This is a genomic window from Halomonas sediminis (genome assembly GCF_044871105.1).
GTDB classification, from domain to species: domain Bacteria; phylum Pseudomonadota; class Gammaproteobacteria; order Pseudomonadales; family Halomonadaceae; genus Vreelandella; species Vreelandella zhuhanensis.
On sequence record NZ_CP085246.1, the window covers coordinates 1,488,133 to 1,545,803 of the forward strand.

At 57.4% G+C, this 57,671-nt stretch carries 53 protein-coding genes and 4 tRNA genes (2 of these 57 only partly in view); 33 read left to right on the forward strand and 24 right to left on the reverse strand.

Going from position 1 to position 57,671, the window contains the following annotated elements:
- The 3 genes from LG290_RS07110 to LG290_RS07120 all read right to left on the reverse strand — a co-directional run.
- Positions 1-185 carry the start of a LysM peptidoglycan-binding domain-containing protein gene (locus LG290_RS07110; RefSeq protein ID WP_499837056.1) on the reverse strand. Its footprint begins 601 nt before the window's first position, so 185 of the gene's 786 nt are visible here — the first part of the coding sequence; it begins with the start codon at positions 183-185; its stop codon lies off the left edge, out of view.
- Between the two features lie 131 nt (positions 186-316).
- Complete coding sequence (gene yihG, locus LG290_RS07115; protein WP_499836813.1) at positions 317-1,198, reverse strand: 1-acylglycerol-3-phosphate O-acyltransferase, YihG family; 882 nt, start codon at positions 1,196-1,198, stop codon at positions 317-319.
- 121 nt (positions 1,199-1,319) lie between these two features.
- Entirely contained in the window at positions 1,320-2,219 is a 900-nt protein-coding gene (locus LG290_RS07120) for a LysR family transcriptional regulator (protein ID WP_160418797.1), read from the reverse strand.
- Between the two features lie 148 nt (positions 2,220-2,367).
- Here LG290_RS07120 and LG290_RS07125 point away from each other — a divergent pair, with 148 nt between their 5' ends.
- A complete protein-coding gene (locus tag LG290_RS07125) occupies positions 2,368-3,066 on the forward strand; it encodes a CoA transferase subunit A (RefSeq protein ID WP_160418798.1) in 699 nt (232 codons plus the stop codon).
- Positions 3,067-3,125: 59 nt separating this feature from the next.
- A complete protein-coding gene (locus LG290_RS07130) occupies positions 3,126-3,794 on the forward strand; it encodes a CoA transferase subunit B (protein WP_160418799.1) in 669 nt (222 codons plus the stop codon).
- A gap of 57 nt (positions 3,795-3,851) precedes the next feature.
- Here LG290_RS07130 and LG290_RS07135 read toward each other — a convergent pair whose 3' ends face one another.
- Both LG290_RS07135 and LG290_RS07140 read right to left on the reverse strand, forming a co-directional pair.
- A complete protein-coding gene (locus LG290_RS07135; RefSeq protein ID WP_160418974.1) occupies positions 3,852-4,619 on the reverse strand; it encodes a VOC family protein in 768 nt (255 codons plus the stop codon).
- Positions 4,620-4,739: 120 nt separating this feature from the next.
- Positions 4,740-5,006 (reverse strand): GrxA family glutaredoxin, encoded by a 267-nt coding sequence (locus tag LG290_RS07140; protein WP_160418800.1) that lies wholly within the window; start codon positions 5,004-5,006, stop codon positions 4,740-4,742.
- A 164-nt stretch (positions 5,007-5,170) separates the two neighbouring features.
- On the opposite strand from LG290_RS07140, the gene hybE reads away from it, so the two are divergent.
- Complete coding sequence (gene hybE / locus LG290_RS07145; RefSeq protein WP_319928111.1) at positions 5,171-5,575, forward strand: [NiFe]-hydrogenase assembly chaperone HybE; 405 nt, start codon at positions 5,171-5,173, stop codon at positions 5,573-5,575.
- Between the two features lie 123 nt (positions 5,576-5,698).
- On the forward strand, positions 5,699-6,475 hold the full coding sequence (locus LG290_RS07150) for a 3-hydroxybutyrate dehydrogenase (protein ID WP_499836814.1): 777 nt from the start codon (positions 5,699-5,701) through the stop codon (positions 6,473-6,475).
- 5 nt (positions 6,476-6,480) lie between these two features.
- Here the strand turns inward: LG290_RS07150 and LG290_RS07155 are convergent, their stop codons facing one another.
- The 3 genes from LG290_RS07155 to LG290_RS07165 are packed head-to-tail and all read right to left on the reverse strand — an operon-like array spanning position 6,481 to position 8,747.
- Positions 6,481-7,020 (reverse strand): response regulator transcription factor, encoded by a 540-nt coding sequence (locus LG290_RS07155; protein WP_160418802.1) that lies wholly within the window; start codon positions 7,018-7,020, stop codon positions 6,481-6,483.
- A 33-nt stretch (positions 7,021-7,053) separates the two neighbouring features.
- A complete protein-coding gene (locus tag LG290_RS07160) occupies positions 7,054-8,322 on the reverse strand; it encodes an ATP-binding protein (protein WP_160418803.1) in 1,269 nt (422 codons plus the stop codon).
- Between the two features lie 8 nt (positions 8,323-8,330).
- Entirely contained in the window at positions 8,331-8,747 is a 417-nt protein-coding gene (locus LG290_RS07165) for a hypothetical protein (RefSeq protein ID WP_160418804.1), read from the reverse strand.
- A gap of 144 nt (positions 8,748-8,891) precedes the next feature.
- On the opposite strand from LG290_RS07165, the gene pyrC reads away from it, so the two are divergent.
- The gene (gene pyrC, locus LG290_RS07170; RefSeq protein WP_499836815.1) at positions 8,892-9,932 is read left to right on the forward strand and encodes a dihydroorotase; all 1,041 of its coding nucleotides are present in this window, start codon (positions 8,892-8,894) and stop codon (positions 9,930-9,932) included.
- A gap of 100 nt (positions 9,933-10,032) precedes the next feature.
- On the opposite strand, the gene mtnN is transcribed toward pyrC, so the two are convergent.
- The 3 genes from mtnN to folD are packed head-to-tail and all read right to left on the reverse strand — an operon-like array spanning position 10,033 to position 12,155.
- Positions 10,033-10,737, reverse strand: coding sequence for a 5'-methylthioadenosine/S-adenosylhomocysteine nucleosidase (mtnN, locus tag LG290_RS07175; protein ID WP_160418806.1), 705 nt, complete (start codon positions 10,735-10,737; stop codon positions 10,033-10,035).
- Positions 10,738-10,765: 28 nt separating this feature from the next.
- On the reverse strand, positions 10,766-11,233 hold the full coding sequence (locus tag LG290_RS07180; protein WP_499836816.1) for an S-ribosylhomocysteine lyase: 468 nt from the start codon (positions 11,231-11,233) through the stop codon (positions 10,766-10,768).
- Between the two features lie 55 nt (positions 11,234-11,288).
- Positions 11,289-12,155 carry a bifunctional methylenetetrahydrofolate dehydrogenase/methenyltetrahydrofolate cyclohydrolase FolD gene (gene folD / locus LG290_RS07185; protein ID WP_160418808.1) on the reverse strand — a complete coding sequence of 289 codons (867 nt, stop codon included), beginning with the start codon at positions 12,153-12,155 and terminating at the stop codon, positions 11,289-11,291.
- Between the two features lie 189 nt (positions 12,156-12,344).
- Between folD and LG290_RS07190 the strand changes: the two genes are divergently transcribed.
- From LG290_RS07190 to LG290_RS07235, 10 genes are all read left to right on the forward strand, one after another.
- Positions 12,345-12,421 (forward strand) — tRNA-Pro (locus LG290_RS07190).
- A gap of 75 nt (positions 12,422-12,496) precedes the next feature.
- Positions 12,497-12,573: transfer RNA gene (locus LG290_RS07195), tRNA-Arg, on the forward strand.
- Positions 12,574-12,705: 132 nt separating this feature from the next.
- A tRNA-His gene (locus tag LG290_RS07200) sits at positions 12,706-12,780 on the forward strand.
- A gap of 61 nt (positions 12,781-12,841) precedes the next feature.
- Positions 12,842-12,916 (forward strand) — tRNA-His (locus tag LG290_RS07205).
- A gap of 311 nt (positions 12,917-13,227) precedes the next feature.
- A complete protein-coding gene (tig, locus tag LG290_RS07210; protein ID WP_499836817.1) occupies positions 13,228-14,583 on the forward strand; it encodes a trigger factor in 1,356 nt (451 codons plus the stop codon).
- Positions 14,584-14,670: 87 nt separating this feature from the next.
- Positions 14,671-15,288 carry an ATP-dependent Clp endopeptidase proteolytic subunit ClpP gene (gene clpP / locus LG290_RS07215; RefSeq protein ID WP_160418810.1) on the forward strand — a complete coding sequence of 206 codons (618 nt, stop codon included), beginning with the start codon at positions 14,671-14,673 and terminating at the stop codon, positions 15,286-15,288.
- 74 nt (positions 15,289-15,362) lie between these two features.
- Complete coding sequence (gene clpX / locus LG290_RS07220) at positions 15,363-16,643, forward strand: ATP-dependent Clp protease ATP-binding subunit ClpX (protein WP_160418811.1); 1,281 nt, start codon at positions 15,363-15,365, stop codon at positions 16,641-16,643.
- 124 nt (positions 16,644-16,767) lie between these two features.
- Entirely contained in the window at positions 16,768-19,176 is a 2,409-nt protein-coding gene (gene lon / locus LG290_RS07225) for an endopeptidase La (protein ID WP_499836818.1), read from the forward strand.
- 233 nt (positions 19,177-19,409) lie between these two features.
- On the forward strand, positions 19,410-19,682 hold the full coding sequence (gene hbs, locus LG290_RS07230) for a non-specific DNA-binding protein Hbs (RefSeq protein WP_114485522.1): 273 nt from the start codon (positions 19,410-19,412) through the stop codon (positions 19,680-19,682).
- Positions 19,683-19,801: 119 nt separating this feature from the next.
- Entirely contained in the window at positions 19,802-21,622 is a 1,821-nt protein-coding gene (locus LG290_RS07235) for a SurA N-terminal domain-containing protein (RefSeq protein ID WP_499836819.1), read from the forward strand.
- An 89-nt stretch (positions 21,623-21,711) separates the two neighbouring features.
- Here LG290_RS07235 and LG290_RS07240 read toward each other — a convergent pair whose 3' ends face one another.
- The gene (locus tag LG290_RS07240) at positions 21,712-22,488 is read right to left on the reverse strand and encodes a UDP-2,3-diacylglucosamine diphosphatase (RefSeq protein WP_499836820.1); all 777 of its coding nucleotides are present in this window, start codon (positions 22,486-22,488) and stop codon (positions 21,712-21,714) included.
- A 13-nt stretch (positions 22,489-22,501) separates the two neighbouring features.
- Positions 22,502-23,026 (reverse strand): peptidylprolyl isomerase, encoded by a 525-nt coding sequence (locus LG290_RS07245; protein ID WP_160418815.1) that lies wholly within the window; start codon positions 23,024-23,026, stop codon positions 22,502-22,504.
- 176 nt (positions 23,027-23,202) lie between these two features.
- On the opposite strand from LG290_RS07245, the gene LG290_RS07250 reads away from it, so the two are divergent.
- The 10 genes from LG290_RS07250 to LG290_RS07295 all read left to right on the forward strand — a co-directional run bounded on the left by LG290_RS07250 (position 23,203) and on the right by LG290_RS07295 (position 36,041).
- The gene (locus tag LG290_RS07250; protein WP_499836821.1) at positions 23,203-24,882 is read left to right on the forward strand and encodes a glutamine--tRNA ligase/YqeY domain fusion protein; all 1,680 of its coding nucleotides are present in this window, start codon (positions 23,203-23,205) and stop codon (positions 24,880-24,882) included.
- 15 nt (positions 24,883-24,897) lie between these two features.
- A complete protein-coding gene (gene cysS, locus LG290_RS07255; protein WP_499836822.1) occupies positions 24,898-26,325 on the forward strand; it encodes a cysteine--tRNA ligase in 1,428 nt (475 codons plus the stop codon).
- A gap of 110 nt (positions 26,326-26,435) precedes the next feature.
- Positions 26,436-27,347: a glycine betaine ABC transporter substrate-binding protein OsmF gene (gene osmF / locus LG290_RS07260; protein WP_160418818.1), complete on the forward strand. Its 912-nt coding sequence runs from the start codon at positions 26,436-26,438 to the stop codon at positions 27,345-27,347.
- A complete protein-coding gene (locus LG290_RS07265; RefSeq protein WP_499836823.1) occupies positions 27,347-28,558 on the forward strand; it encodes an ABC transporter permease in 1,212 nt (403 codons plus the stop codon). The genes osmF and LG290_RS07265 overlap by 1 nt, the downstream gene beginning before the upstream one ends.
- Positions 28,555-29,520, forward strand: a complete 966-nt coding sequence (locus LG290_RS07270; protein ID WP_499836824.1) for an ABC transporter ATP-binding protein — start codon at positions 28,555-28,557, stop codon at positions 29,518-29,520. Before LG290_RS07265 ends, LG290_RS07270 begins: the two co-directional genes overlap by 4 nt.
- Positions 29,510-30,268: an ABC transporter permease gene (locus LG290_RS07275; RefSeq protein WP_319928112.1), complete on the forward strand. Its 759-nt coding sequence runs from the start codon at positions 29,510-29,512 to the stop codon at positions 30,266-30,268. Before LG290_RS07270 ends, LG290_RS07275 begins: the two co-directional genes overlap by 11 nt.
- A gap of 413 nt (positions 30,269-30,681) precedes the next feature.
- On the forward strand, positions 30,682-31,887 hold the full coding sequence (locus tag LG290_RS07280; RefSeq protein ID WP_499836825.1) for a thiamine pyrophosphate-dependent dehydrogenase E1 component subunit alpha: 1,206 nt from the start codon (positions 30,682-30,684) through the stop codon (positions 31,885-31,887).
- A 1-nt stretch (position 31,888) separates the two neighbouring features.
- Positions 31,889-32,866 carry an alpha-ketoacid dehydrogenase subunit beta gene (locus LG290_RS07285; RefSeq protein ID WP_160418821.1) on the forward strand — a complete coding sequence of 326 codons (978 nt, stop codon included), beginning with the start codon at positions 31,889-31,891 and terminating at the stop codon, positions 32,864-32,866.
- A gap of 19 nt (positions 32,867-32,885) precedes the next feature.
- Positions 32,886-34,184 carry a 2-oxo acid dehydrogenase subunit E2 gene (locus LG290_RS07290; RefSeq protein WP_499836827.1) on the forward strand — a complete coding sequence of 433 codons (1,299 nt, stop codon included), beginning with the start codon at positions 32,886-32,888 and terminating at the stop codon, positions 34,182-34,184.
- A gap of 6 nt (positions 34,185-34,190) precedes the next feature.
- A complete protein-coding gene (locus LG290_RS07295) occupies positions 34,191-36,041 on the forward strand; it encodes a protein kinase domain-containing protein (protein ID WP_499836828.1) in 1,851 nt (616 codons plus the stop codon).
- Here the strand turns inward: LG290_RS07295 and LG290_RS07300 are convergent.
- From LG290_RS07300 to LG290_RS07310, 3 genes are read right to left on the reverse strand one after another with little or no spacing between them, the layout of a single operon-like run.
- Complete coding sequence (locus LG290_RS07300) at positions 36,028-36,963, reverse strand: 5-oxoprolinase subunit C family protein (protein ID WP_499836829.1); 936 nt, start codon at positions 36,961-36,963, stop codon at positions 36,028-36,030. The genes LG290_RS07295 and LG290_RS07300 overlap by 14 nt on opposite strands.
- Positions 36,963-37,667: a 5-oxoprolinase subunit PxpB gene (gene pxpB / locus LG290_RS07305; protein WP_499837057.1), complete on the reverse strand. Its 705-nt coding sequence runs from the start codon at positions 37,665-37,667 to the stop codon at positions 36,963-36,965. Before pxpB ends, LG290_RS07300 begins: the two co-directional genes overlap by 1 nt.
- A gap of 20 nt (positions 37,668-37,687) precedes the next feature.
- Positions 37,688-38,440 (reverse strand): 5-oxoprolinase subunit PxpA, encoded by a 753-nt coding sequence (locus LG290_RS07310; protein ID WP_160418825.1) that lies wholly within the window; start codon positions 38,438-38,440, stop codon positions 37,688-37,690.
- Between the two features lie 491 nt (positions 38,441-38,931).
- Between LG290_RS07310 and LG290_RS07315 the strand changes: the two genes are divergently transcribed.
- The 4 genes from LG290_RS07315 (at position 38,932) to LG290_RS07330 (ending at position 42,906) form a co-directional block, all read left to right on the forward strand.
- The gene (locus LG290_RS07315) at positions 38,932-39,918 is read left to right on the forward strand and encodes a LysR family transcriptional regulator (protein WP_499836830.1); all 987 of its coding nucleotides are present in this window, start codon (positions 38,932-38,934) and stop codon (positions 39,916-39,918) included.
- A 17-nt stretch (positions 39,919-39,935) separates the two neighbouring features.
- A complete protein-coding gene (locus LG290_RS07320) occupies positions 39,936-40,928 on the forward strand; it encodes a TRAP transporter substrate-binding protein (protein ID WP_499836831.1) in 993 nt (330 codons plus the stop codon).
- A 77-nt stretch (positions 40,929-41,005) separates the two neighbouring features.
- Complete coding sequence (locus LG290_RS07325; RefSeq protein WP_499836832.1) at positions 41,006-41,569, forward strand: TRAP transporter small permease; 564 nt, start codon at positions 41,006-41,008, stop codon at positions 41,567-41,569.
- A 32-nt stretch (positions 41,570-41,601) separates the two neighbouring features.
- The gene (locus tag LG290_RS07330; RefSeq protein WP_160418827.1) at positions 41,602-42,906 is read left to right on the forward strand and encodes a TRAP transporter large permease; all 1,305 of its coding nucleotides are present in this window, start codon (positions 41,602-41,604) and stop codon (positions 42,904-42,906) included.
- Positions 42,907-42,914: 8 nt separating this feature from the next.
- Here the strand turns inward: LG290_RS07330 and LG290_RS07335 are convergent, their stop codons facing one another.
- Genes LG290_RS07335 through LG290_RS07355 form a run of 5 tightly spaced genes read right to left on the reverse strand, consistent with a single transcriptional unit; the run spans position 42,915 to position 48,191 of the window.
- Entirely contained in the window at positions 42,915-43,535 is a 621-nt protein-coding gene (locus LG290_RS07335; RefSeq protein ID WP_499836833.1) for an ABC-type transport auxiliary lipoprotein family protein, read from the reverse strand.
- Positions 43,532-44,473 carry an MlaD family protein gene (locus LG290_RS07340; protein WP_499836834.1) on the reverse strand — a complete coding sequence of 314 codons (942 nt, stop codon included), beginning with the start codon at positions 44,471-44,473 and terminating at the stop codon, positions 43,532-43,534. The genes LG290_RS07335 and LG290_RS07340 overlap by 4 nt, the downstream gene beginning before the upstream one ends.
- Positions 44,474-44,480: 7 nt before the next feature.
- Complete coding sequence (locus LG290_RS07345) at positions 44,481-45,299, reverse strand: ABC transporter ATP-binding protein (protein WP_371829358.1); 819 nt, start codon at positions 45,297-45,299, stop codon at positions 44,481-44,483.
- Positions 45,299-46,417 carry an ABC transporter permease gene (locus tag LG290_RS07350; RefSeq protein WP_499836835.1) on the reverse strand — a complete coding sequence of 373 codons (1,119 nt, stop codon included), beginning with the start codon at positions 46,415-46,417 and terminating at the stop codon, positions 45,299-45,301. Before LG290_RS07350 ends, LG290_RS07345 begins: the two co-directional genes overlap by 1 nt.
- 34 nt (positions 46,418-46,451) lie before the next feature.
- A complete protein-coding gene (locus LG290_RS07355; RefSeq protein WP_499836836.1) occupies positions 46,452-48,191 on the reverse strand; it encodes a SulP family inorganic anion transporter in 1,740 nt (579 codons plus the stop codon).
- 173 nt (positions 48,192-48,364) lie between these two features.
- Here LG290_RS07355 and LG290_RS07360 point away from each other — a divergent pair, with 173 nt between their 5' ends.
- The gene (locus LG290_RS07360; protein ID WP_499837058.1) at positions 48,365-49,642 is read left to right on the forward strand and encodes an O-acetylhomoserine aminocarboxypropyltransferase/cysteine synthase family protein; all 1,278 of its coding nucleotides are present in this window, start codon (positions 48,365-48,367) and stop codon (positions 49,640-49,642) included.
- A 31-nt stretch (positions 49,643-49,673) separates the two neighbouring features.
- On the opposite strand, the gene rarD is transcribed toward LG290_RS07360, so the two are convergent.
- Positions 49,674-50,585, reverse strand: a complete 912-nt coding sequence (gene rarD, locus LG290_RS07365) for an EamA family transporter RarD (RefSeq protein ID WP_160418833.1) — start codon at positions 50,583-50,585, stop codon at positions 49,674-49,676.
- 79 nt (positions 50,586-50,664) lie between these two features.
- On the opposite strand from rarD, the gene LG290_RS07370 reads away from it, so the two are divergent.
- Both LG290_RS07370 and LG290_RS07375 read left to right on the forward strand, forming a co-directional pair.
- The gene (locus LG290_RS07370; RefSeq protein ID WP_499836837.1) at positions 50,665-51,480 is read left to right on the forward strand and encodes an amidohydrolase; all 816 of its coding nucleotides are present in this window, start codon (positions 50,665-50,667) and stop codon (positions 51,478-51,480) included.
- Entirely contained in the window at positions 51,480-52,184 is a 705-nt protein-coding gene (locus LG290_RS07375; protein WP_499836838.1) for a pseudouridine synthase, read from the forward strand. Before LG290_RS07370 ends, LG290_RS07375 begins: the two co-directional genes overlap by 1 nt.
- A 149-nt stretch (positions 52,185-52,333) precedes the next feature.
- Here LG290_RS07375 and LG290_RS07380 read toward each other — a convergent pair whose 3' ends face one another.
- On the reverse strand, positions 52,334-53,959 hold the full coding sequence (locus LG290_RS07380) for a tetratricopeptide repeat protein (protein ID WP_499836839.1): 1,626 nt from the start codon (positions 53,957-53,959) through the stop codon (positions 52,334-52,336).
- A 452-nt stretch (positions 53,960-54,411) separates the two neighbouring features.
- Complete coding sequence (locus LG290_RS07385) at positions 54,412-56,037, reverse strand: tetratricopeptide repeat protein (protein WP_499836840.1); 1,626 nt, start codon at positions 56,035-56,037, stop codon at positions 54,412-54,414.
- Between the two features lie 643 nt (positions 56,038-56,680).
- Between LG290_RS07385 and LG290_RS07390 the strand changes: the two genes are divergently transcribed.
- Positions 56,681-57,671: the 5' portion of a DegT/DnrJ/EryC1/StrS family aminotransferase gene (locus LG290_RS07390; protein WP_499836841.1), read on the forward strand. Its footprint extends 245 nt past the window's final position; only the first 991 of its 1,236 coding nucleotides appear in the window; its start codon is at positions 56,681-56,683; its stop codon lies beyond the right edge, outside the window.

Consider the following 57,671-nt stretch of genomic DNA (forward strand, 5'->3'; position numbering starts at 1 on the left):
GGGCGAACTTGATAGCGATAAGGGCCGCCCGAGGGCGCGCGTTCTTGTTGCGTAGGCATCAACAAACGTTGCCCGACAGCCAGTCGGTGTGAATCGACTCCCGGATTGAAACGCTGTAAGCGTTCAAGTGGCACATTGCCGCGGGAAGCCAGATTGCCCAGCGTATCGCCACGCTGAACCGCCATCCAATGTCCGGTAATGTTATTGCCGGAAAGCTTATTGGACGCTGAAACCGCCGCTCGTTGAGGTGTCTCAGAAGTGCTTGCGCAGCCAGAAAGTAGAGCGATAACAATAAGTACACCGATAAAAGGAGCGCTCATTCGTGACCGATCCGCCCATCCAGCATGGCATCTTTTTCTTGCCAGAGTGCATTGAGCCATGAATGAAAGCGTTCCTTATGCTGCGATTCCTGGTGATAGTCGGTTTCTTTCATCCACGAAGGCACCTCAAGCCGTCGTGCATGAAGGGTGATCGGAGCCTCTTGGCCACATAAGAATTTCCAGAAACTAGGTGAGGGGTTCCGGTAGCTAATCGTCACATCCAATATGCCATCCAAGGTGCCGCCAAGCAGATTAAGCACTTGGGCCACACCGCCTGCCTTGGGGCGCAGCAGGTGGCGATAAGGGCTCTGCTGAGCATCACGTTTGGCAGGAGTGAACCGTGTCCCCTCCACGAAGTTGAAAATCGCGATGGGCATCTCCTGAGCGCGGTTGCACATGCGGCGAGTCGCTTCACGGTCAATATCTGCCAAGTGTGGATTTTTTTGCAGATGTTCACGGCTATAACGCCGCATGAAAGGAAACTCCAGTGCCCAAAATGCCAATCCCACCACAGGAATCCAGATTAGCTGACGCTTTATAAAAAAGCGCGGCATGGGGATACGCCGATGAAGCACCATCAGCAGCATGAAAATATCGATCCAGCTACGATGGTTGGATAATACCAGCCACCATTGCCGGGAGCTCAAATCATCGGGAAACGTGGCTTTCAGGCTGGGCTTGAGCCAGCGACGCATCCACCAAAGATTAAACCCAATCCAGTTAAGTGCGACGCGATCGAGATTCACAAGGAGCCGACGTTTCATGGCACGGCCTGGGGCGATCACTTTCAACAATGTCAACACGATAAGAGGAACGCCCCAGAATAGCGTGTTGATTGTCAGCAATACTATGCTGACCAGCCCCTTGAGAATAGGCATGACGGTTCCCTTACTTTTTATCGTCACCAAGGCGTTTTCTCTCATCACTAACTGACTGCAATGCTAAAGGATATTGCCTATGCTTCCCAGTGACTGAGAGGTAATGACAAGAAATGAGGTATTAGGACAAAAGGGTCAGAGTGGGGGCCTGGACGGTTTCGCGTAATACTTCCCTCAATGCTTGAGCGGCGACGGAAAGTTCATCGTGCGTCAGAATCCCGACAATGCAGGCAATGCCCGGTGCGGTAAGCGGTATGCAGCGTGCCCCTAAATCATGCATTTGGCGAATGCACATGGACGGAACAGCGCTCACCCCCAATCCTTCCGCAACCATTCGGCCCACCGTAGAAAGCTGATGACTTTCAAATGCCACGGGAAGGCTGATCTGACGTTTTTCCAGCTGTTGTTCCAGTAGGCGTCGCAGCATCGAAGGGCGCTGCAGGGTAATGAAATCTTCTTCAAGTAACATTGACCACTCTAAGGCAGGATAGCTGGCCAAAGGGGAATCCAAAGGAACCACCGCAACAAACTGATCCTTGAACAGGGGAGTGAACGATAGGCTTCCCGCCCCTTCGGGAGAGAAGGCGATTCCCATTTCAACCTGGCGTGACCGCACCATTTCGGTGACTTCCTCGTTGATTACATCATGCACGGTGATGTTGATCTTGGGATAGCGTTGGCGGAAAGCGACCAGGGCGCTAGGCAATAGATTACACGCAAAAGCCGGCATGGCGGCTACGCTTAACCTGCCCAGTTGAAGTGTGAAACGCTGGCGCAGCAGGTCTTCTGCATCATCCCATTGTGCTAACAAGTGCTTGGCCAAGGGAAGCAGGGATTCTCCTTCAGGCGTCAGGCGGACACTACGTGTACTGCGCAAAAGCAGTTTGCCACCCAATGTTTCTTCGAGCCCTTTGATGGTAAGGCTAAGAGCAGGCTGCGAGAGGTGAAGGCGTTCGCAGGCCTGAGTGAAGCTCAAGGTCTGGGCGACAGCCAGAAAGGCACGAAGCTGTTTGACGGTCACTGAGCCTCCGAAAGACGGAAAATTAAAAATTTGAAAAATAAATAAATTGATAAGAAAAACAAACTTAACAAATATATTGCCAGACCCAACACTGGCAGTACAGTAGTAGGGTTCCTTGTTCCATCTGAAAACAACGTGAGGCATAACAATGGCCGGATTCGATAAGCGAGTATTTTCCTACGAACAGGCAATGGAAGGCATTGAAGACGGCATGACGATCATTGCCGGTGGTTTCGGCCTGTGCGGTATTCCCGAAAATCTGATTGCCGAAATCAAGCGTCGCCGTGTCAAGGATCTAACGGTGGTTTCCAACAATTGCGGGGTCGACGGTTTTGGTTTAGGCCTACTGCTGGAGGATCGTCAGATTCGCAAGATATTCGCCTCCTATGTCGGCGAAAACGCCTTGTTCGAGCAGCAGATGCTCAACGATGAAATCGAAGTGGTCCTGACGCCTCAGGGCACCCTGGCTGAAAAGATGCGTGCTGGCGGCGCGGGTATCCCCGCTTTTTATACCGCTACCGGTTACGGCACGCCTATCGGGGAAGGCAAGGAAGTCCGTGAATTCAATGGTCGCCCACATATTCTCGAAGAAGCCATGACGGGTGATTTTGCCATCGTCAAAGGCTGGAAAGCCGATCGTTACGGGAATGTGGTGTATCGCCACACGGCACAAAATTTCAATCCCATGGCCGCCACAGCAGGCAGGATTACCGTTGTCGAAGTCGAGGAAATCGTCGAGCCTGGCGAGCTGGAACCCAGCCAGATCCATACGCCGGGTATCTATGTTGACCGGATTATCCAGGGGTCATTTGAAAAGCGCATCGAGAAGCGCACCGTGCGCAGCTGAGCTGCTCTGTTTACGCCTAGTGGCATTTCAAGTTTCTGTTAGAACAAGAGGTAATCATCATGGCTTTGACACGTGAACAAATGGCTCAGCGCGTCGCACGTGAACTGGAAGATGGGTTTTACGTCAACTTGGGCATAGGCATCCCCACGTTGGTAGCTAATTATATTCCCGATGGCATTGATGTCATGTTGCAGTCGGAAAACGGCTTGTTGGGCATGGGGCGTTTTCCAACGGAAGATGAGCTGGACCCGGATATGATCAATGCCGGCAAGCAAACGGTTACCGCACGTCCTGGGGCAGCGATTTTCTCGTCGGCTGAATCGTTTGCCATGATCCGAGGGGGCCACGTTGATTTGACGGTTTTAGGCGCCTTTGAAGTCGACCAGAACGGTAATATCGCCTCCTGGATGGTGCCTGGCAAACTCATCAAGGGCATGGGGGGCGCGATGGATCTTGTGGCGGGTGCGGAAAACATTATCTGCACCATGACGCATGCGTCCAAGCACGGTGAGTCCAAATTGCTGGAAAGCTGTAACCTGCCATTGACCGGTGCCGGTTGTATCAATCGCGTATTGACGGATCTCGCTTATCTGGAAATCAAGGATGGCGCTTTTATTCTAAAAGAGCGCGCCCCCGGGGTCAGTGTCGAGGAGATAGTTGAAAAAACCGCAGGTAAGCTCATTGTGCCTGCTCATGTGCCGGAAATGACCTTCGAGGAAAGTGCCTGAAAAAGTGCCTGAAAACGCCGGAAACACGCTTTTAAAACCGCCCCGAAGGGGCGGTTGCTAGGCTAGTTCACAACGGGTGTGATGCGGAAACAGGAGTTCTGCCACCTGGCCGTGGGCATTCTCTGTCTGCTTTTCAGCTAACACCAAACCCCCAAGCGATACGCGGTGCTCATCGCCGTCGGAAAAAGGCAAACGTTGGGCTGTGGTGGGGTAAAAACGATAATTCAGTAACGGTGAAATCGGAAAAATACCGTTATGCCGATCCGCATTACCCCGCAGTCCGACTTGTACCAGTTGCTGGTCAAGCTCCGTCAATGTCGCCCCCCACGTCTTGCAATCAAAGCCTGCATGGTGCAAGCGCGGCCCCATGATGGCCAGCCAGCCAGCCAGAGGGTGAGCTTGATAAAGCAATTGATAAGTTTCCCAGCTGGGCATTGGCCATGGGCGTCCACGAGAAAGTAGATTCTGGCCCCTGCAATCTTCCGGGTGGGCCTGGCTGATCAAGGCTTCCAGTTGGCGTCGGGGTTCTCGGGACAAAGTGCCGGTTTGTAATTCGGCAAGCACCAACCAGCTTCCTGAATCCGGAGGACAAAGCAGGTGGACTAACAAGCCGCGGTCAGCCATGGCATATTTGTTGACAGGCCGATAGCCCAGGTGAGCCAGGTTGGAGAGCAAGACACTGCTGGAAAAGAAACCATGGTTCAGGGTGAGCAGGGTGAAGTATTCAGCGGGCACCGGCAGTGAAAATAAGCTCAGCGAGCTGATGTCCGGGTGGGCATGAACATAATCCAGCCAAAGTTGCTGGACGAACTCGTCGCGCTGCATAGCGTTTTCCTCATCTCCAGACACGCGCATGTGCTCTGCTTGTCACAAGCCTCGATTAAGACGAGGTCAGTATAGGCAAGGAAGATGCAAGGGCGTTCAACGGAGGAAAACACCAAGGAATCAGGCTGAAGGTAACAGGCCTTGTTGGCGCACGTACTGGGCGAATTCAGTGAAACCCCCAATATGGGTCTGGTCGACGAAAATCTGTGGAACGGTGTGAACCGGCTTGCCGGCGGTTTTTTCAATATCCGCCTTGGTGACACCTTCTGTCGGCATATCTACATACCGGTAGCCCTGGATAGCTTCCTCACGTTCCAGGCGTTCGGCTAATTGTTTGGCACGTACACAAAAAGGGCAGGACATACGCCCAAAAATCACTACAAACATGGCATCTTCTCGCAAGAATCAGTGAATAAAAGATAAGTATTAAATACATTTACCCTATGATGCCATTTTGCCGGAGCCTTATGCTCCTGGCCAATAGTCATAAGCTACCCTAGCCATGAAAAAGCTATATCAAGCTGGATGAAAAGGATAGGAGAACGAGACAAGTGCTGACGCAGGATGATTATCGTCGCCTGGCGAAGCTGGCTACCGACTACCGGGATAAGCATTTCAAGCAACTCAAGCAGATGGCTTGTTTCAATCCTCGGCTGGGTGTGGATGCCCTATGTTTTCAAAAGCTGGATGAGGGATTACTGGCGGGAGCCTTGATTACCCCGACAGCGTTGTGGTTGGTTGCGCTACCTGTCGATGGGCAAGCACCCCAGTGTGAAAATAGTCTCACTATTACGCTGCCTTCGGGAGCGTATCGATTGCAACAGGAAGCGCTGGGGCCTCATCACTTTCTGTGGAAACGTTGTATTCTTGAGGATCTTGGCGCCTTGAAAAGTATGGAAGAAGCGGCGCGCCTGGCTCAGTCAATGATGAGCCGGCTGATGGAGCCACCTGCTTGATGCCAGTGTCATCAGAGATTACTTTACGAGTCGCTTTGCGAAATAGCGCAATGGTGCCAAGGTAAGGCACAAGGCGAATCACACATGATCGCTTATCACACAGTCTGATAAAGGGAAAATCGCATGACAAATACAGCCTCCTCGGCTATACCACGAGTGGCGCTGGTCACTGGTACCACCAGCGGTATCGGTGAAGCAGTGGTCAAGCATTTCTGTGAGCTGGGTTATCAGGTGCTCGCGGTTGATTTTAACCCGGCGGGAGAGACAGTGGCGCAAGCTGCTGGTGCTACTTTTTTCCAAGCCGACTTGACCGACCCTGAGGCCTGTCGTGCCGCTGTTGCCGAGGCCAATAAGCGCTTTGGTGGGGTAGATATCCTGGTCAATAATGCCGGCATTCAGCACGTGTCATCCATTGAAGAATTTCCAGAAGAAAAGTGGCGGCAAATCATCGATTTGATGCTGACGGCCCCTTTCCTGCTGACGCAGGCAGTATGGCCCAATATGCGTGAATGCGGCTGGGGTCGGGTCATCAATATTGCCTCGGTGCATGCACAAGTCGCATCGCCAGGCAAAGCTGCTTACGTTAGCGCCAAGCACGGCATTATCGGTTTGACCAAGACTGCCGCCCTGGAAGGCGGGGAGCAGGGCATTACCGCCAATGCCATCTGTCCGGCATACGTCAAGACACCGCTGGTGGATAACCAGATTGCCGATCAGGCAAAGCTCAATGGCATGGAAGAGCAGGAAGTCATCGAAAAGATCATGCTCAAGAATGCAGCGGTCAAGCGCTTGATCGAGCCCTCTGAAGTGGCAGGAATGGTGGCTTTCCTAGCGTCGGATGCCGCTGGAGCGGTGACTGGCTCGAGTTGGAACATCGATTTGGGCTGGACCGCCCAGTAAGTCGGCTACCGTCGCACAGGACGCTTCTGTAATTTGCGTTGCAGGGTGCGCCGGTGCATTCCCAACGCACGTGCAGTAGCGGAGATATTGCCATCGTGTTCCTGCAGTACTTTCTGGATATGTTCCCAGGTGATGCGATTGATCGATGGCGGATTTTCCGCTACTTCGGCGTTGGGATCCCCGCCTTCACGCTCGAAGGCAGCCAGCACATCCTCGGCATCAGCTGGTTTGCACAGGTAGTTCACGGCGCCGAGCTTGATGGCTTCCACGGCGGTGGCAATGCTGGAATAGCCGGTAAGTACCACAATCCGGCAGTGGGGGGCCACTTCGAGTAATTCCGGCAGTAATTTCAAGCCGGAGCTATGTTCCAGCTTGAGATCCAGGGTGGCCATTGTCGGGTTGTATTGGCTTGCCAAGGCAAGCGCCTGTTCCGCATCGTAGGCGATCAGGACTTGATAGCCACGACGGGTCAATGCACGGCTGAGTACATGGCAGAACATTTCATCGTCGTCGATGATTAACAGGCGTGGCTCTGGGGTGTGCATGGCATCCTCGTCAATGATGGCGCTTGAATACGTTCAGTTTTGGGATAGGCGTGGAAGAGTGACTTCCGTCAAGGTGCCGCCCTCAGGGTGGTTATACAAGCTGACCCCGCCCCCAAGACGATTGATAGTGGCATGGGTAAGAAATAACCCGATGCCCATGCCTTTGCTTTTCGTGGAAATGAAGGTTTCCCCGAGTTGATCGGCAATGGACATGGCCACGCCCGGCCCGTGGTCACGGATATCAATGACTACTTTACTCTCATTCCAGTCCAGGCGAATGAAGATACTGTCTGGATTGGCATCGGCGGCATTGTTGAGCAAGTTGGTCAATGCCTGGTCCAGGGTCGTGTCGACGGCTATCCAGGGGCGCCCTCGATGCTCAGCGATTTCGAAACGGTGGCTGACATCCGGGCGCAACACCAGCCAGCGTTGAACCACGGCGGCCAGCCAATATTCTGCATCCAGGACTTCCGGCTCCGCCATCTTGCGGCGATCGGCTTGGGCGACCAGATGTTGCAAGCGCGATTTACAAATATCCACTTGCTGGCGAAGCAATGAAATATCCTGGGCCAGTACAGAATCTTTCTCGGCATCATGCTGCATTTCATTGAGCAGTACCGCCATGGTGGAAAGCGGCGTGCCTAGCTCGTGAGCGGTACCTGCGGCTTGCGTGGCGACGGCAAGCACCTGTTCGTTACGCAAGGCGGCTTCACGCGTCCGTGAAAGCGCCTGGTCGCGGTTGCGCAAGGCATGGGCCATCTTGTAGATAAAAAAGGTCACCAACCCAGCGGAAAGGCCGAAATTGATCCACATGCCGAGTATATGCAGACTCAATGGTGTCTCGGTATTAAGCTGAGCCAGTTGCGGGATCGGCTGGTAGTGGAACATCAAGAACGTATAAGCGGCCATTGCCATGGCCGCGATGATCCAGGCATGGCGCCAGGGGAGCGTAGCCGCCGCAATGGTGATAGGCACCAGGTAATAAGTGATGAACGGGTTGGTCGAGCCACCTGTAAAGTAAAATACCAGGGATAGGCCGACGATGTCGGCCAGCAAGTGAGCCAGGTATTCTGCATGGGTGACTGCCTTGGGTCGGCCGAGGCGCCACCAGGTAAGCATGTTGAGAAGCCCCATGGCGATCACCACACTCACCACGGCGGTGACGTGCAACTCAAATGCCAGTAACTCGACGCCCACGATAATGGCAACAAGAAAACCGGTCCAGGTGATGCCGCGTACAATGGTAAGTCTGACCAGGTTTCGACTAGGCGTAGACAGGGGAAGAGGTAAAGCGGCAAGCATGTTTGTCGTTACCTGCTGGTTGACTTCAATTCATTGATGATAAATTTAATAAACAATGTCATCACAAAAACAAGCCAGCCGGCGGTGGCCAATATATTGAACAGCAGGATTTTCGGCGGCACCCAGGTATTGCCGAGTAACGCTTCAAGCAGAACATGCAGAAACAAGGTTAAAAGCAAGGGAAGGGCGAGGATATGCATCCACATGTCAGTGCGTCGCTTGCGCACATGGTAGCGGCGCAACAATATTCGTAATGGACGATGTGCCCAGCAGACCAGAATAAGCGCACCCACTATCGACATGGCGGCAAGCGAAAATTCAGGGCTACCCCGGGAAACCGAAAAGCTTATCGACCAGGCAAGACTAAGCCAGATCAACCCTTCAATACTTGCGGCCAGGTCGGCAAAACGGCGCACCTTGGGCATAGTTCTCATTTTCCTGTGATGACATTTGCAGCGGCATGATACGTCAATTGACACTCAGTTGTCGGCGGCTGTGCTCACTTGATTTATCCTGTGGAGAGATTGGTTATACTGGCAGTCTTATTTACCTTCAGCACAGGATCTCACGTGGACTCGATTACTTTGACGCGCCCGGACGATTGGCATTTACACCTTCGAGATGACGCGGCCTTGGCGTCGGTAGTGGGGCATACGGCTGCTCAGATGGGGCGGGCCATCATCATGCCCAATCTCAACCCTCCGGTCACCACCACCGAACAGGCGATGGCATATCGTCAGCGGATTGTAGACGCATTGCCTACAGGGGCCGGATTTGAACCCTTGATGACGCTGTATCTCACCGATACCACCACCCCAGAAGAGATCGAACGCGCAGTGGCGAGCCCGCATGTGCATGCTGTCAAACTGTATCCGGCAGGCGCCACCACCAATTCAGCGTCGGGAGTGACGGACCTGCGCCATTGCGATGCAGCAATTGCAGCCATGGCGCGCCTGGGCTTGCCGTTGTTGGTGCATGGTGAGGTGACGGATGCCGATATTGATATCTTTGACCGAGAAGCCGCCTTTATCGAGCGCGTCATGAAGCCGCTGATGGAGCGTCACCCCACGCTCAAGGTGGTCTTTGAGCATATCACGACCCGTCAGGCGGCCGAGTTTGTGAGCGAGGCTCCTGCCAATGTCGCTGCCACCATTACCGCACATCATTTATTATTCAACCGCAATCACATGCTGGTAGGCGGGATAAGGCCGCATTATTACTGCTTGCCCATTCTCAAGCGTGAGCAGCATCGTCAGGCGTTGTTGGCAGCGATTGCCTCCGGCAGCAGCAAGTTCTTTCTGGGAACCGATAGCGCGCCCCATGCGCAGGGTGACAAGGAAGCGAGTTGTGGTTGTGCGGGGGCCTATACAGCACCGGCAGCACTCGAGTTGTATGCCATGGCATTTGAACAAGTGAATGCGCTGGATAAACTCGAAGGATTCGCCAGCCATCACGGCCCGGATTTCTACGGCTTGCCACGCAATACAGGGCAGGTAGTCTTGAAGCGGGAAAGCTGGACGTTGCCTGAGAGCTATGCGTATGCCGAAGGTCAACGCATCGTGCCACTGCAGGCAGGCCAGGCATTGGCCTGGAGATTGCAGGCGCAATAAAGCAAAACTAGGTGCAGTCCGTCAAAAGGGGATGAGACATGGTCTCATCCCCTTTTTTCTAGATGCCATCTGAAGAACCGCTGATTATTGAGAGAAAACCTCAGGCTGAGAGACGCTGTAACATCACATCCACCATGCGAGAGGAATGATCGGCGGCAACGCTCAGGAACTGCTCGAAAGAAAGGTGGTTATCGCCGTCTCCCGGAATATCGGAAAGCGCTCGAATCACCACGAAAGGGCAGTCGAACATGAAGCAGGTTTGCGCGATGGCAGCAGCTTCCATTTCAACGGCGAGCATGTCGGGAAACTGGGCGCGCGTTGCCTCAACCCGAGCCGGGTCAGCCATGAAAGCATCGCCGGTGGCAATCAAACCTTCGCGCACCTGGACTTCGCCCAGGATATCGATGGCGCTTCTGGCCACGTTGATCAAGTTCGAATCCGCCGGGTAAGCGGCCGGCATGCCGGGTACCTGGCCGATTTCATAGCCGAAGACCACGGCATCCACATCATGGTGGCGCACTTCACTCGAGATGATGATATCGCCAATTTCAAGGTCGGTGGCGAATCCCCCGGCCGAGCCGGTGTTGATGATGGCATCAGGGCTGTGGCGTTCCAGAAGAAGCGCAGTGGCGACCGCGGCGTTAACTTTACCGATACCCGATTGCAGTACTACGATCTCCAGGCCATGGCGTGTGCCGACATGAAAAATCAGGCCGGCATGTTCATAGGTCTGCGAGTTTTCCAGCTGGCGGGCAAGTTGTTCCACTTCCTGCGCCATGGCGCCAATAATGCCAATGCGTTTCACCTTTCTCTCCCTTCCCAGGTAGTTGCCCTCAGGCAAAGACATTTTTCCATTCATTACGCCCGGCGAGAAACTCGCTAGCAATCGCTTTGGCGCCTTCCAGGCTGTGGCTTGCGGCCCAGCCACACTGCATTTCGTTACATGCCGGCACCTCTTCCGCCTCAAGGACATCGTTCAATGTCTTTTCCAGCAGATTGAGAGCGTCGTCATAATCGTCATGGTTGATCAATGAGACGTAGAAGCCGGTCTGACAGCCCATTGGGCTGATATCCACCACTTTATCGGTATGGTTGCGAGACAGCTCCGCAAGCAGATGCTCCAGGGAGTGCAGTGCTGGCATGTCCATGTGGGCCTTGTTGGGCTGACAGATACGCATGTCGTATTTGTAAATTTCGTCACCATGCTGACCGGCCTTGACGCCGGCAAGGCGCACATAGGGCGCCTTGACCTTGGTGTGATCCAGGTTGAAGCTTTCCACATTCATCTGTTTATCGGTCATCAGAATTCTCCGTCAGAGTGAGCGGCCGCCTTTGTGCAGACCACAAAGTCACAGCTTAGCCCTGTTGCATGGCGTCGTGGTCTTCTGCCGCATATAAGGTGTTTTCCAGCAGTGTCGCCACCGTCATGGGACCTACGCCTCCGGGGACCGGGGTAATGAACCCGGCACGCTGAGAGGCCTGCTCGAAATCCAGGTCCCCTTTGAGTGAGCCGTCTGCGCCGCGATTGATGCCCACATCGATGACGATAGCCCCCGGCTTGATCCATTCGCCTTTGACAATTCCGGGTTTGCCTACGGCCACCACGACTAGGTCCGCCCGAGCGACATGGGCTTCGAGGTTGCGCGTGAAACGATGACAGACAGTCGTGGTGCAGCCGGCTAGCATCAGCTCCAGTGCCATGGGGCGGCCGACAATATTTGAGGCACCGACTACCGTGGCATCCAGACCGCGCACAGCAATATCGCTTCTTTCAAGAAGGGTCATGATGCCCTTGGGGGTACAGGGGCGCAAGGCGGGCATCCGTTGAGCCAGGCGGCCCAGATTATACGGATGGAACCCATCGACATCCTTGTGGGGCAATATGCGCTCGAGGATCGAGCTTGCCTCGAGATGCGGCGGCAGAGGTAGTTGTACCAGAATGCCGTCTACGGCGGGGTCGGCATTGAGTTGATCAATCAGCGCTTCAAGCTCATGTTGCGTCGTAGTTTCAGGCAGGGCGTGTTGAAAGGAATGAATGCCGGCTTGTTCGCAGGCGCGATGCTTGGTGTTGACGTATACCTGAGAGGCAGGGTCACCGCCGACAAGTACCACTGCCAAACCAGGAGTTCTGGCACCTGCCATACGGCGCGAGCGTATCTTCTCGGCAACCTGTTGGCGGACTTGGGCGGCAATGGCTTTGCCATCGATAAGCTGGGCGGTCATTAAGTCTTTTCCCCGTGACAGGACATGGTGTCTTGAAGCCGAATGCTACGGGCAATTTTCGCATGCAACGGCCTTAACTCAAAGCATCTAGAAAATAGCCACGCCATTGGCGCTTGACTCTAGAGGAGAAATCCGTAATATATGCCTCGCCTGAGCCAAGCAGCGTAGCCGGCTCAGGCAAGAAGATGTCGGGATGTAGCGCAGCCTGGTAGCGCGCCTGCTTTGGGAGCAGGATGTCGGGGGTTCGAATCCCTCCATCCCGACCACTACTGACAGAAAATCTGATAGATAAATGTTTTCTGGAAGTTTCGGTTGTGGTCAGGTGCTCATCACCATCAAGTGCGCCCATAGCTCAACCGGATAGAGCAACGGCCTTCTAAGCCGTAGGTTGCAGGTTCGATTCCTGCTGGGCGCGCCATCAATGTTTGCTCATTGATAGCTCATCGGTTTCAGACCGCAGCTCAGTAACGGGAATAACCTATAAAGCGCTCTTGTCGCTTGATAGGCGGATTAAAGAAAGATCGCCATAGATGTGAGAATCATTGCAATGGTGGGTGTAGCTCAGTGGTAGAGCCCCGGATTGTGACTCCGGTGGTCGTGGGTTCGAACCCCATCATCCACCCCATGTTGCAACCTTGTTTGCAAGCAATATTTTTTACAGCTACGCGATAAAGCTTCAGGTAATGGTGGGTGTAGCTCAGCGGTAGAGCCCCGGATTGTGACTCCGGTGGTCGTGGGTTCGAACCCCATCATCCACCCCATTTGCCTCGAATGCTGAATATTCATGTCATCTCCCTTCTTGTTCTTCCTCTCCGTTAGTCTATCCCCTGTATAATGCAGCGCTTGCTTGCGGCATTTTTACGCATGGCCTGTGCATTGCCTTTGTGATTTCTATATCCTGATCACACAAAGCAATAGTCTGGGTAATTGATACTGATCTTCCCTTGAAATAACCCATATTGCCCCCATCTTGCGAGCATGGCGCTTGCCAGCATGCGTCAAGATTCTTAAAATTGCTCTCTTGAGCTTATTCAATGCAATCAACATAACGCCAGCCGGTAGAGGACAATTCATGCAAGTTTCCGTCGAGACGACCTCCCAGATTGAACGCCGTATCACTGTCCAGGTTCCGGCAGCAGAAATCGATGAAGCCGTCAACACCCGCTTGAAAGACACTGCGAAAAACGTTCGCTTGAATGGTTTCCGCCAAGGTAGGGTGCCGATGGCAGTGGTGCGTCAGCGCTACGGTCATGACGTGCGCAATGAAGTCGTGGGCGAAGTAATGCGTGAGCGTTATGTGAGTGCCATTACCGACGAAGGGTTGAACCCCGCTGGCTATCCGCAAATCGAAGCAAATGTTAACGAAGCGGGTAAAGATCTTGAGTTCGTGGCGACGATGGAGGTCTACCCCGTCGTGGAACTGGCTTCGATCGAAGGTGTCGAAGTGGAACGCCCGGTAGTAGAAGTCACCGAGGCGGATGTCGATGAAATGATTGAAACGCTGCGCAAGCAGAATGCTTCTTGGGAAGAAGTGGATCAGGCCGCCCAGGAAGGTGATCAAGTCACCATCGATTTCCAGGGTTTCATCGGCGATGAGCCATTCGAGGGTGGTAGCGCCGAAAACCATGATTTGATACTGGGCTCGGGTAATTTCATTCCAGGCTTTGAAGAACAGTTGGTCGGCGCCAAGCCGGGTGATGAAAAAGAGATCACCGTGACGTTCCCTGAGGACTATCAGGCAGAGCAACTGGCAGGCAAAGAAGCCACCTTCAAGGTCAAGGTGCATAAAGTCAGCACCCAAGTCTTGCCGGAAATTGATCAGGAATTCATTCAGCGTTTTGGCGTGGATGACGGTGACAAGGAAAAATTCCGCGCTGAAATCAAGAAGAACATGACCCGTGAGGCCTCTCAAGCGGTGGATAACCGAGTCAAGCAGCAAGTGCTTGATGCATTGAAGAAAGCCAACGAAATCCCGGTCCCCAGTTCGCTGGTACAGCAAGAAGTCGACGGCATGAAGCGCCAAGCTGCCCAGCAGTTTGGTTTAGGCGAAGAATTCGACGTCACTCAGCTACCCAATGAGCTTTTTGAAGAGCAGGCCAAAGGGCGCGTTCAAGTAGGCTTGTTGCTGGCGGAAGTGATCAAGATCAACGAGCTTGATGCTGACGATGAAGCCATCAAGGCCAAGGTGAAAGAGCTTGCCGAGCAGTATCAGGATCCCGAGGAAGTGGTCAACTACTACATGAATAACGACCAGCTAAAAACGCAGGTCAAATCCGCTATTCTTGAAGAAAAGGCCGTGGATAAACTGCTTGAGCAAGCTAGCCTCAAGGATGTTGAAATGTCTTATCAGCAAGCCTTGGCAGCGGCTCAGCAACAAGCTGAGCAGGACGAAGAAGCTGTTGAGGACGACGAGCAAGCCAGCGCCTGATCCAGCTGTAACGAGATGGCGCACCTGGAGGTTAAATAAAGTCTCTGTGGGTGTGCCTTCCCCTTATCGGACGCAAGGAATCACTGAATGAGTGAGTTTGATATTCAAAATGCCGGTGGCCTAGTGCCCATGGTGGTCGAGCAGAGCGCCCGGGGTGAAAGAGCCTACGATATTTATTCACGTCTGCTCAAAGAGCGTGTCATCTTTCTCGTTGGGCCGGTCGAAGACTACATGGCCAACCTGATCGTGGCACAGCTGCTCTTTCTGGAATCGGAAAACCCGGATAAGGATATCCACCTGTATATCAATTCGCCAGGTGGCGGCGTGACCGCAGGTATGGCCATTTACGATACCATGCAGTTCATCAAGCCCGACGTTTCTACGGTATGTATCGGCCAGGCGGCCAGCATGGGTGCATTGTTGCTGGCAGGGGGTGCCCCCGAGAAGCGCTTCTGCCTGACGAATTCACGCATGATGATTCATCAGCCTTTGGGCGGTTACCAAGGTCAGGCATCCGATATCGAAATTCATACCCGCGAAATTCTGGGTATTCGTGATCGCCTGAACCAGATCCTGGCTCACCATACCGGCCAGGACATCGAGACTGTGTCACGTGACACGGATCGCGACAATTTCATGAGCGCGGAACAAGCCAGAGAATATGGCTTGATAGATGCGGTACTGGATAAGCGACCCACATCCTGATAGCGTGAGGAAACTCCGCTTTTCCAACCAGCTTTTTCGGTGGCGCAAGCCACCGCAGTGACAGAGGTACGCGAATGGCCGACGGCAAAGGCAAGGACGAAGGCGGCAAGCTGCTTTACTGCTCGTTCTGTGGCAAGAACCAGAACGAAGTGCGCAAGCTGATTGCAGGCCCGTCCGTGTATATCTGCGATGAGTGTGTCGACTTGTGTAATGACATCATTCGCGAGGAAGTTCTCGAAGCCGATGCCGAGAGCGACGAAGAGCGTCTGCCTACACCTCGCGAGATACGCCATACACTGGACGACTACGTGATCGGTCAGGATCGCGCCAAGATGGTGCTGTCCGTGGCGGTCTACAATCACTACAAACGGCTACGCAGTGGTGTCAAGGAAACTGATGTCGAGCTGGGTAAATCCAATATTCTCTTGATCGGCCCCACGGGCAGCGGCAAGACGTTATTGGCGGAAACAATGGCGCGTCTATTGAATGTGCCGTTTACCATTGCCGATGCCACTACCCTGACGGAAGCTGGGTATGTCGGCGAAGACGTCGAAAATATCATTCAGAAGCTGTTGCAGAAGTGTGACTACGACGTCGAAAAAGCCGAGCGCGGTATCGTCTATATCGACGAAATCGACAAGATTTCACGCAAGTCGGACAACCCCTCCATTACGCGTGACGTATCCGGGGAAGGGGTGCAGCAAGCGCTTCTCAAGCTTATCGAAGGCACGACCGCCTCCGTTCCGCCGCAAGGCGGCCGCAAGCACCCGCAGCAGGAGTTTGTCCAGGTCCATACGGGTAAAATCCTGTTTATTGTCGGCGGTGCCTTTGCCGGACTGGAAAAAGTCATCCGTGACCGCGCTGAGAAAGGTGGAATCGGTTTCAATGCCAGTGTTAAGAGCAAGGAATCTTCGCGGGGCGTGGGAGAGCTGTTGGCCGATGTCGAGCCGGATGATTTGGTCAAGTTTGGCCTGATTCCCGAGTTTGTCGGACGTCTACCGGTGATTGCGACCTTGACGGAGTTGACCGAAGACGCCCTGGTGCAAATTCTGACGGAGCCCAAGAACTCCCTGATCAAGCAGTATGCCAAGTTGTTTGAGATGGAAGATGTGACGCTTGAGTTTCGTGAAGATGCCTTGCGTGCCGTAGCCATCAAGGCCATGGAGCGCAAGACGGGAGCTCGTGGATTGCGCTCGATCCTCGAATCGGTATTGCTGGACACCATGTATGAAATTCCTTCACTGGAAGGTGTCAGCAAGGTAGTTATCGATGCCTCGGTCATTGCAGGGGAAAGTGAGCCGCTGTTGATGTATGCGCAGCAGGAAGAAGAGCGGGTTGACGGCACTGATGGCTGAAGCTGGTGTACTCAGTTCGGCCTAGCTTTAACCGCTTGTGCCATATCAAGGGGTCGCCTAGGCGACCCCTTGCTGTTAGCTAGCATTTTCAAGTACCCATCCGATTTGTTGAGGAACGTCTGCGATGCAGCAGAACGCCGAACAGACACAATGTCTGCCCCTTTTGCCGTTGCGGGATGTGGTTGTATACCCGCAAATGGTCATGCCGCTTTTTGTCGGTCGTGAAAAATCGATCCAGGCGCTGGAAGCTGCCATGGCAGCCGACAAGCGTGTCCTGCTCGTCGCTCAGCGCGAAGCAGCGCAAGATGAACCGGATAATGCGGACCTGTACGCCATGGGAACCGTTGCCGACATCATGCAGCTGCTGAAACTACCCGATGGCACTGTCAAGGTGTTGATTGAAGGTAGCTTCCGTGCCGATGTGCTGGATATCGAAGAAAATGCCGAGGGATATACCCAGGCTCACCTGATGGCACGCGACAGTCATCCGCTGACCAGCCGTGAGCAGGAAGCCCTGGTGCGCGTATTGCTCAACCAATTCGAGCAATACGTCAAATTATCCAAGAAAGTGCCCAATGAAGTGTTGAATTCATTGGCTGGCATCGAAGATCCAAGCCGCCTGGTGGATACCATCTGTGCCCACCTGTCGCTCAAGATCGGCGATAAGCAGGAACTGCTCGAGATGGATCGGGTGCGTGATCGTATCGAGCACTTGATGGCGCTTATCGAGTCGGAAATCGACCTGCTTCAAGTCGAAAAGCGCATCCGCTCGCGCGTGAAAGAGCAGATGGAAAAGACCCAGCGTGAGTACTATCTCAATGAGCAGATGAAGGCCATCCAGAAAGAAATGGGTGAGCTGGACAATGTGCCCAATGAGACTGAGAAGTACGAACAGGCTATCCAGGAAGCGGGGATGCCCAAGGACGCCGAGGAAAAGGCCACCCAGGAGCTCAACAAGCTCAAGATGATGGCGGCTAACTCTGCCGAGGCGACAGTGGTGCGTACCTATCTGGATTGGCTGGTAGCCGTGCCTTGGAAAAAACGCACGCGCGTCAAGCATGATCTGGTCAAGGCGCAAAAGATACTCGATGAAGACCACTATGGTCTGGATGAGGTCAAGGCCCGCATTCTTGAGTACCTGGCGGTACAAAAGCGTGTGCGTAAGCTCAAGGGGCCTGTGTTGTGTCTGGTGGGTCCGCCTGGGGTAGGCAAGACCTCCCTGGGGCAGTCCATCGCTCGCGCGACCAATCGCAAGTATGTCCGCCTGGCGTTGGGCGGCGTTCGCGATGAATCGGAAATCCGCGGGCATCGCCGCACTTACATCGGCTCGCTTCCGGGTAAACTGATGCAGCGCATGACCCGTGCCAGCGTGAAAAATCCGCTCTTCCTGTTGGATGAAGTGGATAAGCTGGGCATGGATCACCGTGGCGATCCCGCTTCGGCGCTGCTGGAAGTGCTCGATCCGGAGCAGAACGATAAATTTAGTGATCATTATCTCGAGCTTGATTACGACCTCTCGGAAACCTTGTTCATCTGTACCGCCAACTCGATGAATATACCGGGTCCGCTGCTGGATCGTATGGAGATCATTCGGCTGCCGGGCTATACCGAGGATGAAAAACTGGCGATTGCCAGGCGCTATCTGCTGCCCAAGCAGCTTGAAGCCAATGGCCTGAAAAAAGACGAATTAAGCCTGGAAGACAGCGCTCTGCTCGAGCTGATTCGATATTATTCGCGTGAAGCCGGGGTGCGCGAGCTGGAGCGCCAGATTGCCAAGGTTTGCCGTAAGGTGCTGCGTGAACGTCTCGAACGTGAGCGTGACAAGGGTGACCTGTCCCCTCAAGTGCTGGGCGCAGAGCAGATAGAAGCGTATGCCGGTGTGCGCCGCTACAGCTACGGCTTGGCGGATCAGGAGGATCAGGTAGGCCGCGTGACGGGGCTCGCCTGGACTTCTGTGGGGGGCGAACTCCTGTATATCGAGTCGGTGGTGACGCCTGGCAAGGGGCGCCTCAACAAGACCGGTTCCTTGGGCGATGTGATGAAGGAGTCGGTCAGTGCTGCCCAGACAGTGATGCGTGCCAGAGCCTTGAGCTACGGGATTGATCCGGAGCGCTTCGAGCATGAAGACCTGCATATCCACGTGCCGGAAGGCGCGACACCCAAGGATGGACCGAGTGCCGGTGTGGCCATGGTGACGGCCATGGTGTCAGCCTACACCAACCGTCCGGTGCGCTGTGACGTGGCCATGACCGGTGAAGTCAATCTGAGAGGGGAAGTGTTACCGATCGGTGGACTCAAGGAGAAATTGCTGGCGGCGCGTCGCGGTGGTATAAAGACGGTCTTGATTCCAGAGGAAAACCGTCGCGATCTCAAGGAAATACCCGAGAATATCAAGGAAGCATTGGATATTCGTCCGGTACGCTGGGTCGACGATGTTCTGGCGGTTGCGTTAGTTGAAAAAAACATGGACAACCATGCAGCTTCCAGTACTGAGGAAGTGTTTTCTTCTAAAGCAGTTGCGAGCACTCATTAGCGCTTTTTTCAAGAGCTCTTTAGTGCTTTTTTCAAGAGTTCTTTAGTTAAAGTTCTTCGTGTGAATGATCGAGATATAAGTGCCCAAAGCCTTGTGTGGCGGGCATTCCACGGCATGTTTTCTTGACAGAGGTTTCACCGCATTGCTATAAAATGCAGCTATGCTGTGATCGCCAAGTCGTCCGATTGTCATGCCGTTCAGAGCCATTTTTTGAAACAGTCAAGGGGTGAAGTGTGAACAAGTCCGAGCTGATTGAAGCCATTGCTGCATCTGCCGATATACCCAAAGCAGCAGCAACCCGCGCATTGGATGCCATGGTGGAGTCCGTCACCGATAGCCTCAAGAAAGGCGATAGTGTTTCCCTGGTAGGCTTTGGTACTTTCACCATCAAGGAGCGGGCAGCACGTACCGGCCGCAATCCGCAAACCGGACAGCCGATTGAAATCAGCGCGGCCAAGGTGCCAAGCTTCAAGGCCGGCAAGGCGTTGAAAGACGCCGTCAACTAATTGCGTACCTGTCGTCATGACTTTCATGGGCGCATCGCTTTTTAGCGATGCGCCCATGTCATTTATTGGCCTGAGGTTATCAGGTTTGTCACGTTTGGCTGTGTTTGCCCGAGGCTAGTATGCTGCAAAGTATTCGAGACCGCTCCAGAAGCTGGGGCGCCAAGATCATTATCGGTGTCGTGGTGGCTGCCATGGCACTTTTCGGCGTTGAATCCCTGTTTGGCTTGTTTGGCAGTGACCCTGAAGAGGTTGCCAGTGTGAACGGCCAGCCGATCATGCGTCAGCAGGTGGAACTGGAGGTGCAGCGAGCCCTGCGTTCGGGGCAGGTACCGCCGGAGCAGGAACGCGAACTGCGCAATCAGGTGTTGAATCAGCTGATTACCGAACGTTTGCTCAGGCAATATGCTGAAGAAGGCGGCTTATACGTATCAGACGAGCAGCTGGATCAGCTGATCGTCAGCCTGCCCGAATTTCAGGATCAAAGCGGTCGCTTTTCCGAGGAGCTGTTTCGTAATCGACTGTCGAGCGCTGGCTATACACCGCTATCGTTTCGCGATGAATTACGGGTCGACATCAAGCGTCAGCAACTCCAGCAAGGGTTGGCATTCAGTGAGTTCAGCTTGCCCAGCGAGCAGGAGCGGCTTGCTGAATTGCAACGTCAGCAGCGTAGTTTCCGCTATGTGACGCTGACCCCCGAGCAGCTCGAAGAAACGCCCTCTGTCAGTCAAGCGGAGCTTCAGGCGTATTATCAGGAGCATGCGCAACGCTTTCAGCGCCCGGAACAAGTCCGCCTGGAATATGTGCTGATTGATCGCGAAGCGATGGCAGAGGATGTCGAGATCAGCGAGGAACAGTTGCGTCAAGCCTGGCGTGAACAGACGGCTGACGCCGACCGTCGCGTCTCGCACGTCATGGTCACGTTCAATGGTGAGCGCAACCGTGAACAAGCGCGTGAAAAGATTGAAACAGCGCTTGAGGAGCTGGAAGAAGGCGAGTCGTTCAGCGATGTGGTGGCCAGGTATTCAGACGATACGGCCACTGTCGAAAGGGGCGGTGACCTCGGGGTTATCAGTCGCGGCTTCTTCGGCGATGCCTTCGATGAAGCTGCGTTTGACCTGGAGGTGGGAGAAGTCTCCGATGTGGTGGAGATGGATGGCGCCTTTCACTTGCTCAAGGTGACTGAGCTTGAGCGGCCAGCGTTTGAGGATATGCGTGAGACGTTGCATCGTGAGCTTGCCTTGCGCCAGGTGCGCGATGAGTTCAACCAGAAAGTTCAGCGGCTTATCGATGAAAGCTTTGCCGCCGATGATCTGGCAAGCGTTGCCGATGACCTTGGACTGACCTTGCACGAAAGCGACTGGTTGGCGCGCAATGAAGGGCAGGGCGTGCTGTCTGAACCCGGCGTCATGGAAGAAGCGTTCAGTAAAGACGTGCTGGAAGAGGGCTATAACAGTGAAGTCATCGAATTAGATGAAGATCGGCGCCTGGTGTTACGTGTGGCCGAACACCGTGATGCCACCCAGTTGCCCTTGGAAGAGGTTCGCTCGGAGGTGCAAGAGGCTGTCAGCGCTGAAAAACAGCAGCAGGCCCTGCATGAACAAGCTGAAGAGTACATCGAGGCGTTGCGTCAGGGGGAATCCTTGTCGCTGGATTGGCAGCAAGCTGAAAATGTCGGTCGCCAGACCGATAGCCAAGTGCCTCAGGCGGTGATTCAGGCGGCATTTCGTATGGCGCGTCCTGAGCAGGGCGAGTCTCGCTATGCACAGGTCGAGACACCTGACGGCGTCGCCGTGATTGCCCTGGAAAGCGTAAGCAGCGGTGACGTGGACCAGCAGATGGAAGCCTTTGTCGCGCGAATGGCCGAGCAGCTGCGCGCCCAGGGGGTGATTCAGGGCTTGCTCGAGGAGTTGCGTCAGGAAGCCGACATCGAACGGCGCTGAGCGGAAAAGAGCCCCGGAAAAGAGCACCGGAAAAAAGCAACGGCGTTGGGGATGAATTCCTCAACGCCGTTGCTTGTAGTGCGTTCTTCTTATCGAGGGGGTTCCTGCAACGGGAACTGCCTCAATTGCGGTTCGGGATGCGTGTCTTCAGAACCCTCGATCACAATATCCCAGCCGTATTCACGGCTCCAATCCCCCAGCACATAGCGTTTTGCCGGCATGCCCTCCACATGCAATGCATGCACTTGAGGGCGGTGAGTATGGCCATGGATCATGCAGGCCACGCCGTAATGCGCCATGCTATCCACCACTTCTTGATGGGTGACATCCATGATGGCCTCGCTCTTGTCGGCGTTGGCTTCACCCGATTGCAAGCGCAGGCTCTTGGCAAGCGCCAGACGCTGGTCAAGCGGCAAGGCCAGTATCTGAGCCTGCCAGGCGGGATTGCGCGCCTGCTCACGAAATGCCATATAGGCTTCATCCCGGGTACATAAGCTGTCCCCGTGACGCAGCAGCAGGGGGATGCCCTGTAGCTCCATATAGGCCGGATCCTGAAGCAAGGTAGCGCCACAGGCCTGGATGAAACGATCGCCCAGCAAGAAATCACGGTTCCCGTGCATCAGGAAAACCCGAGTGCCGTTATCGGTAAGCTCACGCAACCCCTGGATCACTTCATGAGCGATGTCGGCCAATGGCATGCCGGCCTGGTCAAGAAGGTCATCGCCGATCCAGGCGTCGAATAGATCTCCCAGGATGAACAGGGATTTTGCACCGCAGGCGGTCTGTTGCAAGTAACGCAGCAACCCCCGAGTGACCTCGGGAGCATCGGTGTTAAGGTGCAGGTCGGAGATGAACAGGGTGCGCATAAACTCTCCGGTGTTATTCGGCTTTTCCGGCACCGTTGTCATCATCTTCCTTCACATAAGCGCGCTCGATAACGACATCCTCGGCGGGAACGTCCGCATGCATGCCGCGCCGGGTCGTCTTGACCGAGCGAATCTTGTCAACCACATCCATGCCGTCGACAACTTCGCCGAACACCGTGTAGCCCCAGCCCTGTAGACTCTTGCCACTGTGATCCAGGAAGCTGTTATCGTTGATGTTGATAAAGAACTGGGCGGTGGCGGAGTGAGGATCCTGAGTGCGTGCCATGGCAACCGTTCCCAAGGTATTCTTGAGGCCACTGTCGGCTTCGTTTTCGATAGGGTCGCGTGTCGGCTTCTGGTTGAAGTCCTTGTCGAACCCGCCGCCCTGAATCATGAAGCCGTCGATGACACGATGAAACAGCGTATTGTCGTAGAAGCCATCGCGCACATATTGCTCAAAGTTGGCGGCCGTCACGGGGGCTTTTTCATGATTGAGGGCGATGGTGATATCACCATAATTAGTCTGTAGTACGATCATCGATAAATTCCTGTTCAATAAAGGCATTCGCCTTGGCGCTGTGTAGGGGCGTCACGTTATAATAGCGGTTTTGCCTTGAACCGCGAAGTCCGCCATTGTCGAACACTCCTGACATATCGTCCAGCCGGACAACTGGCACGCCATTCACTACGAGCCATGAGGTTTTTGACATAACCATGACCACCGAAACCACCGCTGCGCCGAATTTCATTCGCAACCAGATACGTGAAGAGATCGAGGCCGGTAAGCTCACCAAGATCGTCACGCGTTTTCCGCCGGAGCCCAACGGCTTCTTGCATATCGGCCATGCCAAGTCGATTTGCCTGAATTTCGGCCTGGCCGAGCAGTTTGGTGGTGACTGTCATTTGCGTTTTGATGATACCAACCCGGCCAAGGAAGAACAGGCCTACATCGATGCGATCAAGGAAGACGTAAGATGGCTAGGCTTTCAATGGGCCGGCGACGTGCGCTTTGCCTCCGATTATTTCGATCAGTTATACGCCTGGGCGCAACACCTGATCCGTGAAGGCAAGGCCTATGTGGACGATCTTTCCCCCGATGAAATTCGTGAATATCGCGGCACCCTGACCGAACCGGGCAAGCCGAGCCCTTATCGTGAGCGCAGTGCCGAGGAAAACCTCGATTTGCTCGAGCGTATGCGCGTGGGAGAATTTGCCGAAGGTGGGAAAGTGTTGCGCGCCAAGATCGATATGGCCGCGCCCAACATCAATTTGCGCGACCCCATCCTTTATCGCGTGCGTCATGCGCACCACCACCAGACCGGTGATGCCTGGAAAATTTATCCCTCCTATGATTTCACGCATGGTCAATCCGATGCGCTGGAGGGCGTCACGCATTCGGTATGTACGCTGGAATTTGAAGACCATCGCCCATTGTACGAATGGTTTCTGGATAACCTGCCGGTACCGGCCCGGCCACGCCAGATCGAATTTGCCAGGCTCAACCTGAATTACACCCTGACCTCCAAGCGCAAGCTCAAGCTGCTGGTGGATGAAGACATCGTGGATGGCTGGGATGACCCGCGCCTGCCGACGATCTCGGGCATGCGTCGCCGAGGCTACACCCCCGCCTCGATTCGCAAGTTCTGCGACATGATCGGCGTGACCCGTGCCGATGGCGGCCTGGTGGATATCGCCATGCTGACTCATGCGATTCGCTCGGACCTTGAAGATAACGCCCAGCGCGCCATGTGCGTGCTCAAGCCCTTGAAGGTGGTCTTGACCAACGTCGCGGAAGACCACGAAGACGTCTATGAAGTGCCGGGGCATCCCGCTCGCGAAGACATGGCGGTACGCCAGGTGCCGTTCAATCGGGAACTCTGGATCGACGCTGATGATTTCATGGAAGAGCCGCCCAAGAAATTCTTCCGCCTGGCGCCTGGCAAGGAAGTCCGTCTGCGTAACAGCTATGTGATTCGCTGCGATGAGGTAATCAAGGACGACGCCGGCGAGATCCAGGAACTGCATTGCTCGGTGGATTTCGACACCCTGGGCAAGAACCCGGAAGGGCGCAAGGTCAAAGGGGTGATTCATTGGGTCAGCGCCAAGCATGGTGTGCCCCTGGAAGTGCGCCTGTACGACAACCTGTTCATGGTGGAACAGCCCGATCGTGACAAGGACGCGGATTTTCTGGAGCACCTCAACCCGGACTCCCTGAGGGTCTGTCAGGCCATCGGTGAGCCGAGCTTGGCCGAGGCGTTGCCCGAAGCGCGTTTCCAGTTCGAGCGGGTAGGCTACTTTTGCGCCGATCGCCACGACTGCGTCAATGGCAAGTTAGTGTTCAACCGGACGGTGGGTCTCAAGGATAGCTGGGCCAAGATCAAGAAGAAGGGCTGAGAGGGGTAACGCAGTATGCAGATTTACAATACGTTGACGCGCCGCAAGGAACCCTTCACGCCCATCGAACCGGGTAAGGTGCGCATGTATGTGTGCGGCATGACCGTTTACGACTACTGTCACCTGGGCCATGCCCGGGTCATGGTGGCGTTCGATGTCATCTCGCGTTACTTGCGTGAACGTGGCTTTGAAGTGACCTATGTGCGCAATATCACCGATATCGACGACAAGATTCTCAAGCGGGCAAGCGATAACCAGGAAAGTATCACGGCGCTGACCGAGCGCATGATCGAGGCGATGCATGAAGATGAAGCCCGCCTGAAGGTGCTGCCCCCGGACATAGAACCACGCGCCACCGGCTATATCGATGACATCATCGCCATGATTGAAACCTTGATCGCCAAGGGTTTTGCCTATGCGGCGGATAACGGTGATGTCTATTATCGGGTTCGCAAGTTCGAAGGTTACGGCAAGCTCAATAACCGCGATCTGGATGCCATGCGTTCGGGGGCCCGTGTCGACGTGGACGTCCACAAGGAAGATCCCCTGGATTTTGTGTTGTGGAAAGCGGCCAAGCCGGGTGAAGCCAGCTGGTCCTCGCCCTGGGGAGACGGGCGTCCCGGCTGGCATATTGAATGCTCGGCGATGTCCACCTGCTGCCTGGGCGATACCTTCGATATTCACGGAGGCGGGCCGGACCTGACATTTCCGCATCATGAAAACGAGATAGCGCAGAGCGAAGCCGCCACCGGTAAGCCCTACGTGCACACCTGGATGCACGCCGGCGCGGTGCGGATCAATCACGAGAAAATGTCTAAATCGCTGGGTAATTTTTTTACCATCCGCGAGGTGCTGGCGCATCACGACCCGGAAGTGGTGCGCTACCTGCTGGTGGCCAGCCACTACCGCAGCCCGATCAACTACACCCCGGAATCGCTGTCGGACGCGCGCAAGTCCCTGGAACGTTTCTACAACGCCCTTGAAGGCGTGGTCCTGGAAGATACCCAGGTCGAAGAGCAAGACTTGCCGTCGCGCTTTTTCGAGCGCTTCGTTGCCTCCATGGACGACGACTTCAATACGCCGGAAGCGCTTTCCGTGATGTTCGATCTGGCCCGCGAACTGAACCGTGCCAAAAAGGAAGACCCGCAAAACGTCCCAGTGCTAGCGTTCGAGCTCAAGCGCTTGGGAGGAATACTGGGATTGCTGCAACAGGTGCCGGAAGACTTTCTCAAAGGCCAATCGGCAGCACTTTCTCTGCCCGAGAAAGAAATCGAAGCCAGGATCGTCGCACGTGCCGAGGCCAAGAAAGCCAAGGATTTTGCCAAGGCAGATGCAATCCGCGATGAGCTCGCAGCCCTGGGCATCGTGCTCAAGGATTCTCGCGAAGGCACCACCTGGGTGGTGGAAGCACCTGATACAGAAGCACCTGATACAAGCGCCTGATACAAGCAACCACAACTACTTGACGGAATTGCTTGCTACAGGAAGTCTGACATCAACGCATTCGGCTCTTATACTCGAATGACATCTCACAGCCTAAGGTGGTACTTGCCATGTTGTTTTTCGCCAAGCCATTGACCTCACTCCTTGCCATCACGGCGTTGAGTGTGGGATCCGCCCATGCCGAGGAACCCGTCTCGGTATCTTCCAAGATCGATACCGAAGGCGCCGTCCTGGGACAATTGGTTCTGCAGACCCTGGAGCGAGGCGGTATACCCACGCAAAATCGGCTGCAGCTGGGGAGCACCAGCGTGGTAAGGGGAGCGCTGATGGCGGGAGAAATAGATATCTATCCGGAGTACACCGGCAACGGGGCTTTTTTCTTCGACATGACCGGCAGCGATATCTGGCACGATGCCGACCAAGCCTATGAAACCGTGCGTGAGAAAGACGCGGAAAATGACCTGGTCTGGTTGACACCCGCCGACGCCAATAACACCTGGGCGATAAGCGTACGTGGCGAGCTGGCGCGGGAACATGACTTGCAAACGCTTGAGGATCTGGCGACCTATCTGGAAGAGGACGGTGACTTCAAGCTGGCCGCCAGTGCCGAATTCGTCGAGTCGGAGCAGGCGCTGCCGGCATTCCAGCAGGCCTATGGGTTTGAATTGGGACCGGATCAGCTCCTGGTGCTTTCCGGAGGCAATACGGCAGCCACCATGCGTGCGGCGGCCCAACAGACCAGTGGGGTCAATGCTGCGATGACCTATGGCACCGACGGGGGCCTCAAGGCGCTGGATCTGGTGGTGCTGGAAGACTCGCTTGGCGTCCAGCCGGTTTACCAGCCGGCACCGGTGGTCCGCGAAAGCACCCTGGAGCGTTATCCTGAGATCGAAACCCTCCTGGAAGAAGTGTTTGTAACGCTCGACCTTGAAACCTTGCAGTCATTGAATGCCGACGTGGCAGTCAATGGCCTGCCTCCCGCCCAGGTAGCAACCGAGTATCTCGATACCCTGAGTCGCTAATGTCGTTGAAAGACCCCCTGCCGGTCGCTAAGGGCCGGCTTTGCTGGTTTTCGCCTAACTGGGTGCTCCTGCTATTGAGCACGCTCGCCCTGGGGGCCTTTCTGGGCCTGGAAATCGTCAGTGTGGCGCCCAACCGAATCGTTTCCGGTACAGGATACCCTGTGTTTAGCGCCCTGGGTTGGCCGGGCACCTTGCTCGGGGCGGGGCTGATCCTGGCGCTGATTGGCCTGAGTTGCATGGCTGATCAACGCCATTACCGGGGCGCCTACAGGGCGATGCTGGCAATTGTCATGGCGCTGCTCGGCTTGATGCCCTTCGCCTTGATAATCGCCATTCACCGCCTGGTGGATAGCGACTTGCCCCAGGCGCGCCTGGGGATTGGCGCGGGTTTCTGGGTGACGCTTTTCGTCCTGCTGCTGGCATTGGTCGAGCTACGCACACGCTTGGCATTGGCGCGCATCTGGAGCTGGAGCCTGCTGATACCCATCGGCCTGTTATGGTGGCTATGCCTGGCTCTGTGGCTTGAACCCCTGGCATTGATGCGCGAATACCACAGCCGCAGCGAGCAGTTTTTCACGGCCTTTCGTCAACACCTTGAACTGGTAGGCACGGCGGTAGGCATCAGCCTGATGCTAGGCATGGGGCTGGCCCTGCTCATGCGCCGCTACCCCGGGGGCCAAAAAGCGGCCTTCGCTGTGCTCAATTTCCTGCAGACCATTCCCAGCCTGGCGCTGTTCGGGCTGCTGCTTGCCCCTCTCGCCTGGCTTGCTGCCAATGTGCCGCTAGCCGCCTCCCTGGGCATCAGTGGGATTGGCTGGGCCCCCGCCCTGGTGGCCCTGGTGGCTTATAGCCTGTTGCCCATGGTGCGCAATACCTTTATTGCCCTTGAGGAGGTCAGCCCGGCGGTGATCGATGCCGCTCACGGTATGGGCATGAGCACGCGGCAGGTATTTTTGCAGGTGCGCTTGCCGCTGGCGTTGCCGGTCATGCTTGAAGGGGTACGTATCACCACCGTCCAGGCTATCGGGCTGACCACGGTGGCGGCGCTGATCGGTGCCGGTGGCTTTGGCACCTTCGTATTTCAAGGGCTGGGACAGGCAGCCATGGACATGGTTCTGCTAGGTGCGTTACCCATCTTGTTGATGGCTTCTGTGGCAGATGCCTTGCTGGGCGCTGTCAGTGATTTCCTGCGCCCGGGAGGGGCGAAATGATTGAACTTTTCCATGTCACCAAGCGCTTTGGCGATGAGCTGGCCGTGGATGATGTTTCGCTGAAAATCGCCAAAGGCGATTTCTGTGCCTTGGTCGGTACCTCGGGCTGTGGCAAGTCCACCACCTTGCGCATGATCAACCGGTTGCTTGAACACACTGAAGGCAGAATTTCGCTGGACGGACAGGCAATCCGCGACTTCGATGCCGTCCAGCTGCGCAGGCGTATCGGCTACGTCATTCAAAGTACCGGCTTGTTCCCGCACTGGACGGTAGCCCGCAACATTGGACTGGTACCCCGATTATTGAAATGGCCGAGTGCAAAGGTGCATGCCCGTGTCGAGGAGCTCATGGACCTGCTGGGGTTGCCGGTGGAAGAGTTTGCGCATAAATTCCCGCATCAACTCTCGGGAGGGCAAGCGCAGCGTGTCGGGGTGGCCCGCGCCCTGGCAGCGGACCCCGATATTCTGCTGATGGATGAGCCGTTCGGGGCGCTTGACCCCATTACCCGGGAAAAACTCCAGGAAGAGCTGCGCGCCCTGCAAGCGCGCCTGCATAAAACCATCGTGTTCGTCACCCATGACATCGATGAAGCCCTGCAGCTGGCCAATCATCTGGTGGTCATGCGTGCCGGACGGGTGGTGCAACAAGGAACGCCGCTGGAGTTATTGCACAAGCCGGCGGACAAGTTCGTCGAATCCATGCTGGGAGGGGTCGAGCGAGGCTTGAAGCAGGCAGGGCTGGCCCGGGTGGCGGATCATATGCTGCCGCTCGGTTCGACCTTGCCCGCCGAGTCCCGCGTTCCCGGCAGCATGACATTGCGCCAGGCGTTATCCGTCATGTTGCGGGATCATACCGAACGCCTGACGGTGGTCGACCCTCATGAGAGGCCGGTGGGAGAGCTTTCGATGCGCAAGCTGATCCGTGAGTCCAAGGCGGATCAAGGGCATCAACGTGAGCACTAAGTCCGCCACCCACAACGCCCGCTCGCCGTGGCAACTGGGCATCCCTCTGGTATGGCTGTCGCTGCTAGGGCTTGCGGTGACGGGCATGGCTCAGCTGGAAGGCGTTTTCCGCTTGTTCGAGCCGGATGTTCGCAGTGTGATTTATAGCCGCGTCGATTTCAGCCTGCTGCTGGGGCGTCATCTGTTCGTGGTGGCCATTGCCGCCCTGGTGACCATTACGGTCGGCTTGGCCGCAGGCATTGCCGTGACCCGCAACAAGGGCCGGGATTTTCTGCCGTTGGTGTCCCAGTTAGCCTCGATAGGCCAGACGTTTCCGCCGGTTGCCGTGCTGGCGCTGGCGGTGCCGGTGCTGGGCTTTGGCACCTTGCCGATTATTGTCGCCTTGATGCTGTATGGGTTATTGCCGATCGTGCGCAATACGCTGACCGGCCTGCAGGAAGTGGATGCCGGGATCAAGGAAGCCGCCCAGGCGATGGGAATGACCAGCGGGCAGATCTTGCGCCAGGTAGAGTTGCCCATGGCAGCCCCGGTGATACTGGCGGGTATTCGTACCTCCGTGACCATCAATATCGCAACGGCGGCGCTGGGGGCAACGGTGGGGGCGAGTAACCTGGGTGACCCCATTATTGCCGGTATCGTCAATGGCAATACCGCCTATGTGGTGCAGGGCGCGCTCTTGATCGGCTTGTTGGCCCTGAGTGTGGACAGTACCTTCGAGCAGGTGCAACGCCGCTTGAAGGCTTATTGAATATAATGCTTATTACAGGGGCCGGTGACGTTTCACATCTAGCCCTTTTTCGCGCATGTGCGTAAAAGGACGATGGCGACTAAGCTAAAAAACCAATCACTACTGAAAGGAAGAGAAAATGCCTTCTACTACCACTATCGTCGTTATCGTTGTGGTGCTCGTTGTTGTACTGGGTATCGGCTTCAGCGACGTGCTGCCTTTTTAGAAAGCGTTTATATCCTATTTCAGTGCGCTGAAAGCTTTAAGGATATTCATGTTCACCAGGACATATATATGACCTAAGTCGAATGACAAAAATAATGTTGCTGCGTTAGTGTTTAGTCTGTTGCGTTGACCTATGTTGGGGTAATCCTCTGGCATAATAGTAAATGACAGTCAACAATGCCCTCAAAAGGGGCAAAAGGATAACAACCATGACAACTCAGTATACCCATGAACCGGCATTCTTGACCGGTGACGAGTATTCCATTCCCACGTTCAGCCTGCTGGGGCCCGATGGGCAGCTTTATCCCGGCGCCCAGGCACCCGAGCTTGAGCGTGACCAGGCGCGGCGTATTTACCGTTCCATGTTGGCCACTCGCATCCTTGACGAGCGCATGCTTGCCGCTCAGCGCCAAGGGCGGCTGAGTTTCTACATGCAATGTACCGGCGAGGAAGCCGCGGTGATCGGGGCGGCCGCGGCCCTGGATGATGCCGACATGATCATGGCGCAATACCGTGAACAAGGTGCCCTGGTATATCGCGGTTTCAGCTTCGATGAATTCATGAACCAGCTGTTCGGTAATGAACTCGACTATGGCAAGGGTCGCCAGATGCCGGTGCATTACGGCTCTCGCAAACTGCATTACATGACCATCTCCTCACCGCTTGCCACCCAGATCCCCCAGGCCACCGGTTATGCCTATGGACAGAAGCTGGCAGGTGACGGTCAATGCACCTTGACCTTCTTTGGCGAAGGCGCCGCCTCGGAAGGCGATTTTCATGCCGCGCTCAACATGGCCGCCGTGCATGAAGTGCCGGTCATCTTCTTCTGTCGCAATAATGGCTATGCCATTTCCACGCCGGCGGTCGAGCAGTTTGCCGCCGACGGTATCGCGCCGCGTGCCTTCGGTTATCGCATGCACGTGATTCGTGTCGACGGCAACGATATCCTGGCGGTGTACCAGGCCACCCAGAAAGCCCGCCGCATTGCCGTGGAAAACAACAAGCCGGTGCTGATCGAAGCCATGACCTACCGCTCGGCAGCGCATTCGTCTTCCGATGACCCCTCCGGCTATCGCCTGAAGAAAGAAGAAGAGGAGTGGCGTGAAAAAGACCCGGTGCTGCGCATGAAGAACTGGATGCTGAATCAAGCGTGGTGGAGCGAAGAAGAAGAGAAACAACTCCAGGAAAGCCTGCGCCAGGAAGTGCTTGAAACCATGAAGCGTGCCCAGAAACGTCCGGCGCCCGCCCTGGATACCCTGGTGAGTGATGTGTATGCCGAAATCACCCCGGCCTTGCAGCGCCAGTTCGACCAGCTAAAGACGCACATTCGCAAGTATCCCGATGCTTATCCCCGCGGGGCGCAGTCCCTGGACCCGGATGTCAGTGTCTCCACCATCGACCAGGGAGAATCATGACATGCCGACGATGAACCTCTTGCAAGCGATCAACAATGCCCTGGATATTGCCATGGCCGAAGACGAGAAAGTCATCTGCTTCGGTGAAGATGTCGGCATATTCGGTGGCGTTTTCCGGGCCACCAGCAACCTTCAGGGCAAGTACGGCAGAGCGCGCTGCTTCAATACGCCACTGGTGGAGCAGGGCATCATCGGCTTTGCCAACGGCCTCGCCGCCCAGGGCTCGGTGCCCGTGGCGGAAATTCAGTTTGCCGATTACATCTTTCCGGCGTTCGACCAGATCGTCAACGAAGCCGCCAAGTTCCGCTACCGTTCGGGCGATCTGTTCAACGTCGGTGGCCTGACAATTCGTACCCCCTACGGCGGTGGTATCCATGGGGGGCTTTACCACTCCCAGTCACCCGAGGCCTATTTTGCGCATACCCCCGGGGTAAAGATTGTCGTTCCGCGCAACCCTTACCAGGCCAAGGGGCTGCTGCTCGCGGCGATTCGCGATGCCGACCCGGTGATCTTCTTCGAGCCCAAGCGACTCTATCGCGCCTCGGTGGGCGAGGTGCCCGAAGAGGATTACCAGCTGCCTATCGGTGAAGCCGAGGTCCTCAAGGAAGGCACGGATATCACGCTGGTGGGTTGGGGTGCGCAGATGGAAGTGATCGACAAGGCGGTCGCTTTGGCTGAAGAGGCGGGTTTTTCCTGTGAAGTGATCGATTTGCGCAGCATCTCGCCTTGGGATACGGAAACTGTCGTGGAGTCCGTGCTCAAGACCGGTCGTTTGCTGATTACCCATGAAGCACCGCTTACCGGTGGCTTTGCCGGTGAAATTGCGGCGACGATACAAGAACGTTGTTTCCTGTACCTGGAATCGCCCATTGCTCGTGTGACAGGGCTGGATACGCCTTTTCCATTGTCGTTGGAAAAAGAGTACATGCCCGACCACTTGAAAATTTTTGAAGCGATTCGCCAAAGCGTTGAATTTTGACGCACACAGGAGAGAAACAATGAGCGATTTCATGCTGCCCGATATCGGCGAAGGTATTGTGGAATGTGAAGTGGTCGAGTGGCATGTCGCCGAAGGCGATGTGATCGAAGAAGACCAGCCCGTGGTCGAAATCATGACCGATAAGGCCCTGGTAGAAATAACCGCCCCGGAAGCCGGGCGCATCACAAGGCTTTATGTGCCCAAGGGTGAGATCGCCAAGGTTCATGCCCCCTTGTTTGGTTATCAGGCGGATGACGAAAGCAGCCAGGGCAAGGAAGAGGCGCAGGCAACTCCCACGCCGGCCGCTCCCCAGCAGCAGGAGCAGAAAACCCCGGCGGCGTCGGGCACCTCAATGCCTGAGCGCACACCGGCGCCATCCTCTGAGCGACCGCAAGAGGCTTCTCAGCTCAGGCGCGGCGCCTTCGGCCGTGTGCCGGCAAGCCCGGCGGTACGCCGCCTGGTGCGTGAACACAATCTGGATCTTGAAGCGATTCCCGGCTCGGGCAAGGATGGCCGGGTATTGAAAGAAGACGTGCTGAATTTTGTCGAGCAGGCTGAGCCTGGCCAGGAAGCAGCGACTGCGGCAAGTGCGTCCCCCGTGGCAACCTCCGAGGAAGTGCGCGTGGAGCCATTGCGGGGCATTCGCGCCGTGATGGCCAAGCGGATGGTCGAATCAGCCACCACCATTCCGCACTTTCAGTACGGTGAAGAATTCGATATCACCGACTTGCTGGCGCTCAGGGCACGCCTCAAGCCCAGGATGGAAGCGCTGGGTGAACGCTTGACCCTGATGCCGTTCTTCATGAAAGCGATAGCCTTGGCGGCGGCGGAACACCCGATTGTCAATGCCCGCCTGAATGCGACCGCCGATGAAATCCATTACTACAGTGCCTGTAATGTGGGCATGGCGGTGGACAGCAAGGTGGGGTTGCTGGTGCCTAACATCAAGCAGGTCGAGACGTTGTCCGTCCTGGACATCGCCCGTGAAGTGGCACGCCTGACCAGCGCTGCGCGCGAAGGGCGCGTGGAGCAACGCGACCTGAAGGGCGGCACCATCAGCATTTCCAATATCGGCGCGCTGGGAGGCACCTATGCGTCACCGATCATCAATGCCCCGGAATCGGCGATCGTGGCGATCGGCAAGACCCAATGGCTGCCGCGCTTTGATGAAAAGGGTGAGGTGCAGCGTCGCGCCATCATGACCGCAACCTGGGCAGGCGATCATCGCCTGATCGACGGCGGTACCATCGCGCGCTTCTGTAATGCCTGGAAGGGCTACCTGGAAGCGCCGGAAACCATGTTGCTGCAATTGCGGTAAAAGAAAATGACTCAGGCGTCCTTGCAGCAGTTTTATATTCCCGAAGAACAATCGGTTTATCTGCTCAGCCATCATGACGCGCGCAAACTCAAGGATTGGGTGGCGTTATGCCAGACGCAGCTGGCTCAATTGGGCTATCGGGACATCCAGCTGATCGGCAAGGGCGCCTACGGCTTTGTCTTTGCAGGCACCACCCCCACCGGGGATGAATACGTCTTCAAATTCACCCGGGTCACCTTGCCGGCTCATCTTCAGGAACGCCTGGAAGAAGAAGCCTTCATGCTGGAACAGGTGGAGCACCCGCGGGTGCCGGCGCTGGTGGCCTATCAGCGGGTGCGGGGCCAGTCGATTCTGGTCATGCAGCGGGCACCGGGGTTGAATCTCGAAGAGTTTTCCTTGCGTGAGGGGCGCCTGTCCCCACGCCTGGTGATGCGCATTGCCGTGCAGCTGGCGGATATTCTGAGTGCGTTACGCCGGGAAGCCGGCTCGAATCCGCAGCCGATCGTGCATGGCGATATCAAACCTTCCAACCTGGTCTTCGACCCCGAGCACGAGGACATTGCCCTGATCGACTGGGGCTCCTCGGTGTTTGCGCAGCTCGATGCCAATCAACAGTTCGTCACCGCCAGTGTCATGGAACTGATGTCGGATAACCTTCAGCAGACCAATGCGCGTCTGGGCGATGTGTATTACATCGGCGAGGAACAACTCAACGGTGCGCTTTCTTCCCCCCGCTTCGATGAACAGGGTGCTGCAGGAACGCTTTACGCCCTGGCCTCGGCGCAGTCCTGTCGCTTCGGCCATCGTGCCATCCCGGCCTCCTCGCTGGGGCTGCCGATGGAATTGGCGCGTACCCTGGATGGCATGCTCGACCCCGACCCCGCAGTGCGTTTGCGTGCCGGCGACCATTTTATCCAGGCCATGCCGCGCTTGGCTCGGCTGGTGATGGTGGAATTGCCGGAACCGCCTTCGACACCGCTGGTACCCATCTGGAGCCATGCCGCCGAGCGTGAAATCGATACCGTGGTGTACAGTTCACGCAAGGCCTTTCTGCGCGAAGCCGGGGGGCAAGAGCTGCTCAACGATGTCAACGACGTCCAGCTAGACCGCTATTACAAGAACTTCATGCAGGGCATGGGCGAGACCGAAAAGGCCTTTCTGGCCGCGGTGAGCCGCCTGGGAAAATATCCCGTCGTGGGCGGGCTTGCCGTGCGCTGGGAGCGCGACGGGGTATATATCGATACGTCCCTGAACTTGCACGATGCCGAGCTTAAGCCGGCCTTCGTGGCCGCGGTCAATAATATCGTGCATCTGGCGCGCGCCATTCACCGGCGCGGGATCTTCAAGAGCTGTCTGTTCAATGCGCGTGATACGCTCCACCTGGAACGTACCCACCCAGCCGAGCCGTTTTACGTGCTCGAGGATATGCGGATTCGCTATGAAATGAGTGCCGTGCCGGAGCTTGAAGACCGCACGCGCCAGCACAGCTATTTCGAGGATGGCCCCGACCCGGAAGAGCTTTTGACATTGCCCGAGGCGATCATGACGGCGCTCAAGGCGCTCAACGAGATTCACCACACCGGCATGATCATCTTCGAGGCGTTACCCCACCATCTCAAGATTCACAGTTATTACCGCTTGCTTGATCCCAGCCGCGAACAGGCATTTGCCCGGCATCTGACCAGTATTCTGGAGGCCGTCGATCAGATCGAAGGGCTGGGGGTGTCAGGCTTCATGAAGATGCCCTACAAGGACACGCGCTACTTCACGCACCTGGAGCGCCAGCCGGAACGCTTTTACCCGCGCGACCCGCGGGCAGTGGCAACTGACAGCAAGCTTGCGACTAAAAGCGGTTAAGCAACGCCAGGTGCATCTCGCATGCTTGGGTGGCGCTGACCGGTTGCAGGTGAATTTCACTGCCGGGCAGGCACTGGGCAAGGGTGGCGCAGGCGATCGGGGTCAAGGCGCCCAGGCGCGGGTAGCCGCCGATGGTCTGACGGTCGTTGAGCAATACGATGGGCTGGCCGTCGGCGGGCACCTGAACGGCACCCAGCGGAATACCTTCCGAAATCATCCCCGATAATCTGCAGTTCAACGGCGGACCCAGCAGGCGTACGCCCATGCGGTCGGCGCGGTTATCCACCTGCCAGGCACTGTTGAACGCCTGGTATAGGCTACGACCGGTGAAATGCCCGGCCTGTGCCCCCAGAACCAGGGCCAGCCGACAACCGCTCTTGGGCATGCAGGGCGCAAGGGCTTCGGGCAGCCGGCGCTCGCCGGGCGCCTTGCCTTGCCAGGTCAGGCGGTCACCGGCCTTGAGCGGCTGGCCGTCATCGTGCAGGCCACCCAGGCGCTCGCGTGTGGTGCAGGCACGGCTGCCGAGCACTTCGGGCGCATCGAGGCCGCCGGGGAAGGCCAGATAGGCACGCAGCCCGGCGCGCGGCTGGTGAAATACCAGGCGTTGCCCCGGCGAGACGGTGAAGCTTGTGCCCGGGGCAAGCGGGGCATCATCAAGGGTGGCATCCAGGTCAGCCCCCACCAGAGCCAGGCGGGTCGGGCACTCCACCGCAAGGGTCAAGCCGCCCCCCACCACGATTTCCAGGGCGGCGCTCTCCAGGGGGTTGCCCAGTAACCAGTTGGCCCAGCGGTGCGAGATCCAGTCGGCGGCACCGCCCTGGGTCACGCCCAGATGGCGCACCCCGAAGCGTCCCCCATCCTGAATCAATGCCAGCGGCCCCGCCTTGACGACGCTAATTCCCTTGGGTGTGGTGCTGTTCACTAGCGCTCCTCCAGCGGGGTAATGTCACCGCCCTGGGCTTCGAATTCGCTACGCGAGATCGACTTGAAGCGTACCTTGTCGCCCGGGCGCAGCAGCGGCTCGCCGCGGCGCGCATAGTCGTAAAGCGGCACGGCGGTTCTGCCCAGAATGTTCCAGCCACCGGGTGAAAGCAGCGGATAGATCGCCGTCTGGCGCTCGGCGATGCCCACGCTACCCGCAGCCACCTTACGCCGCGGGGTATCCAGGCGCGGCGTGGCCAGCGCTTGCTCGACCAGGCCCATGAAGCCGTAACCGGGCGCAAAGCCCAGCGCGAACACGCAGTAGGCATGGTTGCAGTGGCGTCTGATCACTTCCTCGATAGGCACGCCGGCGCGGCTGGCAACGCGCGGCAGGTCGGGGCCGACGCTCGGGTCATACCACACCGGGATTTCGTGCAACTGCCCGGCCTGGGTATCGGCGGGGGTCAAGTGCTCAAGGGCTTCCAGGATACGAGCGCGAGCCTGGGAGTGGTTCAGCCGCCGACAGTCGTAATGCACCAGCAAGGTGGTGTAGGAGGGCACCAGGTCGATCAGGCTTTCAGCGAAGGCCTCGCGCAGCGCCTGGTCGGCGGCCATGATCCAGGCCATGTTCTGCTCGTCGATGCTATCGAAAAGCCGGGCCATGAGGCTGTCCATGGCCACGGTTTCCAGGCGCACAGTTTCCATGGACAGTTGCGGCTGGACTTTCACGCAGACTCCAAGGCTTGGAACGCTTCGCGAATGGCGCGTACCGCCGCTATCGATTCCGGGTTATCGCCATGCACGCAGAGCGTATCGGTGGGCAAGTGAAGGGGGGTGCCATCGAGTGCCATCAAGGGCTCGCCCTTGGCCAGCGTAATGGCCTGGGCGACGATGGTGGCCTGGTCGTTGTGCACCGCATTGGGCAGGCGTCTCGAGGCAAGGTGGCCCTGGCCGTCGTAGGCGCGATCGGCAAACGTCTCGAACCATATCGTCATGCCCATTTCGGCGGCTAACTGGCGGTTGGGTTCCGGGTCGGCGGTCGCCATCATCACCAGCGGCAGGTCGGGGTCAAAAGCCCGCACCGCGCGCATCACCCCCTTGAGTAACTCGGGGTCGCGAGCCATGTCGTTGTACAGGGCGCCATGCGGCTTGACGTAATGCAGGCGAGTGCCCTCGGCCTGGCAGATGCCGGCCAGGGCGCCTATCTGGTAGAGCACGATGTCTTCGGCTTCCTCAGGGCTATGGCTTATCGAGCGGCGGCCGAAGCCCATCAAGTCGGCATAGGCCGGGTGAGCGCCGATTCTGACCCCGTACTTATTGGCCAGCAGCACGGTAAGGCGCATCACATGCGGGTCGGAGGCATGAAAACCGCAGGCGATATTGGCACAGTCGACGTAAGGCATGACATCGGCATCCATGCCCAGCGTCCAGTTGCCGAAGCTTTCGCCCATATCGCAATTGAGCAAGGGGAGGGTCATGGGGGCTCCTGCAAGGTTGCATGTTATTAGTGGTTGCTATCGAAACAAGGGCTGAGGTCGCAGTCATCAGCGAGAGGCGTTAAAACAATACGCCAATAATTATGAATGTTTGTTAGTTTTTCATGTTGTTAATGACGCAAAACCAATATATGGAACAAGCGCATTAAGTGCCAATCGTTTTTGGCGATATCAAGTATCGGTGCTTCCTATAGTGCTGTTATTTAGTGGAAAAATAGTTGACGCTAGGGCGCTATACGATTATCAATTAAGTGAAGCGACTCAAAAAGATTACAAAAGAAACGCCCTTTTCAGCCTGATGTAATGCCAATGCGCGACCCATAAAAACGGCGATGAGCGGACGATTTCTGAGGAGCACATCATGCGGTTAAAAGCCCCGCGACAGCGTCGCTGTGCGCACCCCGGCTATCCAAGGCAGTCCTTTTCCTGCCCCAGTGCGTATTGCAGCACGTTGGACTTGAACAGGCTCTACGATGCTCGATTTTAAGGAACTCGACGCCTTTGTGTGGGCGGTCAGGCTTGGCTCTTTCCGCAAGGCCGCGGTGCGTTTGCACATCACCCAGCCCTCGGTGTCTGAGCGCATCTCTCGCCTGGAAAGCAGGGTGGGGGAGCTTTTGCTTGAGCGTTCGGCGCGCCCGATTCAGCCCACGATGCGGGGCCGCGAGTTTTTCCTCCATGCTGAGCGCATGTTGCATCAGCGTGATGAAGCGCTAAAGCTGTTTGACAACGAAGAGGCGTTTTCCGCCCCGCTGCGGCTCGGCACTATCGAAACCATCGCCCATAGCTGGTTCCCCACCTTCATGCAGCAACTCACCGAGCGCTATCCGCGGCTGATTATTGAACTGACCGTGGATTATTCCCCTGCCTTGAACGAGCGGCTTATCAGCAATGAACTGGATATTCTGCTGGCCATGAACGGCTACTTGCCCCCTGAGCAAATTGAGTACGAGACCTTAAGCCCTTATGAGATGGGAATGTTTGTCTCGCCACGGCATGCCAAGATGCTGAATGAGTGTCCTGATGCCTGGTGCTCAACGCTGCCGTTTATCTCGTTTGGCAAACTGGCCCGCCCTTACGAAGAGCTGGTGCGCTATCTGGCTGACCAGGGCATCCACCAGCCGCGTATTCATAGCGTCAGTACGCTGATGACCATTGTACGCTTGACTATCGAAGGGTTGGGGATTGGCGCGCTGCCGGTGGCGACGGTACTCGATGAATGGCGTCGTGGAGAGCTGTACCGGCTGGCACTGCCCGCACCGCTACCCGCCATGCACTATGATGTGATTTGGCGCAGTGCCAATCATCCCCGTTTTTGCCGAGGCGTTGGCCGCTTGGCACAAACGAGTGCGTTGGGCTACGCCACGGACAAACATACCGAGATCACCAATACCTGTTTTACCGGGCGCTGGGTTCAGCCCAACGCTTCCTTTACCTACGAAACACCATCTCCATCAATATGAACAAGAGGACTTTCCCCATGCGTACACGTATTGCGACGCCACTGCTTCTTGCTACCGCGTGCAGTCTTGCCGCCGCAGCCACCGCCCATGCCGCCGAATGGAACATGGCCACGCCCTATGGCGATGCCAGCTTTCATACCCAAAACAACAAGCAGTTTGCCGAAGACGTGGCCGAAGCCACCGATGGCGACCTGAGCATCAATGTGCACAGTGGCGGCTCGCTGGTCTCCCACGAGGAAATCAAGCCCTCGGTACGCCGCGGCACCGTCCAGGCCGGTGAGATATTTCTGTCTATCCTCTCCAACGAACATCCCATCTTCGAGGTCGATACGCTGCCCGGGGTTGCCGGTAGCTACGACCAGGCTTACGAGCTGTGGGAAGCCACCCGGCCGATGATCGCCGAGCTGTTCGCCGAAGAAGGCCTGATGCCGCTGTATGCGGTGGCCTGGCCCGCGCAAGGGATATATACCGATTTCGAGCTGACCGACGAAGAACAGTTCGAGGGGCTCAGAGTACGGGCGCCCAACATCAATACCCAGCGCTTCGTGCAGAACCTGGGGGGCATTCCTACCGAGACCGAAGAGTCGGATATCCCCACTGCCTTCAGCACCGGCCGGGTGGATGCCATGATCACCTCGAGTTCCACGGGTAATGCGATGACCGCCTGGGATTATGTCTCGCACTATACCGAGGCCAATCTCTGGCTGCCCAAGAACATGGTTTTCATCAATCAGCGCGCTTTCGATCGTCTGGACGAGGCAACCCAGGAGGCGCTGCTGGAGGCTGCCGAGCGAGCCGAAAAGCGTGGCTGGGAAATGAGCAAGGAAAACAACCAGGAAAGCCTTGAGGCATTGCAGGAAAACGGCATGACGGTCTCCGAGCCCAACGAAGACGTGGCTGCAGCGCTTCAGGAAGCCGGGGATACGTTGTTTGAAAGCTGGCAGGAGCGTGCCGACGAGGCCACTCTGGAAGTGCTTGAAGACTACCGGGAACAGCGTGATGCCAACTAAGCAATAACCACTGACAAGACGCCGGTGCGGTGGAGGTATCCGCCGCACCTCGTTTCAGCGTTTCGCGAGACAATTTCATGACGTTCAAATTCAACAAGCTCTATCAGTGGGGAGCATGGGGCGCCGCTGCCTGCATGATCATGATCTGCGCGCTGATAGCGATCCAGGTCATCTTCCGGGTAGTCGACGCGCTACTGACCATGGTGGGCATGGATCGTCTGGGGATGAGCATTACCGGTGTCTCTGAAATCGCCGGCTATCTGCTGGTGGGCGCTACCTTCCTGGCGCTTGCCTATACCTTCGTGCATCAGGCGCATATTCGCATGACCCTGGTCATCACGCGCTTGCCCTCGGCAGTGCGGGCATGGTTCGAGGTGCTTTGCCTGGTGATTGCCCTGGCTCTCTGTGTGTTGCTGACCTACGGGCTGATCGATCTTACCCGGGTAAGCCTGGTTTACGGAGATGTCTCCTCGGGCTTTCTATCGATTCCGCTATGGATTCCTCAGACGGTACTCGTCGTCGGGGTGGCATTGCTGGCCCTGGCACTGCTTGAAGCACTCCTCATGACGCTACGCATCGCCTTGACCGATCCTTCGAGCTATCGCGACCCCACGCAAGCGGATGATTCCGAACGTGACTGAGTTCCAACCCGTCCTCTAGCGGAGAGACTTTTGTGCTGATATTGAGTGTGGCTATTATTTTAACCTTGGCATTTCTGCTGGGAAGCGGGGTGTGGATCGCCTTCGCCCTGATCGGCACTGCCTGGGTTGCACTGACCTTTTTTACCCCCTTTGCGGCGGGCCCGATACTGGCGTCGGACTTCTGGGGGGCAAGCTATGGCTGGGATCTCACCGCCTTGCCGATGTTCATCTGGATGGGCGAGATACTGTTTCGTTCGGGGCTGGCCGACAACATGTTCCGGGGGCTTTCGCCCTGGCTCAATCGGCTGCCGGGGCGGCTGTTGCATACCAACATCATCGGCAGCGGCATGTTCGCCGCGGTGTGCGGCTCTTCGGCGGCAACGTGCGCCACCGTGGGCAAGATGACCCTGCCGGAGCTTGAACGGCGTGGCTACGACAGCAACATGGCGATTGGCACCCTGGCCAGCGCCTCGACACTGGGGCTGCTGATTCCCCCTTCGATCATGCTGATCGTTTACGGCGTGGTCACCGAGCAGTCGATCTCGCGGCTGTTCATGGCGGGTATCGGCCCGGCGTTGTTGATCCTTACCTTGTTCATCGGCTATCTGGTGCTCTGGGCGCTACTCAAGGGTAACCGCGAAGGGCTCACCGGCCACGACGAATCCTCCATGCCACTGGGCGAAAAGCTGCGCAATACCTGGGCACTGGTGCCGATACTGGTACTCATCGGCGGCATCATCGGCTCGATCTATGGGGGGCTTGCATCACCGACTGAAGCGGCGGCCATCGGGGTCGTGCTGTCGATCGTGATCGCGCGATTCAATGGCAGTTTCAACCGACGTATCTTCAGTGACTCTCTATTCGCCGCGATACGCACCGCCTGCATGATCGCCTTCATCATCGCCGGGGCGTCGTTTCTCACCTCAGCCATGGGCTTCACCCAGATACCCATGCAGCTGGCGCGTGCCATTGGTGAGATGGGGCTTTCACCGACCATGCTGCTGGTGACGCTGACCTTGTTGCTGCTGGTGATGGGGTGCTTTCTGGATGGTATCTCGCTGATCCTGCTGGTGACCGCGATCATCATGCCGTTGATCGACGCCGCTGGGTTCGATCTGATCTGGTTCGGTATCTATCTGGTGGTGGTGGTGGAGATGTCGCAGATCACTCCCCCGGTAGGTTTCAACCTGTTCGTGATCCAGGGGCTGACCGGCAAGGACATCCTGACGATTACCCGCGCCACGCTGCCATTCTTCCTGCTGATGCTGCTCTCCATCGCCCTGATGCACTGGTTTCCGCAGATTGCCTTGTACCTGCCCCAGGCGATGAACCGCTAAGTGAGTACTTAAGGCTGGTTAGCTAGTTCGCCATGCAGCCAGCTAATCAATTTCCGGCTTAGTTCGTCGCCGGCTTCACCGAACGCTGCCACCACCTGGGGTATCTCCACGCTCTCGGCCCTGGCATTGGCGCTTAATGAGCGGCTGGCGACAGGCTGCCGGTTGGCGTCGAGCAGTTTGACGTCGAGTTGCAGCCTGGCTTCAGGGTGGCCCTGGATATACTCGCTCTGAAAACTGCGCAGCTCGCTCAGCAAGGTGTAATCGGTGGGCAGTTTGCCGCTGCTGACGCTGGCGAAGAGACCGCTTTCCTGAAGCGCTTCAATCAAGCGTTGCTGAACGAGCACCGGGGCATCGTCGTGCCAGTGGGCGCCTTCGTAGACGCTGACCACCAGAGGTTCAGGAAACACCACGATACGCTCGCTACCCAAGAGGCGGCCGGCTTCCGGTGTCTCTACGCCTAGCGTGACGGCACCCAGCGAGGAAGGCGCTTCACCGATGCTGCTGGCGGGTAGGCGATAAAGCGTCAATGACTCCTGTTCAGGTAGCACGGTACAGCCTGAAACAGCCAGCACCGTGATACAGGCCAGTAGCGGCCTCGGTATACGCTGTAAGAAGCTTGATTTATTCAAGGGCTGAACTCCTCTACGCGATCGCGCCCGAGTAGAAAATCAGTGGGATTTTCATTCAAACGTCGCGTAAGTCGGTTGAGGTTGGTAAGGGTCTCGCGCAATTGATCCAGGGCGGGAGCAATGTCCTGGCTGCCTTGCAATCCGATTTCAATGGCTTGGGCGTTATTTTCGACCAACTGCTCGATGCGCTGTGCGGCTTGCGCCACGTTGTTGCTGGCATAGGTGGCACTTTGAAGCATTTGTTGTCCCTCGCCCTCGAGTAACTGGGTCGTTGCCTGGCTTAGCTTGCTGATATCGGCCAGGGTCTGGGTGGCTTCTCGCGTCAGGTCCCCAAACAGCGCCATATTGGTATCCAACGCTTCTCGCTGGGAAGCGATGATTTGCGTTATCTGAGCCACGTTAGCCACTATTTCCTCGGCGCGTTGGGCATTATCGTCGGTAAACAGTTGGTTGACGTTGCTCAAGATCTCATTGATGTTGCTCAGCGCTTCCCCGCCTTCATCGAAGAGCGCCGCGATAGGCGAGGGGTCGGCGCGAATCACCGGCGGATGAGTGTCGGCTTCACGGCGCAACAAGGGGCTCTCCGGGCGGCCACCATACAGCTGGATGCGCATATTGCCGGCCACACTGGCCAACGCCAGGCGTGCCCGGGTATCTACCTTGATAGGGGTGTCCTGGTAGACGCGAATATCGGCCAATACCTGACGTGGGTCGTCGGGGTTGAGCTTCAATTGCGTGACGTTACCCACTTCGATGCCATTGTATTGGACCTGGCTGTCGGTAGATAAGCCGCCCACGCTTTGCTCGAACAAGACCCGGTACTCATGGTATTGCTGTTGCCTGCCGGCCTGGTTGATCCAGAGCGCAAACAACAAGGCGCCACCCGCCAGTGCCAGGGTAAAGAATCCGATCAATACATGATGCGCACGGGTTTCCATGGGCTGGCTACTCCTGAAGGTGGTGAGTGCTGGCGGCTTGCTGGGCGGCCCGACCCCGAGGGCCATGAAAATACGCCTGAACCCAGTCGTCCTGGGTGGCGGCTACCTCATCCAGGGTGCCGGCTGCCAGCACGCGCTTTTGCGAAATCACCGCCACCCGGTCGCAGCTTGAATAGAGTGTATCCAGGTCGTGGGTGACCAGAAATACACTGAAGCGCAGGGCGTCGCGCAGGGTCACCAATAGCTCATCGAATGCCGCCGCACTGATAGGGTCGAGCCCGGCAGTCGGTTCATCGAGAAACAGCACATCCGGGTCGAGTGCCAGCGCTCGCGCCAAGGCGGCCCGCTTGACCATGCCCCCCGAAAGCGACTCGGGAGACTGCAGGGCGGCGCTGGCCGGCAACCCCACCAGGGAAAGCTTGACGCGGGCCAGGTACTCGGCATCCGAGCGGGAAAGTCGCGCATGCTCGATCAAGGGCAGGGCAATATTTTCCTGCAAGTTCAATGAACTGAATAAAGCGCCGCGCTGAAAGAGCACGCCGAAGCGCCGCTCCATCTGGCTGCGTTGCTGGCTATCCAGTGAATCCAGTGCCTGGCCAAACACTTCCACGCAACCTTCATCGGGGCGCTTGAGCCCCACGATGCTGCGCAACAACACGGACTTGCCCGAGCCGGAGCCGCCGACGATGCCCAGGATCTCTCCCGGCAGCACATCCAGGTCGAGGTTGTCGTGAACCACATTGTCGCCGAAGCGATTGACCAGCCCCCTGACGCTTATCACCGGCTCTTGATCCGCTGTTTTATGCTTCGTTTGCCTGTCGCTCATCACCAACCCATTTCCATGAAAAATAACGCGGCAAGCGCATCCAGAAGAATCACCATGAAAATCGACTGCACGACACTTGAGGTGGTGTGTTCTCCCACGGACTGAGCGCTACCCTTGACCTTGAACCCTTCCAGGCAACCGATCAACGCAATCACAAAGGCAAACACCGGCGCCTTGCTGAGTCCAAGCAGAAAATGCGTGACCGCAATATCGCGCTCCAGGGTGCCGATAAACTGGGATAACGCAATATCCAGGGACAAGGAGGCCACCATCGCACCGCCCGCCAGGCCGCTGAGCATCCCCACAAAGGTCAACAAGGGCAAGGTGATCAGCATCGCCATGACGCGAGGCAGCACCAGAAGCTCAATGGGGTCGAGGCCCTGGGTCCGCAAGGCATCGATTTCTTCATTGGCTTTCATTGACCCGAGTTGCGCGGTGAAAGCACTGGCGGTGCGCCCGGCGAGCAAGATCGCCGCCAAGAGGACGCCGAATTCGCGCAGAAAGGAAAAGGCCACCAGGTCAATGGTGTAAATAGTCGCACCGAAATTGCGCAGCACTGTCGCGCCGAGAAAGGCCACCACGGCGCCCACCATGAAGGTCAACAGCGCCACGATGGGCACGGCGTTGAAGCCGCTTTGCTGAATATGCGCAACGATGGCGGTAATGCGCCAGCGGCGAGGATGCCACAGGATCCGCGCGAAGGTGGCGACTACCAGGCCGGTAAACCCCATCAATTGAAGCTGCTGGTGCCACAAGGCGTCGACTTGCTGGCCGAGCAGCGCCAGCATGGCGTGCCACCAGGGCTCGGACACTGGTTTGGGCGCAAGGGACACGCTCATGGCCTGGGCCACCCGGGCCAACAAGGCCTGGCGCTCTGCCGAAAGCGAGGGTGCCCATGCATGAATGTCCCCGACCCGTTCGGCCCCCAGCAGCTCGACCAGCAAGGCGGCGCCGGCGGTATCGATGGCCCGCAGATTTTCCAGGCTGACCTCCCGCGCCTGCCCAGCCTGGGCCGGAAGGCGCGCAATAGCGGCTTTCAACTGGGGGAAATGGGCAAGCGTCCATTCGCCTTCAATGGCCAGCTCGTCTTCCTGATAAACCACCCATTGGGCTGACATCGACGGTTCCTTAACTGGGCAGGGGTGCGATTCCTTAACTGGAAAGGGGGTGCGGTTCTCTGTCGTCATGTTCCCCAAGCTCTCTCCAGGCGGCGTAAGTGCTCAGAAATACCCGCCCGGTCAACGCATCCAGAAAGTCGCTGCGTTTGAGCTGATCCATGACCGGGCCCTTGATCTCCGCCAGATGCAGGGTAACGCTGGAATCCTTGAGGCGTGCATTGATCGCATCGAGGCTTTCCAGGGCGGAGGCATCGATCAGGTTGACCGCAGAGCAGATCAGCACCACATGCTCGAGTTCCGGGCGCGTGGCGATCAGATTGTACAGGGTGTCTTCAAGGTAGCGGGCATTGGCGAAATACAGGCTTTCGTCGATCCGCAAAAGCGCCAGATGAGAGGCGGTTTCCACCTCATGGCGCACCACATTACGAAAATGCTCGGTATCGGGCACGCGGCCCACCAGGGCGCTATGCGGGCGGCTGGTGCGATAAAGAAACAGCCCGATCGAAAGAATGACCCCGGCAATGATGCCCATCTCCACGCCTTCCACCAGGGTAAAACCGATGGTCACCGCCATGGAGGAAAAGTCGGTACGCGAATAGCGCCACGTCTGGCGCAGCATGGCAATATCCACCAGCGTCAGAATGGCAACGGTAATGGTGGCGGCCAGGGTGGCAATCGGCAGGTGATACAGCAGTGGGGTCATCGACAGCGTCACGACCGCGATGCCCAGTGCAGCAAAGGCGCCGGCGGCGGGGGTCTTGGCACCGGCGTCGTAGTTGATCACGGTACGCGAGAGACCCCCGGTCACCGGCATGCCGCTGGAAATGCCCGCCGCCAGATTGGCCGTGCCCAGGCCAATCAATTCCTGGTTGGGCGAAATCCGCTGGCGATGCTTGGCGGCCAGCATCTGCCCCATGGATACCGACTCCACGAACCCGACCAGGCTGATCAGCAGCGCAGGAATCAACAGGGCGCGCCATAGCGAGGTCTCGGCATCCCAGGGCAGGCTAAGGGCGGGAAGCCCCTGAGGAATGCTGCCGACCACCGCAACGCCCTGCTCGGCGAGCCCCAAATGCCAGGTCAGCAGGGTGGTGATAACCACGGCAAATACCGGCCCGGCCTTGGCCACCAGGTCGGCGAACATGCTGGGAAACCCCAGCCGCATCAGGGCTTTCTTGCCCTGGCGGCGCATGATCACCAGAAACGCCAGCGTGCCCAAGCCAATCGCCAGCGTCGGCCAGTGCAGGGTGGCAAGGTTGGGCACCAGGCTGATCAGGCGATCAACCAGCGTGAAACCGCTGCTCTCGATACCCAGCAGATTGCCCAGCTGGCTGGCGGCAATCAGAATGCCGGAGGCGGTGAGAAACCCCGAGATCACCGGATGACTCAGGAAATTGCTGAAAAACCCCAGGCGCATCGCGCCCATGGCGATCAGCATGACGCCGGAAAGCAGCGACAGGATCAATGCCGCCTGCAGGTAGTCCGGGGTTCCCGGCGTGGTGACGCCCGAAAGCGCCGCGCCGGTCATCAAGGCGATGATAGCCACCGGGCCCACGGCCAGGGTGCGGCTGGTGCCGAACACGCAGTACAGCAATTGCGGCAGGATACTGGCGTAAAGCCCCACCACGGCGGGCAACCCCGCCAAGAGGGCATAGGCCAATGATTGCGGAATCACCATGATGGTGACTATCACGCCCGCCAGCAGGTCGGCACCCAGCAAACGACCATGATAGTGCGGCAACCAACTGAGTATGGGAAAGTAGCGTTTGAACATGAGCCTCTAATGGCGCCAGGAAGAATGAACGATAAAAAGAATGAACGATAAAGTAATCATCAGACTAAACGATATTAGCTTCCAGGGTGAGCCTTGGTTAGCATCGGGTGAAATCCGATACATGAAAACCCGTCTGTGCTCTCAACCCCTCACATCGCTATCAAGGATACATGATGAAACCCGAAACCATTGCGCTGCATCATGGTTATGCCCCCGACAATCAACATGCCGTGGCAGTGCCTATTCACCAGACCACCTCCTTTGCGTTTGATAGCGCCCAGCATGCCGCGGATCTTTTCGATCTCAAGGTCGAAGGCAATATCTATTCGCGGATCATGAACCCCACCTGTGCGGTGCTCGAACAGCGGGTTGCCGCCCTGGAAGGGGGCATCGCCGGCCTGGCGGTCGCCTCGGGCATGGCGGCGATCACCTACGCCATCCAGACCATTGCCGAAGCCGGCGACAACATCGTCTCGATCAGCGAGCTGTATGGCGGCACCTATAACCTGTTCGCGCATACCCTGCCGCGCCAGGGCATTCAGGTGCGCTTCGCCGACAAAGACGATTTTGCGGGTATCGAAGCGCTGATCGACGAGCGCACCAAGGCGGTGTATTGCGAAAGCGTGGGCAACCCTTCGGGGGGCATCGTCGATATCGAGCGCCTGGCCGACATGGCCCATCGCCATGGGGTACCGGTGATCGTGGATAACACCACCGCCACGCCCTTTCTGTGGCGGCCCATCGAGCAGGGGGCGGATATCGTGGTGCACTCCGCCACCAAGTACATTGGCGGCCATGGCACCACCGTAGGCGGGGTGATCGTGGATTCCGGCAAGTTCCCCTGGGCACAACACGCCACCCGCTTTCCGCTGCTCACCGAGCCGGATGTGTCCTATCACGGGGTAAGCTATACCCGCGATGTCGGTGAGGCGGCGTTTATTACCCGGGCGCGGGTGGTGCCACTGCGCAACATGGGCGCAGCACTTTCCGCCCAGGCGGCGTGGAATCTTCTCCAGGGCCTGGAAACGTTGGCGCTACGCATCGAGCGTATCTGTGAAAACACCCATGCAGTGGCCAGCTTTCTGGAGCTGCATCCTCAAGTGCGCTGGGTGCAATATGCGGGTCTCGAAAACCATAAGGATTACGCCCTGGCGCAGAAATACATGGATGGCCATGCCTCGGGGATTCTGAGTTTCGGCATTGAAGGCGGGCAGGCGGCCGGCGAGCGTTTTTACGATGCCCTGAGTCTGATTCTGCGCCTGGTCAATATCGGCGATGCCAAGAGCTGCTCCTCGATTCCCGCCTCCACCACCCACCGCCAGCTCGATGCCGATGAACTCGAGTCGGCGGGGGTCTCGGCGGACATGGTGCGGCTATCGATCGGTATCGAGCATATCGACGATCTCCTGGCGGATATCGACCAGGCCTTGAAGGTGGCTGCCCGCGGCTAGTTCAGTCAGTGACCGGCTAGTCAGTGACAAGCTAGTCAGCGGCCAGCAGGCGGCTGGGGCGTGACTGCCAGGCGGACCAGGAGTACAGCGCCAGCCCCGTCCAGATGAGCAAGAAGGTCGTCAGCTGGATGGGCGACAGCGGCTCGTGAAACACCAGCAGGGCAATCAGAAACTGAATGCTGGGGTTGATGTACATCAGAAATCCCAGGGTAGCCAGACGCAGACGCCTTGCCGCCCCGGCAAATGCCATCAACGGCAAGGCGGTGATCACGCCGCTGGCGATCAGCAGCAAGGTGGTAAATTGCTCGTCGGCGAAGTGGGAAAGCTCCTGCAGGCTGAGCCAGCTCAGTGCCAGCAGGCCCAGCGGGAGCAGCAACAGCGTTTCCACGAACAACCCGGAAAGCCCGTCCAGCGGTACCTGTTTTCTGAGCAGGCCGTAAGTGCCGAAGGACAGCGCCAGTGCCAGGCTGATCCAGGGCAATTCCCCGAGCAGAAAGAACTGAATGGCAATCGCCAAGGTGGCCAGCCCCAGGGCGACCAGTTGCAAGCGGGCCATGAGCTCACGCAGCACCAGCATGCCCAGGGCGACATTGACCAGCGGAGTCAGAAAATAACCCAGGCTGGCCTGCAGTACCTGCTGGGTTTCCACCGCATAAATATACAGCCCCCAGTTAAGGCCGATAAGCAGGGCGCAGGCCAATACCCGCCCCAGGCGCTTGGGTTCCGCCAGGGCAAGCCTGACCGGCGCCCAGCGTCTAAGCAGGGTGATCAGGCCGACCAGAAAAACGCACGACCAGATTATCCGATGGATCAATATTTCATAGGCAGGCACACCCTCGAACAAGGCGAAGAAAAGCGGAAAGCAGCCCCACATGACATAGGCGGCAAGCCCGAAGCCCACCCCCTTGGCCGCTTCCGGATCAGCATTGTTTGAGTGGAACATGACGGCCTCATCGTTGAAAAATGTTAATCTAGCACATAATGAACCCCAGATTATTAAAGCGCATGAAGGAGCCTTACCGATGAGTAAGCTGAGAGCCAGCCTGGTGCAATGCGACCTGCGCTGGGAAGATCCGCAGGCTAATCATCAGCATCTGGAAACCCTGCTGGGCGAACTGGATGGGCGTGAAACGGACCTGATCGTGTTGCCGGAAATGTTTGCCACCGGCTTCACCATGAATTCCCGCGAAATGGCGCAGCCGATGCAGCAAAGCCCCAGTGTGGCCTGGCTGAGCGAGCAGGCGCAGCAACGCGACTGCGTGATGACCGGCAGTGTGGCGATCGAGGACAACGGCGAATACTACAACCGGATGATCTGGGCCACCCCGGACGGCGAAACTGTGCATTACGACAAGCGCCATCTGTTTCGCATGGCCGGCGAGCACGAACGCTACGGCATGGGCAAGCAGCGTTGCGTGGTGGAACTCAAGGGCATGAAGCTTCTGCTGAGCGTCTGTTACGACCTGCGCTTTCCGGTATGGCTGCGCCAGCAACCCACCGCCGAGGAGGCGTTTGAATACGATGCGCTGCTATGTGTCGCCAATTGGCCGGCACCGCGGCGTCAGCCATGGCGCACCCTGCTCCAGGCCCGAGCGGTGGAAAACCTGTGCTATGTGATCGGGGTCAATCGGGTGGGTGAGGATGCCAAGAACACGCCGTATGCCGGCGATTCGATGTTGGTCGACTTCAAGGGCGACCCCCTTATCGACCGCGACGCCGATAGCGGTTTCATCGAGACCGGCACGCTGGACAAGGACGCCCTGGATGCGTTTCGCGAGAAGTTTCCCGCCTGGCAGGATGCCGATCGTTTTCAACTATTGCCGGGAGTAGGGCATTGATGCGTCTGGATCGTTTTTTGAGTGAAACCACGGAATTGACCCGCAGCCTGGCCAAGCGCGCGCTCAAACGTGAAGAAGTCACCGTCAATGGTGAAGTGACCAAGCAAGGGGCTTTGCAGCTTGACCCTGACCAGGACAAGGTCACCTGGAACGGCGTGCCGCTCGAGCTGGTCGGCCTGCGCTATCTGATGATGAACAAGCCGGAAGGCGTGGAATGCACCGCGCGGCGCGGCCTGTACCCCCGGGTAGTCGAGTTGATCGACCTGCCCAAGGTGGAGCGCTTGCAATCGGTAGGCCGGCTGGATGTCGACACCACCGGGCTTCTGCTCTTGACCGACGACGGCCACTGGTCGCACCGAGTGAGTGCCCCCAAGAAGCGTTGCGCCAAGGTGTACCTGGCGAGCCTGGCACAGCCCCTGGAAGGCCAGCAGGCCGAGGAGGCGATTGCCCGGGTAAGCGAAGGCCTGATGCTGGACGGTGAAGAAGAGCTCACCCACCCGGCCACCCTTGAACTGGTGACACCCACCCAGGCGCGCCTGACCATCACCGAAGGGCGCTATCATCAGGTAAAACGCATGTTTGCTGCCCTGGGCAACCACGTGGAAGCCCTGCACCGCGAGTCGATCGGCCCCCTGGTGCTGGACCCTTCACTGAAACCCGGCGAATGGCGCGAACTTACCGCCGAAGAAGTGGCACTGTTCTAAACCTGAGTTAGTAGGAGGGCGATTTATCGCGCGAGGGTTTGCCTGAAATGGGCACCAACCCAGGGCTCGCCCGACAAGTCGAGCTCCTACCAACCGCCGCGGATCTTGACCTGGTAGAAGCCCGGCTCTGGGTTGCTAGGAGGGCGGCTCTATTGGGTTTCTGCCAAGCTTCTTATTTGACTGATCGAGTCACGCTCGGTCCTGGGAGCGGCCTCCAGTAATCGCCGAGACCAGAGCAAGGTGGATTCGGTATCACCGGTGGCATGCGCCGCGCGGGCGGCGCCTTCGAGCGTGTTATAGCGTTGCGGCCAGGTGCGATTCGAATTCTCGTAACTAGCCAGTGCCTCGGCCGGGCGATCAAGGGAAAGCAGTAAATCGCCAAGCGCTTCGTAGGGCGGGTACAGGGCACCCGGGGTAACCGGATGCTTCTCAGCGGTGGCTTCAAGTTCCCCGGCGGAACGCATCAGCTCGATGGCACGCTCGTGCTCACCTTCGGCGTTTGCGATCCAGCCGGCAAGAATTCGCCGATCCACTTCAAGGTAGGTAGAGAAGCGCTGATCGGCGGCCGACTTGGCATTTTCCATCAGTGCCGCCAGCCGCTGTTCGGCCTCGCGAGCGGCGTCCAGGTCATCGCTATGGACGGCACCTAGTCCGCGTGCAAACCAGCTCAGCCCATCCGGCCAGGGAAACATATCCCAATCAATATAGTCTGGTGTGCGGGGCGGAATGGCCGCTGCCGCTTCCCAATTGCGTGTCTCGACAGCCAGTCTTGCCGGTATTGAAGCCAGATGGTAGGCCCCGGGGAAGTTGGCCTGGTGCGGTCCGTTTGCCTGAGCCGTTTCCCAAACTTTGTGTGCGTCACTGTCCTCGCCGCGTTGGAGGTGGCCATAAACCAGATAGTCGAGGGCGTGAATGTAGTGAAACGACGTTGCGCCACCCTCCTTGTGATTCACCGCAACCTCAGCGGAGCGGCGGTTCCAATCAATCACTTTGGGCCAGTCGCCAAGCCGGACATAAATGTGGGATGGCATATGCAGGGCATGGGGCACGTCTGGAGCAATCTCACCGTAAGACTCGACGATCTCTGGCGCATTTCCCCCGCGTCCATCGGCATCGGTGGCATGAATAGTGTAATGAACGGCCCCAGGATGGGTGGGGTCGGTTTCCCAGGCAGTGCGCAGAACCTGCTCTGCCTCGTTGTGCAGCGCCTTGCGGTCGTCGGCGGATTGCGCCAGTGTCAGGCGCGAAAGTGCGTAAAGCGTGGCAACGTCGAGATCCTCAGGGTAGGCCTGATAAGCAGAAGCCATACCCTCGCTCCAGCCTGCCAGGCGCTCCTGGACGCGGCCGGTCTCTGGCTCGAAGAAGGCTGCGGTCGCCTCAATCAGCAATCGTTCACGCTCGTGCTCGACGCTTTCGCGAGCGTTCTGGATGGCCCGACGGCCTTGGGCTATATCATCCGCACTTGGGGTCGTGCCCCATAGCGGTTGAAACAGGGAAGTGGCTATGCCCCAGTGCGCCATCGCGCAGTCGGGATCAGCCTGGATAATCGCCTCAAATTCGGCCCTGGCCTGGGTGTACATCATGTGATGCATCATTCCCAGGGCGTGATCGACATCAGGGCGCACAGCGTCAGCACAGTGAGCCTTGAAATTGACGGTACCGACGGTATTTTCGGCGCTCGCCGTGGGCTCATCAGTCACGTCCTGGTGCGCTAAAGCAGGAAGGGCAATGCCCAGGGCGGCGGCAAGTATTGCAAAGCGGAAAGCCGTGTTCATGACAAACCTCCTCAAGCCATATTGCTGGTGAAGCCGGCATGTCATAAAACGGGGGCTGAAAAACATATGCCAGTCGTTGACCCTGCATGCTCAGCATTATTACAAAACTAGTCCAACCCCGATTGTCCTACCAGAGGAAATCGCTCTGTTCTATGGGCACCAACCTATCAGCCCCCTGAGGATTTTGACCTGGTAGGAGGGCGATTTATCGCGCGAGGGGTTTGCCTGAAATGGCCACCAACCCAAGGCTCGCCCGACAAGTCGGCCTCCTACCTCATTACCCGCCCCCGCGGATTTTGACCTGGTAGGAGGGCGATTTATCGCGCGAGGGTTTGCCTGAAATGGGCACCAACCAAGGGCTCGCCCGGCAAGCCGGCCTCCTACCTGATTACCCGCCCCCTGAGGATCTTGACCTGGTAGAAGCCCGGCTCTGGGTTGCTAGGAGGGCGGCTCTATTGGGTTTCTGCCAGGCTTCTTATTTGACTGATCGAGTCACGCTCGGCCTTGGGAGCGGCCTCCAGTAATCGCCGAGACCAGAGCAAGGTGGATTCGGTATCACCGGTGGCATGCGCCGCGCGGGCGGCGCCTTCGAGCGTGTTATAGCGTTGCAGCCAGGTGCGATTCGAATTCTCGTAACTAGCCAGTGCCTCGGCCGGGCGATCAAGGGAAAGCAGTAAATCGCCAAGCGCTTCGTAGGGCGGGTACAGGGCACCCGGGGTAACCGGATGCTTCTCAGCGGTGGCTTCAAGTTCCCCGGCGGAACGCATCAGCTCGATGGCACGCTCGTGCTCACCTTCGGCGTTTGCGATCCAGCCGGCAAGAATTCGCCGATCCACTTCAAGGTAGGTAGAGAAGCGCTGATCGGCGGCCGACTTGGCATTTTCCATCAGTGCCGCCAGCCGCTGTTCGGCCTCGCGAGCGGCGTCCAGGTCATCGCTATGGACGGCACCTAGTCCGCGTGCAAACCAGCTCAGCCCATCCGGCCAGGGAAACATATCCCAATCAATATAGTCTGGTGTGCGGGGCGGAATGGCCGCTGCCGCTTCCCAATTGCGTGTCTCGACAGCCAGTCTTGCCGGTATTGAAGCCAGATGGTAGGCCCCGGGGAAGTTGGCCTGGTGCGGTCCGTTTGCCTGAGCCGTTTCCCAAACTTTGTGTGCGTCACTGTCCTCGCCGCGTTGGAGGTGGCCATAAACCAGATAGTCGAGGGCGTGAATGTAGTGAAACGACGTTGCGCCACCCTCCTTGTGATTCACCGCAACCTCAGCGGAGCGGCGGTTCCAATCAATCACTTTGGGCCAGTCGCCAAGCCGGACATAAATGTGGGATGGCATATGCAGGGCATGGGGCACGTCTGGAGCAATCTCACCGTAAGACTCGACGATCTCTGGCGCATTTCCCCCGCGTCCATCGGCATCGGTGGCATGAATAGTGTAATGAACGGCCCCAGGATGGGTGGGGTCGGTTTCCCAGGCAGTGCGCAGAACCTGCTCTGCCTCGTTGTGCAGCGCCTTGCGGTCGTCGGCGGATTGCGCCAGTGTCAGGCGCGAAAGTGCGTAAAGCGTGGCAACGTCGAGATCCTCAGGGTAGGCCTGATAAGCAGAAGCCATACCCTCGCTCCAGCCTGCCAGGCGCTCCTGGACGCGGCCGGTCTCTGGCTCGAAGAAGGCTGCGGTCGCCTCAATCAGCAATCGTTCACGCTCGTGCTCGACGCTTTCGCGAGCGTTCTGGATGGCCCGACGGCCTTGGGCTATATCATCCGCACTTGGGGTCGTGCCCCATAGCGGTTGAAACAGGGAAGTGGCTATGCCCCAGTGCGCCATCGCGCAGTCGGGATCAGCCTGGATAATCGCCTCAAATTCGGCCCTGGCCTGGGTGTACATCATGTGATGCATCATTCCCAGGGCGTGATCGACATCAGGGCGCACAGCGTCAGCACAGTGAGCCTTGAAATTGACGGTACCGACGGTATTTTCGGCGCTCGCCGTGGGCTCATCAGTCACGTCCTGGTGCGCTAAAGCAGGAAGGGCAATGCCCAGGGCGGCGGCAAGTATTGCAAAGCGGAAAGCCGTGTTCATGACAAACCTCCTCAAGCCATATTGCTGGTGAAGCCGGCATGTCATAAAACGGGGGCTGAAAAACATATGCCAGTCGTTGACCCTGCATGCTCAGCATTATTACAAAACTAGTCCAACCCCGATTGTCCTACCAGAGGAAATCGCTCTGTTCTATGGGCACCAACCTATCAGCCCCCTGAGGATTTTGACCTGGTAGGAGGGCGATTTATCGCGCGAGGGGTTTGCCTGAAATGGCCACCAACCCAAGGCTCGCCCGACAAGTCGGCCTCCTACCTCATTACCCGCCCCCGCGGATTTTGACCTGGTAGGAGGGCGATTTATCGCGCGAGGGTTTGCCTGAAATGGGCACCAACCTATCAGCCCCCTGAGGATCTTGACCTGGTAGGAGGGCGATTTATCGCGCGAGGGGTTTGCCTGAAAAGAGCACCAACCAACCACCCCCCGCGGATTTTGACTTGGTAGGAGGGCGATTCATCGCGCGAGGGGTTTGCCTGTAAAGGGCACCAACCAACCCGCCCTCTGAGGATTTTGACCTGGTAGGAGGGCGATTTATCGTGCGAGGGTTTGCCTGAAATGGGCAACCAACCAACCCGCCCTCTGAGGATCTTGACCTGGTGGGAGGGCGATTCATCGCGCGAGGGGTTTGCCTGCAAAAGGCAACAACCCAAGAGCTCGCCCGACAAGTCGGCCTCCTATTTCCAATCAGGTGAACTACTGGACCGGCCAGGAGGGCCGCCAGTTCGAGCGCGAATTCGCGCAGTTTGCCGCAAGCGACCATGCGATTGCCGTTTCCAACGGCACCACGGCGCTGGATCTGGCGCTGAAGGGGCTGGGTATCGGCGAAGGCGATGGTCGGGGGCGCGATGAGGTGATCGTCACCGCGCGCACTTTTCTGGCCTCGGTCTCCAGTATCGTCACCGCCGGTGCGGTGCCGGTATTTGCCGATGTGGATCGCGACTCCCAGAACATCACCGCGGCTACGGTGGCACAGAAGATCACCCCCAACACCCGCGCAATCATCGCCGTGCATCTGGCCGGCTGGCCCTGCGAGATAGACGGCCTGATGGCGCTGGCCGAACAGCACGGTCTTTGCGTGATCGAGGATTGCGCCCAGGCCCACGGCGCCCGCTACCGCGGGCGTAGCGTGGGCAGCATCGGCCACGTGGGCTGCTGGTCGTTCTGCCAGGACAAGATCATGTCCACCGGCGGCGAAGGCGGCATGGTCACCACCAATGATGAGGCGCTGTGGCGGCGCATGTGGGCCTACAAGGACCACGGCAAGAGCTGGGCGGCGGTCTACGAGCGTGAGCATCCGCCGGGCTTCCGCTGGCTGCATGAAAGCTTCGGCACTAACTGGCGACTGACGGAAATGCAGTCCGCCATCGGGCGCATCCAGCTTGCGCGCATGCCCGACTGGAAGGCCGCACGCCAGGCCAATGCCCAGCGTATCTGGCAGGCCGCCGGCGAATGCCCGGGGTTGCGGGTACCGATGATTCCTGCGCATATCGAGCACGCCGCCTACAAATGCTATGTATTTGTGAAGCCTGAACAGCTGGCAGAAGGCTGGAGCCGCGACCGCATCATGGGCGAGATTGCTGCCCAAGGGGTACCGTGCTTCTCCGGCTCTTGTTCGG

Coding starts and splice junctions, on each gene's coding strand:
- LG290_RS07285 (WP_160418821.1), top strand. CDS start 31,889: ATGCCGACGATGAACCTCTTGCAAGCGATCAACAATGCCCTGGATATT.
- LG290_RS07245 (WP_160418815.1), bottom strand. CDS start 23,026: ATGATCGTACTACAGACTAATTATGGTGATATCACCATCGCCCTCAAT.
- LG290_RS07235 (WP_499836819.1), top strand. CDS start 19,802: ATGCTGCAAAGTATTCGAGACCGCTCCAGAAGCTGGGGCGCCAAGATC.
- LG290_RS07130 (WP_160418799.1), top strand. CDS start 3,126: ATGGCTTTGACACGTGAACAAATGGCTCAGCGCGTCGCACGTGAACTG.
- LG290_RS07250 (WP_499836821.1), top strand. CDS start 23,203: ATGACCACCGAAACCACCGCTGCGCCGAATTTCATTCGCAACCAGATA.
- LG290_RS07375 (WP_499836838.1), top strand. CDS start 51,480: ATGCGTCTGGATCGTTTTTTGAGTGAAACCACGGAATTGACCCGCAGC.
- LG290_RS07345 (WP_371829358.1), bottom strand. CDS start 45,299: ATGAGCGACAGGCAAACGAAGCATAAAACAGCGGATCAAGAGCCGGTG.
- LG290_RS07315 (WP_499836830.1), top strand. CDS start 38,932: ATGCTCGATTTTAAGGAACTCGACGCCTTTGTGTGGGCGGTCAGGCTT.
- LG290_RS07380 (WP_499836839.1), bottom strand. CDS start 53,959: ATGAACACGGCTTTCCGCTTTGCAATACTTGCCGCCGCCCTGGGCATT.
- LG290_RS07385 (WP_499836840.1), bottom strand. CDS start 56,037: ATGAACACGGCTTTCCGCTTTGCAATACTTGCCGCCGCCCTGGGCATT.
- LG290_RS07140 (WP_160418800.1), bottom strand. CDS start 5,006: ATGTTTGTAGTGATTTTTGGGCGTATGTCCTGCCCTTTTTGTGTACGT.
- LG290_RS07240 (WP_499836820.1), bottom strand. CDS start 22,488: ATGCGCACCCTGTTCATCTCCGACCTGCACCTTAACACCGATGCTCCC.
- LG290_RS07165 (WP_160418804.1), bottom strand. CDS start 8,747: ATGCCCAAGGTGCGCCGTTTTGCCGACCTGGCCGCAAGTATTGAAGGG.
- osmF (WP_160418818.1), top strand. CDS start 26,436: ATGTTGTTTTTCGCCAAGCCATTGACCTCACTCCTTGCCATCACGGCG.
- LG290_RS07355 (WP_499836836.1), bottom strand. CDS start 48,191: ATGTTCAAACGCTACTTTCCCATACTCAGTTGGTTGCCGCACTATCAT.
- LG290_RS07150 (WP_499836814.1), top strand. CDS start 5,699: ATGACAAATACAGCCTCCTCGGCTATACCACGAGTGGCGCTGGTCACT.
- LG290_RS07310 (WP_160418825.1), bottom strand. CDS start 38,440: ATGACCCTCCCCTTGCTCAATTGCGATATGGGCGAAAGCTTCGGCAAC.
- LG290_RS07340 (WP_499836834.1), bottom strand. CDS start 44,473: ATGGAAACCCGTGCGCATCATGTATTGATCGGATTCTTTACCCTGGCA.
- LG290_RS07360 (WP_499837058.1), top strand. CDS start 48,365: ATGAAACCCGAAACCATTGCGCTGCATCATGGTTATGCCCCCGACAAT.
- cysS (WP_499836822.1), top strand. CDS start 24,898: ATGCAGATTTACAATACGTTGACGCGCCGCAAGGAACCCTTCACGCCC.
- LG290_RS07125 (WP_160418798.1), top strand. CDS start 2,368: ATGGCCGGATTCGATAAGCGAGTATTTTCCTACGAACAGGCAATGGAA.
- LG290_RS07295 (WP_499836828.1), top strand. CDS start 34,191: ATGACTCAGGCGTCCTTGCAGCAGTTTTATATTCCCGAAGAACAATCG.
- folD (WP_160418808.1), bottom strand. CDS start 12,155: ATGACCGCCCAGCTTATCGATGGCAAAGCCATTGCCGCCCAAGTCCGC.
- LG290_RS07270 (WP_499836824.1), top strand. CDS start 28,555: ATGATTGAACTTTTCCATGTCACCAAGCGCTTTGGCGATGAGCTGGCC.
- LG290_RS07350 (WP_499836835.1), bottom strand. CDS start 46,417: ATGTCAGCCCAATGGGTGGTTTATCAGGAAGACGAGCTGGCCATTGAA.
- LG290_RS07155 (WP_160418802.1), bottom strand. CDS start 7,020: ATGCACACCCCAGAGCCACGCCTGTTAATCATCGACGACGATGAAATG.
- LG290_RS07325 (WP_499836832.1), top strand. CDS start 41,006: ATGACGTTCAAATTCAACAAGCTCTATCAGTGGGGAGCATGGGGCGCC.
- rarD (WP_160418833.1), bottom strand. CDS start 50,585: ATGTTCCACTCAAACAATGCTGATCCGGAAGCGGCCAAGGGGGTGGGC.
- lon (WP_499836818.1), top strand. CDS start 16,768: ATGCAGCAGAACGCCGAACAGACACAATGTCTGCCCCTTTTGCCGTTG.
- LG290_RS07135 (WP_160418974.1), bottom strand. CDS start 4,619: ATGCAGCGCGACGAGTTCGTCCAGCAACTTTGGCTGGATTATGTTCAT.
- LG290_RS07160 (WP_160418803.1), bottom strand. CDS start 8,322: ATGCTTGCCGCTTTACCTCTTCCCCTGTCTACGCCTAGTCGAAACCTG.
- LG290_RS07180 (WP_499836816.1), bottom strand. CDS start 11,233: ATGACCGATAAACAGATGAATGTGGAAAGCTTCAACCTGGATCACACC.
- LG290_RS07370 (WP_499836837.1), top strand. CDS start 50,665: ATGAGTAAGCTGAGAGCCAGCCTGGTGCAATGCGACCTGCGCTGGGAA.
- LG290_RS07265 (WP_499836823.1), top strand. CDS start 27,347: ATGTCGTTGAAAGACCCCCTGCCGGTCGCTAAGGGCCGGCTTTGCTGG.
- tig (WP_499836817.1), top strand. CDS start 13,228: ATGCAAGTTTCCGTCGAGACGACCTCCCAGATTGAACGCCGTATCACT.
- clpP (WP_160418810.1), top strand. CDS start 14,671: ATGAGTGAGTTTGATATTCAAAATGCCGGTGGCCTAGTGCCCATGGTG.
- LG290_RS07320 (WP_499836831.1), top strand. CDS start 39,936: ATGCGTACACGTATTGCGACGCCACTGCTTCTTGCTACCGCGTGCAGT.
- LG290_RS07280 (WP_499836825.1), top strand. CDS start 30,682: ATGACAACTCAGTATACCCATGAACCGGCATTCTTGACCGGTGACGAG.
- yihG (WP_499836813.1), bottom strand. CDS start 1,198: ATGCCTATTCTCAAGGGGCTGGTCAGCATAGTATTGCTGACAATCAAC.
- LG290_RS07290 (WP_499836827.1), top strand. CDS start 32,886: ATGAGCGATTTCATGCTGCCCGATATCGGCGAAGGTATTGTGGAATGT.
- clpX (WP_160418811.1), top strand. CDS start 15,363: ATGGCCGACGGCAAAGGCAAGGACGAAGGCGGCAAGCTGCTTTACTGC.
- pxpB (WP_499837057.1), bottom strand. CDS start 37,667: ATGGAAACTGTGCGCCTGGAAACCGTGGCCATGGACAGCCTCATGGCC.